Genomic DNA, 57,671 nt, shown 5'->3' with positions numbered 1-57,671 from the left:
TGTGTTCGACGACGAGCTCGAGGATCCGATCCATCGCACCCGCGGTGGCCAGCGCACGGACGAGCGCGCCCCGGTAGCGGAACTCGTCGGCGGTGCCCGCCGGAACGTCGCGCCCGGACAGTGCCGACAGGTCGACGCACACGTGATCGCGGGGCTCCGCCGCCAGATTCACGGCCTCGACGATCTCGACGTCGCCGCGTGCGAGCTCGGCGACCTGCCATCCCTGCGGCGACTCCCACAGAACAACGATCGAGTCCGCGAACCGGGCCCACGGCACGTGGCGCGCGCGGCCGTCGGCGTCGAGCACCGCGGCGGTACGCACGGCCGGCGCCGCCTCGAGGCCTGCCTGTTCGAGGAGCCAACCCGCGAGCAGATCGTTCTCGGCCACCGGCACGGCAGCAGCAGCACTGCCGGCAGCTTCGAGCAGCAGGGCGGCTTCGAGCCATCCCGCGCCGCTTCCACCACTGTCCTCCGAACCGGTGAGCCGATCGAGGCCGAGCTCGGTGAGGGTGCTCCACAGGGCACGATCGAGTTCGACGACGTCACCGATGCGGTGGTCGTCGCCCGAGGTGAACACCTCGGACAGCATCTGTGCGAAGTCGCGCAGTTCCGTCGACTGCAGTGCGTCCTGCCCGCTCATCTCATCCCCAATCCTCGTGCGATGACCCCGCGGAGGATCTCGCTCGTGCCGCCGCGCAGTGTGAAGCCCGGTCGTTGCATGACTCCTGCCCGGACGAGCTCGGCCAGATGTGCGTCGGCCGCGGTGTATCCCGCGATCTCGTCGGCGAGATCCGCCAGGTCCCCTTCGGTCTTCGTGCCGAGCACCTTCACGACCGACGCCGCGAGTTCGGCATTCTCGCCACGCTCGAGGGACTCGGAGACCGCGGTGGACATGCGGTGCAGACCCGCGATGCGCCCGATGGTCGCTCCGATGCGGGTGTCCGCTTCGACGCTGCCGTCGGCCACACCGTGTACGAGGGATTCGAGCACCCCGAAGGTCGACAGGAAACGTTCGGGACCGCTGCGCTCGTAGCCGAGTTCGCTCGTCACCTGTTCCCAGCCGGCGCCGATCTGTCCGAGCACCAGGTCGTCCGGGACGAAGACGTCGTCGAGCAGCACCTCGTTGAAGTGGTGGTCGCCGGACATCGACAGGATCGGCCGGATGGTCACGCCCGGGGAGTCGAGCAGCACGATGAACTGGCTCAGCCCGTCGTGGCGGTGCGCCGGATCGAGCGGTGCGGAACGCGCGAGGCCGAAGAAGGCGTCGGCGTGGTGCGCCCCGGACGTCCACAGCTTGGTGCCGGAGATCCGCCACCCGCCGTCCACCTTCGTGGCCTTCGTCTTGACGCTCGCGAGGTCGGATCCGGAGTCGGGCTCGGACATGCCGATGGCCCAGCAGATCTCACCGGCCGCGATGCCCGGCAGAAACCGCTTCCTCTGCTCCTCGGTGCCGTACTTCAGCAGCGACGGTGCGGCCTGACGGTCGGCGACCCACTGGGCGGCGACCGGCGCGCCCACCGCGAGCAGCTCCTCGGTGACGACGAAGCGCTCCATGAAGGTACGTCCGTGTCCGCCGTACTCGACGGGGATCGTCATGCCGACCCAACCGCGAACGGCAAGTGCGCGCGTGAACTCGGGGTTCCATCGCGTCAGCCAGGTGTCGATGCCCGGGGTGAACACGCCCGCATCGATCTGTTCCTTCAGGAACGCCCGTACCTCGGCACGGAGTTCCGTCAGTGCCGGGTCGGGGGTACCCGCCCTCGGCACGAGTCGTGCACTCATCGTGAATCTCCTTCTCCACCGGTGATGATGGGACACAACAGCGCCAGCGACAGGTCCGCGTAGCGTTCCGCGATCTCGGCCGGGCCGTCCGGACCCGCGGGGTCGTACCAGTTGGCGATAGCCGAGACCATCGCCAAAATCGATCGGCGGCAGTCGTCGGGATACTTCGTGGTGAAGACGCCTTGTGCGACACCGCGATCGATGATGTCGCGGATCCGCCTTCGGCCGGCACGCCGGCGTTCCTCGTACAGTCGCGCACCCTCGGGTTCGAGGTTGCGCACCTCCGTCGCGATCATGCGACCCTGTTCGGGGAACTGCGTGCGGAATATGACGTTCCCCTTGACGAACGCGCGGATCTGCTCGACCGGATCGTCGCCGGCGCGGGCGAGTTCGGCGTCACAGACCGCGTCGTAGGTGTCGACGCCGTCGAGCAGGATCGCCAGCAGCAGATCCTGTTTGTTCTTGTAGTGGTAGTACAGGGCGGACAGGCTCACGCCTGCCTCCTGCGCGATGGTCCGGATCGACGACGAGCCGTATCCGTTGCGCACGAACTCCTTCCGGCCCGCCTCGATGAAGACGCGCTGCTTCGGCGACAGCACTCTCACGACAACGCTCCCGTATCGGCGTACCGCGCGATCAGCTCGCCGAGCCTGCCCTTGACCATCTTGCCCGTCGGCGTGCGCGGCAGTTCGTCGACGAACCGCACGTGCCGGGGGCACTTGAAACGCGAGAGGCGCTCCCGGCAGAACCCCATGATGTCGTCCTCGAGCTCGTCGGATCCCTCCACATCGGGGACGAGCTGCACGAACGCTTCGACGCGTTCACCGCGGTCCGCGTCCGGCACACCGACCACAGCGACATCCGCGATCGACGGGTGCAGCGCGAGGACGTTCTCGATCTCCTGCGGGTAGATGTTCACCCCACCCGAGATGATCGTGAACTTGTCGCGCCCGGTGAGGAACAGATAGTCGTCCTCGTCGAGATATCCGATGTCGCCGGTCGTGTACCAGTTGCCCTCGAAGGGGTGCCTGGTGGACGCCGTCTTCTCCGGATCCTTGTGGTACTCGAACGAGAAGTCGTCCCGCTCGAAGTAGACGGTGCCGATCTCCGCCGTGGGCAGCCGGTTGCCGTGCTCGTCGCAGATGCGCGCCAGGCCGAGTGTGCCCGGGCCGCCGGTCTTCCCGACCGTTCCGGGCTTGTCGAGCCACTCCTGCGGGGTGACGAGGGTGTTGCCGATCGCCTCGGTCGCGGAGTAGTACTCGTAGACGATCTCGCCCCACCACCGCATGAGTTCCTGTTTGACCTCGACCGGGCACGGCGCCGCCGAGTGCAGCGCGCACCGCATCGACGACAGGTCGTAGCGCTCTCGGACCTCGCGGGCCAGTTTCAGCAGGCGCACGAAATGCGTGGGCACCCACTGGCTGTGGGTCACGCGATACTTCTCGATGCACGCGAGGCTGAACTCGGGATCGAACCGCTCCATGAGCACGACCGTGCCACCGAGCGCCTGCGTCGACACGCCGTACCGCAAGGGCGCGGCGTGGTAGATCGGTGCCGGCGACAGGTAGACGGTGTTCTCGTCGAAACCGAAGCGGCGCACCTGCTTCAGCAGCGGAAGACCGGGCTCGTCACCGATCTGGGCACCGGAGAGAGCGGGCTTAATGCCTTTGGGGCGCCCGGTGGTGCCGGAGGAGTACAGCATGTCGCTGCCGCGGGGTTGGTCCGGCATCGGGGTGACGGGAAGACCCGCCACCTCCTCCTCGTACACGAGATGTCCGGGCACCTGCCCTCCGAAGGCGACACGGTGCGTCACCTTCGGGGTGAGCGGCACGATCGCCTCGGCGAGGTCGGCGAGCGGCGCCGAGACGACGAGCACCTTCGCGTCGCAGTCGTCGACGATGTACGCGGCCTCGACGGGAGCGAGATGCGTGTTGACGAAGGTGACGTAGACGCCCGAACGAACTGCCCCCCAGTACAGTTCGAACGCAGTGGCGTCGTTGACGGTGACGACCGCGATGTGGTCGCCCTTCCCGACGTCGTGTGCGCGCAGCCAGTGCGCGAACCGGACGGACGCGTCCTCGAGCTCCCGATAGGTGAGCGTCCGGCCGGTCGCGGCCTCGTGCACGGCGGGCCGATCCGGGGCGACGGCGGCGTAACGGCCCGGGTACATGCCTACAGCCCCAGATCCTTGGAGATGATCGTCTTCATGACCTCGCTGGTGCCACCGTAGATCCGGGTCACGCGGGTGTCGGCGTACAGCCGGGCGATGGGGTACTCGGTGATGTAGCCGTAGCCGCCGTGCAGCTGCAGGCACTTGTCGATGACGCGACCGGAGACCTCGGTGCAGAACAGCTTCGCGCGGGCCGCATCGGCGACCGTCAGTTCCTTGCGGTCGAGCAGTTCGAGGCAGTGGTCGACGTAGACACGCGCGGCCTGGGTCTCGGCCGAGCACTCGGCGAGCACGAACTTGGTGTTCTGGAACGAGGCGACGGGCTTGCCGAAGACCTTGCGTTCCTTGGTGTATGCGATCGCGTGGGCGATGGCGGCCTCGGCGAAGCCGACCTGGTTCAGAGCGATACTCAGACGCTCCTGCGGCAGGTTGTGGGTGAGGTAGCCGAAGCCCGCGCCTTCCTCACCGAGGAGGTTCTCGACCGGCACCTTCACGTCGGTGTACGAGAGCTCGGCGGTGTCCTGCTGGTGCAGGCCGATCTTGTCGAGCTTGCGGCCCACCGCGAAGCCCTCGCTGTCGGTGGGCACCGCGATGATCGACAGGCCGCCGCGGCGGTTCTCAGGATCGAACGGACTCGTACGGCAGACCGTGAGGATGAGGTCGGCGGTGACGCCGCCGGTGATGAAGGTCTTCGCGCCGTTGATGATGTAGTGCTTGCCGTCCTCGGACAGCTTCGCCGAGGTCGCGATGTTGGCGAGGTCGGAGCCGGTGCCGGGCTCGGTCATCGCGATCGCGGTCATGATCGAGCCGTCGGCGAAGCCGGGCAGCCAGCGCTGCTTCTGCTCCTCGGTCGCGTACTCGAGCAGGTAGGGCAGGATCAGGCAGGCGTGCACGGTGTAGGAGCCGAACGAGACTCCGGCGCGCGCAACCTCTTCGAAGACGATCGTGTTGAACTTGAAGCTGGACTCGCCGCCTCCGCCGAACTCCTCGGGGACCTGGATCCCCAGGATGCCGAGTTCGCCCAGCCGGCGGAAGAATTCGCGGGGCGGGCGACCCATCTCGTCCCATTCCTCGCGATGCGGCGCGACCTCACGTTCGATGAAGTCGCGCACCATCTTCCGGAACTGCTCGTGTTCTTCGGTGAAGATCGTCCGCTGCATGGCTTGTCCTCCGGGGTGTGGGGGGAAGGAGAGGGAAGGTCAGTTGCCGGTGAAGTCACCGGTGCGTCGTTCGAGGAACGCCGAGAGGGCTTCGCGGTGATCCTCGGTGTGGTGCGAGAGCGCCTGGAAGGAGGCCGACAGTTCGAGGAGCGTGTCGAGATCGACGCGCTGACCTTCGCGCAGCAGCTTCTTCGTCATGCGCAGTGCGTTCGGGGGGTTGACGGCGACGCGGGCGGCGAGCGCATTCGCGGCGTCGAGGAGCTGCTCGGGTTCGACGACCTGCGAGACCATGCCCCAGTCGAGTGCCGTCGCGGCGTCGACGCGGTCGCCGGTGAAGGCCATCTCGGCGGCGCGCGCCGCCCCGACCGCGCGCGGAAGCAGCCAGGCGCCGCCGTCGCCGGGGATGATGCCGAGCTTGACGAAGCTCTCCGCGAAGAACGCCTTCGACGAGGCGATCCGCATGTCGCACATCATCGCGAGGTCGCAGCCGGCGCCCACGGCCGGTCCGTTGACCGCGGCGATGATCGGGACCTCGCAGTGGTAGATGGCGCGGGGCAGGCGCTGGATGCCGTAACGGTAGCCCTCGCGCAGGGCGTGGGGGCTGCCGCCGAACATGCCGCGACGTTCGTCCATGTCCTTGACGTTGCCGCCGGCGGAGAAGGCCGATCCGGCGCCGGTGAGGATGACGACGCGGGTGTCGATGTCGCGGTTGGCCTCCTCGGCGAGCTCGACGAGACGGTCGACGACGTCGTCACCCGAGATCGGGTTGCGCGCCTCCGGAAGGTTGATCGTCCAGGTCACGACGTTTCCGTCGCGCGTGCTCAGTACGACGTCCTGCGAAGTTGCCATTGGGGTCGCGGTCCTTCCGGTAGCCAGTGTGTGGCTCGCACCATAATTTGGTCGAACGATCGTTCAAATTACGGGGCCGGTCGGATCCTGTAAAGACCGAACGGGCTCGTGGCTCAGTCGGGCAGGCTCACGTTCGATTCGGCGATTCTTATGGCTACCTCGTCCGGGAAGATGTTCCGGAAGACGAAGGGATCGCGGCCGAGCACCCAGCCCGGCGCCAGCGCGGTCGCGTAGCGCTCGAAATATCCGAGCTGCTTCCCGAACAACACGAGCTCCTCGGGCGTCGACGTGTTCCACTTGCGTCCGAGCGAGACGAGCGCGCCGATCAGTTCGCTGAGCCGCAACTCCCCTACGTCCTGACCGAGCAGCGGACCGAAGATCTCGGCAACCTGCCGGCCGACCGCCGCGTCGTCGACGTCGAGGTCGGCGGCGACACCGAGCGCCCGCACACTCTGCGCGACCGCCGTGAAGTCCCCGTCGAGCAGCGCGGCGCGGAACAACGCCCGCAGCAGCGCGCGCCACTTCTCGGGCAGTTCGCCGACGATGCCGAAGTCGAGCAGTGCGACACGTCCGTCGTCGAGCAGCCAGAGATTGCCCGCGTGCACGTCGCCGTGGAACGGGCCGTGACAGAGCACCGCCTCCATCCACACCTTCACTCCGCGGCGCACGAGCAGGGAGGTGTCGAGATCGTCCTGGCCCGGCACCACCCGGTCGACGGGCTTGCCCTGCAGGCGCTCCATGCAGATCACCCGCGGACCGCACCACTGCCAGTACACCTCGGGCACCGTGACGTAGGCGTTGTCGCCGAACGCGGAGATGTTACGGCGGAAACGATCCTGACGATCCGCTTCGACCGCCGCGTTGAGCTCGGTCATCGTCGCGTTGTAGAGATCGCGGATGATCCCCGGAGTGTTCGCGATACGGAAGAACTCGAAGAGCTGTAGCAGCTTCGCGCCCATGTAGGCGGCGCGCAGATCGACGAGCATGCGGTGCGCGATCCCCGGTCGCTGCACCTTCACCACGGCCCGTCGGCCGTCGCGCAGCACGCACCCGTGCACCTGGGCCACAGACGCCGCGGCGAGCGGCACATCGTCGAACGACTCGAACATCTCGTCGATGCGGTGTCCGAGATCCTCCTCGATCACCGCGCGGGCCTGCTCGGAAGGGAAGGTCGGCACGTCGTCGAGCATGCGCAGGCACGCGTCGGCAAGGGCCGCGGGGAACAGTCCGGGTGACGACGCGATGAGCTGGCCCAGCTTCACGAAGGTCGGTCCGAGATGTTCGAAGGCGTCGACGGTGCCGTGCGCGGCCGCTTCGACGACGCTGTGCTGCCGGGGCCGGACGGTCCACCGCAGCACCGCCCACACCACGAAGGTGATCAGGACGGCGGCGACGACCACTGCCCGTCCGAGCTCGGCCGGGCCGAACCGGTCGAGCGGAGGCCGCTCGACGTCCAGGGCACCGGGTGGAAGTCCGTCGGCGAAGGGGCCGACGGGCCCGTTGCGCTCGGACCTGCTGTGGCCCTGCGCTCCGGATACGCCTTCGCGCAGCGTGTACTCGTGCACGACCTGTCCCCACTCCGTCCACCACGCGCTCACCTCGGCGCGACTTCGTGCACGGTACCTGCATCCGGCGCCCCGATCGAGACCCGGCGATCATCTGTCTTCTGTCGGTGCCCCCGACTACTCTCTGACGGGTAGCGGATTCGGGTCCGATCAGCCGGGGGTATCGCGCTCATGACCGAACAACTGCTCGAAGAAACTGCCGGTTCGACATCGACGTCGACCGATTTCATGGAACTCGCCGAGCCGTTCCGTCGCGAACTGCTCGCCCACTGCTATCGCATGAGCGGGTCGCTGCACGATGCGGAAGACCTGGTCCAGGAGACTTATCTGCGCGCCTGGCGCGGTTACGAGAACTTCGGCGGCCGCTCCTCACTGCGCACGTGGCTGCACCGGATCGCCACCAACGTGTGCCTGACGGCGCTCGAAGGCCGCAGTCGCCGGCCGTTGCCCACCGGGCTCGGCGCGCCCAGCTCCGATCCCACCGACGATCTGGTCACCCGCCCCGAGGTGCCGTGGCTCGAGCCGTTCCCCGTGGGGTACGCCACCGACGATCCGTCGGATCCCGCCACCATCGCTGCCTCCCGCGATTCCGTCCGCCTCGCCTTCGTCGCTGCTCTGCAACACCTGTCCGCCCGCCAGCGCGCGGTCCTGCTGCTCCGCGAGGTCCTGCAGTGGCGCGCCACCGAGGTCGCAGCCGCGCTCGACACGTCGACGGCGGCGGTCAACAGCCTTCTGCAGCGGGCACGTGCGCAGCTGAAGGACGCCCAGGTCCGCGACGACGACCTCGCCGAACCCGACAGCGCCGAGACCAAGGCGTTGCTGCAGCGCTGGGTCGACGGCTTCGAGAAGTACGACATCGATTCGCTCGTCGAGATGCTCACCCAGGACGCCGTCTGGGAGATGCCGCCCTTCGAGGGCTGGTACCAGGGCCCCGACGCGATCGTCACCCTCATCAAGCACAAGTGCCCCGCGAAGGGCCCCGGCGACCAGGTGCTGCTTCCCGCCGTGGCCAACGGCCAGCCGGCATTCGGGCTGTACATGCGAGGGGAGGACGACCGCCACCACCCTTTCCAACTGCAGGTGCTCGACATCGTCGACGGTAGGGTCGCGCACGCCACCGTCTTCTTCTCCGACGACACCGCCGGGTTGTTCGCCAGGTTCGGGCTGCCGGAGGACCCGGCAGCCCGCTGACGTCGAAGGTCACGCCTCGGCAGGCGCAGCTTCCGTGGCATCGGCCTGCTGAGCGGCGGCCATGTCCATCCACATGACCTCCCAGACGTGGTTGTCGAGGTCGCGGAACGCCCGCTGGTACGCGTAGTCCCCCATCTCCTCCTGCGCCTTCTGCGCGCCGGTCGTCACCCATTCGCTGCCGCCGGCCGCGATCGCGCCGTCGACGAGCGCGTCGACGCCGTCGCGACTGTCGGCCGAGACGCACATCAGCGCCTCACGCGCCTTCGTGGTGTCGCAGATGTCGTCGTTGATGAAGTCGCGGAATCGCGGCTTCTCGAGCAACATCACGTAGGTCTGCTCGTTGATCTCCAGGCACGCGGTGTTCTCGTCGCAGAACATGTCGTTGAAGGTGAATCCGAGCGTGTCGAAGAATGCACGGGAGGCGGCGACGTTCTCTACGGCGAGGTTGACGAACAGCATGCGCGACATGGTTTCTCCTGCGTTCGGCCCGTCCTGCGCGGGCGCGGTGTGGGTGTCACGGATACAGACCGGCCGCCCCGCGAGAACTCATCGCGCACCCCGAGATTTCTCGGCGCGGTGTGGTCGTCACTGTTTACCGAGCACCCAGACCGGGCCCGTGATCAGCCAGATCACCGTGATCGTGGCGAGGGTGGGGAAGATTCCGTACAGCGCCGAGGCCTGTTCGCCGTTCGCGACGGTCGACCCGAGCCCGAGCACGGCGGCTGCGCTGATCCCGGCCGCGAGCAGCCATCGCCCGAAGTCCGCACATTCCTTGCGGAAGGCCTCCGGGCCTTCCTTCGGAGCGCGTTCCGGTTTCGCACCACCCGCGAAGTGGTAGGCGAACCGCCGGTCGGCCCACCGGACGACGCTCGGCCCGAAGGCGACACTCACACCGAGATAGATGCCGGCCACACGGTGGACCCAGCCGACCTCCGCGCCGTTGTGCAGATCCACGGCGACGGCCGCGAGCAGGACGACGTCGATCAGCGGGATCAGGGCGAGCAGCACCGCACCCGGCCTGCCGAGCCCGAGCAGGTACCGGAACACGAGTCCGGCCGCGAGCACGACCCAGAATGCGATCTCACATCCGACGATGAAGGCGGCGATGTGGCTGAACATGACCTCAGAATCGCGCGCACATCCCCCTGCGCGCGTCGCCCGATGGGCGGCAGATGCCTCATCACTTCGGGTGACGCCGACCCTGATCCTCCCCCGGTTGTGGTCGAATCGTTCCCGTGGACAACCGTGAATCCGAGATTCGAGTGGGATTCGTGAACCCGCGCTACAACTCCCTGCTCGTCGCCCTCGCGTACTTCGCGGGTGGCGCGCTGTTGTACGCGCTGGATCTCGGTGTGCTCGTCGAGGATCGGCCGCCGCAGCCGCTGTGGGTGTGGCTGGTTCTGCTCGCGTGCGTGTGTGCACCGATGACGATGCGTCGCACACGACCGCTTCTCGCACTCCTGCTGGGCACGGTTCCGGTACTGGTCGACCTCGTCGTCGGCCCTTCGCTGCCGGTCTGGATCGCATACGGCGACCTGCTGTATGCCGCAGCGCTCTTCGGCTCGGCGCGGACCAGTCGCTTCCTCGAACGCGCCCCGTTGGTCCCGATCGTCGTCGGCGCCGTCGCGCTCGGTGTGTACTTCGGAGAACTGCGCATCGCCGTATGGGCCGTGTCGATCGCCGCGCTCGTGATCGTCGTCCCGATCTGGTGGGCCCGATCCGTCCGCACACATCGGGACGCCGCCGAGATCGAACGGGCACGCGCCGAGGCTCTCTCGCGGGTCGCGGAACTGGACCGTCGCGCCGCCATCACCACCGAGCGACAGCGTCTGGCCCGCGACCTGCACGACGTCGTGGCGGGGCACCTGTCGTCGATCGCGATCCAGAGCGAGGCCGCGCTCCGCCTCCGCGATTCCGATCCCGACAGAGCGCTGACCGTGCTCGAGTCCGTGCGCTCCGGCAGCGTGGCCGCCCTGCAGGAGATGCAGTCGATGGTGCGTCTGCTGCGCAGCGACGACACCGACGACGAGATCACCACCGCGGGTCGCCTCGCCGACCTCGAACCGCTCACCGCATCCGCACGCGCCGCCGGCACCTCCGTCCGGATCGACGGTCGTCCACCCGCAGACCTCGACGCGGAGGTCGATCTCACGGCCTACCGCATCGTCCAGGAGACCCTGACGAACGCGGTCAAGCATGCACCCGGACGGCCGGTGGCCCTTCGTTTCGACGACACCGACGGCCGCCTCGGGATCGAGGTGGTGAACCCGATCGGCGACCCGGACACCCCAGACCCGTCACCGGCCCGCGGCGCCGGGCACGGCCTGCGCAACATCGCCGAACGCGCCGCCGCGGTGGGCGGGCACGCCCGCTCCGGTCGCGACGGGAACGAATGGAGGACATACGTGCAACTGCCGATCGCGAAGAGGAGCACGACGTGACGATCAGGGTGTTGCTCGCCGACGACCACAGCGCCATCCGCGCGGGCCTGCGGCTCCTGCTCCACACGAGCGAGGACATCGAGGTGGTGGGCGAAGCCGCCGACGGTGCCGTCGCGGTGTCGCAGACGCGCGCCCTCGCCCCGGATGTCGTCCTCATGGACATCCGCATGCCGCACGTCGACGGGATCGCCGCGACCCGCACCATCACCGAGGAGACGAGTGCCCGGGTGCTGGTGCTGACGAGTTTCGAGATCGACGAGTACGTCTTCGAGAGTCTTCGGGCCGGAGCGGCCGGATACCTCCTCAAGACCGCCTCCGCGGATGCCATGCTCGACGCGATCCGGGCGGTGCACTCCGGGGAGTCCGTGCTCTCACCGCAGGTCACGCGAACCGTCATCGACGCGTTCGTCTCGAAATCGACTCGGCGGGAGGATGTTCCGGACGGTCCGGATATCGACGCCCTCACCGCACGCGAACAGGAGGTCTTCGCGTGTCTGGGCGAGGGATTGTCCAACCGCCAGATCGCCACCCGTCTCGGGATCGGCGAGAACACGGCGAAGACGCACGTCGCCCGGGTGCTCCACAAACTCGGGCTGCAATCGCGGATCCAGGCGGCCATCCTCGCCCGGGACATGCCCGATCATCGGACCTAGGATCGGGGATGCACCAGGATTCGACAACCGACTCCGAAAGCGCGGGAAAAGCAATGACCGGCACTTCCGATCACGACGACCTGCTGCTCAGCGACGCCGAACGCATGCACGCGCTGAACGCACTCGGCGAACACCACGCCGCGGGCCGGCTCGACAGCGCCGAGTTCTACGAACGATCCGGGGAGATATCTTCGGCGCGAACGTTTTCGGCGTTGCTCCCGTCGTTCCGAGGGCTACCCGGCGGTGTTCCCCTCGAACAGGTCGACGGTCACATCCGGATGACCCACGACTCCTCCGCGCCGGCGGTCCGCCACGACAGCTCCTCTGCGGCGGCACCCCAGTCCCCGGAGGACGAACTGGCCTCGCTCCGCGAACGGGGCAGCATGGTCGAGACGCTGGACTGGATCATCATCGGCGTCACGCTCGTGACCTTCCTCGTCCTGCAGATCGCTCTCGACTGGAGCTACGCGTGGATCGTGTGGCCGTCGCTGATCGTCACGCTCAGCGTTCCGCGGTTGATCCTGAAGTACAGCGACGACGACGAGAAGGTCTACGAGGAGCTCGAGAAGTCGGAGGCCGCCGAGCGGAAGAAGCGACTCGAGGAGGCGTCGAAGCGGATCCGGGAACTCGAGGGTCGTCGGAGTCCGGAGACGCCGCGGAGCTGAAGCGACCGACGGTCACGGAGCTGAAGCGACCGACAGTCACGGAGCTGAGCCGACGGGCGACCGCGAACCGGGGCGAACCACTCCCCAACTGCTCCCCGCTGCGCTCTTCCTGGTAGAAGCAAGGAATGGCAATCGAGACCGCACAGTTCACCGTCGACCGTCCGGGTCGTTTCATGGGCGTCGGCATCGAGGTCGCCGACGACGCATCGGTCTCGGTCACCCAACCTGTCGGACCGCATCTGTTCGACCACCGTGGGCAGACCACGCTCGCGTCCATCGGCGTCTTCACAGACTTCGCCGCGGGGGCGCCCGCCGGTATCGCCCGGTTCGCGGAGATCGGTGAGCGCCCGCAGACCGTGTTGTCGCACGTGACGGCGACGCTCGCGCACCCCTTCCCCACCTCGGGGACCCTCGTCGGTCACGGCAGCAGCCTGTTCTTCGACGAGTCCACCGCCGTGTCGGGCACCGACGTGCGCAACGAGCAGGGTGCTCTCGTCGCGCACCTGGTCGGCCGCTCCATCGTCGTCGGGCGCACACCGATGGAACTCGGCGCCGAGACGTCGGAGGCCGTGCCGGAGCGGGACGAGCCGGAACCGTGGTCGGATGCGGCGATCCTGGCCGAACTGCCCGGCCTCGACATCGTCACAGGCATCTCCGCCGGGACTCTTCCGCGCGGACCGCTCGCCGGTCTGCTCGGACTCGAGGTGACGGCTGCCGAGCGCGGCGTCGTGCAGGCCCGTCTGTCACCGCGCGAGTGGATGGCCAACGTGATCGGTTCGGTGCAGGGCGGTGTGCTCGTGTCGATGGCGGAGGCCGTCACCGGCCTGGCCGCGCAGACACTGACCGGCATCGATCAGGACTATCGCGTGCTGGAGATCGGGCTCGACTACCTCCGCTCGCCCGCCGTCCCCGGGCCGGTCATCGAACTGCGATCCGAAGCGGTGCGGGCCGGACGGCGACTCGCGTCCTTCGAGACGACGCTGTGTGCCGCCGACGGCACCGTCTACGTGCGCGCGCACGCCAACGTCCAGCTGTTCCCCCGCGCGTAACGGATTCGCAGGAATCTCCCAGCTTTCTCGCACCGTGCCTCGAGCGTCCGGACGCACGATGGTCGGAACGAGGACGCACGGAGGAGAGATCATGAACGAGGACGTCGAGGCGAGCCGCAGACGTGTCAGCCGCCGACGGGCGTTGGCGCTCGGCGGAACGATCGGCCTGGGTGGCCTGATCGCGGCGGCGTGCGGCACGGACGAATCGACCACCACCGCGACGACCGGCACCGCATCGACGACCACGACACCCGCCGCGACCGGCATCGACGCGCAGCTCGTCGCGATGCTGGGCGATGCACCGAGCTGTGTGATGAGCGCCGAGGTGACGCAGGGACCGTACTGGTTCGACGTCGACTCCATCCGCCGCGACATCGTCGAGGACCGGCCCGGCCTTCCCCTCACGCTGGCGGTGCGGGTGCAGGATCTCGCGAACTGCGATCCCGGTGGGTCCGCGGCTCCGGTCTCGAACGCCGTCGTCGAGATCTGGCACTGCGACGCCGGGGGCGAGTACTCGGGCTTCGAATCGGGCACGGCCTTCCCGGGTGGCCCGGTTCCGGCGGCCGGTGGGCGTCCACCCGAGGGGATGACACCACCGGAAGGCATGCAGCCGCCCGCCGGGATGGGCCCACCTCCCGGGGCGCCGGGAGCACCGGGCGGTGGCGAGACGTCCGACGGCTCGTACAGCTCGGGGGACGTGGAGGCCACGACCACCGACGACGGCACCTACCTGCGCGGTGCGCAGGTGACGAACGCCGACGGCATCGTCTTCTTCGACACCATCTATCCCGGCTGGTACCGCGGCCGCACCGTGCACATCCACCTGAAAGTACACATCGACCGGTCGACGGTGCTCACCACGCAGCTGTACTTCGACGACGCGCTCACCGACGAGATCTTCTCGACGGTCGAGCCGTACACCGAGCACAGCGGCCGCGACACTCGCAACGACACCGACTCGATCCACGACCCGACGGGGACGACGGTCACCGCACGTCAGGGCGACCGGGTCCTCGCCGCGGTCAACGTGGGTGTCGACGTCTGATCACCCTGCTCGACGCGCGGCCGTCACCGCCGCGGCGCCGAGCCTCGGGAACCGGCCGTCGGAGATCGTGGTGAAGGTGTTGCCCATGCGGTTGGTGACGAACGCGACCGACAGTCCGGTCTCCGGGTCGGCGAACGCTCCCGAGCCGCCGAAGCCGTAGTGGCCGACCGACCGCAGCGGCTGCTGCCTCAGGGCGACCCATCCGGGGTGGTAACCCAGCCGCCAGTTGGGCCGGATGCCGAGGACGTAGTCGCGTCGCCGGGTCTGCACTTCGAGCAACTGGTCGACGGTGTCCTCCTTCAACAGGCGGGCACCGTCGATCGCTCCGCCGTTCGCGATCGCCGCGTACATGCGGGCCAGGGCCCGAGCGGTGAACACACCGTTCCATCCCGGCATGACGGCGTCGTGCGCGGACGGACTGCGCATCAACTCGTCGAAGCCCTCCGCCATGCCCGCCTCGGCGAGCCCCCGCACGCCCGGCGCGCGCGACAGCACCGCCGACGCCGTCGTCCACGGTGCCGGCAGGAAGTTGACCTTGGGGAACACCCGGGCGATGCGGTGCCGCTGGTCCTCGGGCACGTGGTACCAGAACTCGTCCGTGCCGAGCGGCTCGGCGATCTCGGTGCGCACGAGTTCCTGGAAGGGCGCCCCGGACACACGTGACGCGACCTCGGCGACCAGGTTGCCGTAGGTGACGGCGTGATAACCGGGCCCGTGGAAGCGGCGTGGATCGGGCGGTGAGGCGGCGAGCGCGGCGGCCACCGCCTCGGAGTCGAGCAGTCCCTCCCGGCCGGGCACGAGACCGCGCGACTTGTGCAGTCCGGCGCGGTGCGACATGAGCTGTCGCAGCGTGATCGTCTCCTTGCCGGCCGCGGCGAACTCCGGCCAGTACTCGGCCACGGCCGCGTCGTAGTCGAGCAGGCCACGCTCGGCGAGGCGGTGCACCACCGTGCTGGCCACCCCCTTGCCGGTGGAGAACGACAGCACGACGGTGTCGCGGGTCCACCGCTTGTCGCGCGCGGCCCAGCCCGCCCAGATGTCGAGGACGGGTTCGCCGTGCAGGTAGCAGGCGAGAGCACCGCCGCCCTGGCTCGGCTTGTAGAACATCCGGAAGAACAGATCCGCGACAGGCATGAAGCGGGGATCGACCAGCATCTGTGTCGACGGGGTCGCCGCGGGCGGCTCCATCGTGGAACCTTCGGTCATGAGGGCGATGTTAGGAGTATGTAAACGCTCCCGAGGGCGTTCTCCCACTTCCACGGCGGTCCGGTCCGCAGGTGTCTGCACGACCTGCCCATCCGGTGTAAGGATGGGGAGCATGACCCTCGCGCAGAACTCGGAGATTCGCTCCGGCATCGATCTCGGACACGTCGACGAACGGGTCCGCCCCCAGGACGACCTCTTCGAACACGTGAACGGCCGATGGCTCGCCGAACACGAGATTCCCGCCGACCGCGCGCTCGACGGAGCCTTCCGCACGCTCGCCGACAAGGCCGAGGTCGACGTGCGGACCATCATCGAAGAAGCCGCGGCCTCCGGCGCCGAGGCGGGCACCGACGCCCAGAAGATCGGCGACCTCTACACCTCGTTCATGGACACCGCGACGATCGAGGCCGCCGGTCTCGATCCGATCCGCGAGGAACTCGGGGCGGTCTCGGGAGCTGCCGACCGCGCCGCGCTCGCGGCGGTGCTGGGCCGGTTGCAGCGCGCCGGCGTGACGGGCGCGCTCGCCCACTACGTCGACACCGATTCGAAGAACTCCGAGCGGTATCTCGTGCATGTCTCGCAGGGTGGGCTCGGGCTGCCCGACGAGTCGTACTACCGCGAGGACCGCTACGCCGAGATCCGCGGCCAGTACACCGCCCACATCGGCCGGATGTTCGCCCTCGCCGACCTGCCCTACGACGCGGCGAAGGTGGTCGCGCTCGAGACGAAGGTGGCCGCCGGGCACTGGGACGTCGTCAAGCGTCGCGACGCCGACCTGAGCTACAACCTGCTCACCCTCGACTCGCTGCTCACCGATCTTCCGCAATTCGACTGGACCGGATGGATCGCCGCGACCGGCGCGACCACCGAACAGTGGGCGGAGATCGTGGTCCGTCAGCCGAGCTTCCTCGAGACGTTCGCGACGCTGTGGGCCGACGAGGACCTCGACGACTGGAAGGCCTGGGCGGTGTGGCGGGTGCTGCGCGCGCGGGCTCCGTATCTGTCCGAGGCGTTCGTGGACGAGAACTTCGCGTTCTACGGCCGCACGCTCACCGGCACGCAGGAGATCCGCGACCGCTGGAAGCGCGGCGTGTCGCTCGTGCAGGACCTGCTCGGCGAGGCCGTCGGCAAGCTCTACGTCGAACGGCACTTCCCCGCCGAGGCGAAGACCCGCATGCAGGTGCTCGTCGACAACCTCACCGAGGCGTACCGGCAGTCCATCACCGACCTCGAATGGATGAGCCCGGCCACGCGCGAAGCCGCGCTGCGCAAGCTCGAGAAGTTCACGCCCAAGGTCGGCTATCCCGACACCTGGCGCGACTACTCCGCCGTGACGATCACCGCGGACGACGTGGTGGGCAACTACCGCAGCGGCTACGCCGCGGAGTACGACCGCGATCTCGGCAAGCTCGGTGGTCCGGTCGATCGCGGCGAGTGGTTCATGACGCCGCAGACGGTCAACGCCTACTACAACCCGGGGATGAACGAGATCGTCTTCCCCGCCGCGATTCTCCAGCCTCCGTTCTTCGACCTGCATGCCGACGACGCCGCGAACTACGGCGGTATCGGCGCGGTCATCGGGCACGAGATCGGCCACGGCTTCGACGACCAGGGCGCGAAGTACGACGGCGACGGCAATCTGGAGAACTGGTGGACCGATTCGGACCGCGAAGAGTTCGGCAAGCGCACCGCGGCCCTCATCGCGCAGTACGACGAGTTCGAGCCGAAAGCCCTTCCCGGACAGCGCGTCAACGGCAGCTTCACGATCGGCGAGAACATCGGTGACCTCGGTGGCCTGTCGATCGCGTTGAAGGCCTACGAGATCGCGCTCGACGGCAAGCCCGCGCCCGTCATCGACGGCCTGACCGGACTGCAGCGCGTGTTCTTCGGGTGGGCGCAGGTGTGGCGTACGAAGGTTCGTGACGAAGAGGCGTCACGACGCCTCGCCGTCGACCCGCACTCGCCGCCGGAGTTCCGCTGCAACGGCGTGATCCGCAACATCGACGCGTTCTACGACGCGTTCGGCGTCGACGAGGGCGACAGGCTGTATCTCGATCCTTCGGAGCGCGTGCGCATCTGGTAACTCCACGCACGACACTGCCCCGACGCGGACAGCGTCGGGGCAGTGGTCGTTTCGGGGGCGTTCGTTTCGAGGGCCGTTCTCGGGCTGTCGCCTACCGGATCAGCCGAGGTGCGAGCTCGGCACCGGAACGCCGCGCGCGTGGAACCACGGGATGGGGTCGACCTTGGCGCCGCCCGGCTGCCACACCTCGTAGTGCAGGTGCGGGCCGGTGGACTGGCCGCGGTTGCCCATCGTGGCGATCTGCTCACCGGCGCGGACGTGCTGGCCGACCGAGACGAGGGACTGATCGATGTGGCCGTAGACGCCGGTCGTGCCGTCGTCCTGCGCGATGCGCACCCACAGGCCGAAGCCCGAGGCCGGACCGGATTCGATCACGACGCCGTCGGTGACGGAGACGATGGGCGTGCCGATCGAATTGGCGACGTCGATACCGTTGTGGTTGGTCCCCCAACGCGGGCCGAAGCCGGACGTCAGCGTTCCTGCAGCGGGGAAGGCGAGCGCGGGGCGACGCGCGGCCTCCTCACGAGCGGCCTGCTCGGCGGCCTCGCGGGCGATCCGCTCGGCCTCGGCACGCTGTGCTGCCTCCTGGGCAGCGATCGCCTCGGCGACACGCTGTGCTTCCCGCTCGGCGGCGCGGTTCAGCTTCTCGGTGTAGTGCGATGCGTCGACACCGGCGACCTTCAGCACCTGCGGTGCGGTCGAGAGGTTCTCCCCGGCGCCCGTCCATGCGGTGGCGGACTCGACGCGGACCCGGTCGCCTGCAGCGTTCGCGACCGTAGTTCCGCCGACGGTGACGGCGCTCGCGAGGACCGCGACTGCCATCCACCTGCCGGCGCGGGTTGCGCGCCGGCGCAGATCGGTGGCTTCTCGGGTGTGGGTGGATTCAGGATTTCGGATCACAGCAGTTTCCTCTGGGACAGGCCCTCGGTAACGAAAGGGTCACGATTCCATCACAGAGTACTTCTACCTTTGACGACCTCAGCGTGTCGGCTCGACTCCAAACCGACCGGTATCGGACAAAAGGCGCCCGATTTGCCCTACACGAATCACATCGACACCATCGACCTCACGCGTTGGACGCAAAACCGGGGTAAACAGTGAGTGACGTCACGCCATCGGATAACGGGGAAACGGTCTCCGATGGGGTATGGAGGCGGTATCGCGGGCCCAGCCGAGAGGGTCCTACCGCACCGCGAAACGCAGACCGAAATTGTCGAACGTCGCGGGCAGCGGACGCGCCGGATCCGGCTTCATATCCGACACCACGGTGAACTCGGCGGACCGGAGCAGAGTCGCAAGGAAGGTGCTCGCCGCGAACAGCACGATGCTGCGCCCGGGGCACACCGTCGGTCCGGCGCTGAACGGCACGAGCGCGGGATAGCGCTCGGCGCGGCCGTCGAGCCAGATCTCGGGTTCGAAGGTGTCGGCGAACGGCAGGTCGTCGGAGCGGTGGAAGGCCGAGGACAGGATCACGAAGCCCGTACCGGCGGGAATCGCGGAGGTACCACCCGCACCGTCGCTCCACGTGGTCTCTTCCACGGAGTCCCGGAGGATCACCGGAGTGGTCGGCCACAGCCGGGTCGTGTCCAGCACGCAGGCCCGCAGGTACTCGTAGACCTGCGGTGTCCCGGCTTCGGTTCCCGACAATTCCGACTCGACGCGCAGACGCTGCTCGGAATGGGTCGACAACACCGCCAGGGTTCGGGCGCTGACCATGCCTGCGGCGTCGAACGCGAACAACCAGTGCGGCATCTGCCCGATCGGGTCGACGGACGCCGGCGCTGCGAGGTCCCGGACCACCCCGGCCAGACTCTCGGACGGAGCCGCCGTGACATGACGGTGCAGGTTCTGGGTGAACCGATCGCGCAGGCGGTGCCGGAGCGGATGCGCGAACGACCAGTTCCCGTTCGAGCGCAGCGTCCACAACTGGTCGGTGATGCTCTCGTCGTCGCGGGCGGCGTCGCCGAACGCGAGTCGCCGAACGAGGCGCCACCAGGTCTTCACGAAATCAGGAGCGTCGAGTTCACCGCGCGACCTCGCGTGCTCGAGCAGATTCTGCGCCTCCTGCTCGATCACGGGAACCCACTCGGCCGCGAGACGGTGCAGGGCGTGTTCCGGTTCGAGGACCGACTCGTTGAACGCGCGTCGCTGGGCGCGGATGTCCCCTCGGGAGATGAGCACACCGTTGGGCTGGAACGGGCTGAGTGCGGCCACCTTCTCCTTGTTGGCCGCAGTGAACGACGCCGTGTCGGTGCGCAGGATCCGGTCCACATCCTCGGGTGTCAGGACGATCGCGAGGGTGCGGCCGGGGATCGGCACGACCACCGGTCCGTCACCGTGCCGCTTCCGTAGATCGGCGACCAGGCGGACCACGCCGGCATCGGACTGGTTCTTCTCGAGCAACTTCATCGCCCAACGCCGACGAGCGATCGGTCCCACCGCCACGAACGGCACGGCCACCTGTCCGAGGAGCCGAGCGGCGTCGGTGGGCGAAACGGTCGCGGTCGTTGCAGGCACAGGCGCTCCCGACGTCGAGGGGACAGGACCTATGGAGAATCCCCCTCACGACCGTTTTCAAACGCCGGGAGTACCTGGTTCAGTACAAGTAGTCCTCACCGCTCGCGCGCACGGTGACGTCGGACAGACTGATGCCCCAGGGTTGGTCGATGACGTGCACCACGGCGTTTGCGAGGTCATCGGGCTGGATGAGCCAGTACTCGACGGAGTCGACGTCGGACAGTTCGGGCGCGAGCGTTCCTTCCATCAGGTCCGTGACATGGCCGGCGTACTGCTCGGCGCGATGCCCGACGAGACCGAAGATCGCGGAATCGTTGACGATCCAGCTAGCCAGGTTCGTACCGGTGATCCCGGTCGGCTTGACCGTCGTCACCTTGATCTTGCCCTTGGATTCGATCCGCAGGGAATCCGACAGGACGGTGACGGCGGCCTTGGTGGCACTGTACACACCCGACCCTGCAATTCCTGCGTTGCCGTAGATCGACGATATGTTCACGACCTGTCCGCGTCCTTGCGAGATCATCTGGTCGTAGACGGCCGAGATGCCGTGGACGACACCTTTGATGTTGATGTCGATCGCCTTGTCCCACTTGGGCAATGCTTGTTCGTGATCGGAAAAGTACGCCAGCGGCATGACGCCGGCGTTGTTCACGAGTACATCGATCGCTCCATAGCTGTCCACGGCATGACGGGCCGCTGCTGCGACCTGCTCGTAGTCGGTCACGTCCGCAACCTGGTAGCTGCCCTGATGCCCGGCGGCGAGGATACCGTCGAACACCTCTGCAAGCGCTGGGGCGTTGACATCGACGCCGACAACCTTCGCGCCGCCCGCCGCGCACTTTTCGGAGATGAGCTTGCCGAAGCCACTACCGGCTCCGGTGACGATGATGACTTTGTCCTGGAGGTATGGGGACACGGAAACTCCTCGATGGATGGGTATTCGGTTGGGGAGAGTCGGAGCGGCAGATCACACGATGTCGACGACGTCGAGGACCGCGCCGAGATGTTCACGGTCGCCGGAGATGTCGACGGCCGACCGCCAGGCAGAGCGGACGGTGCCCCAGCGTAGGAAGTCGAGGGCGTCCGAAGTGGCCACGTCGTCGGGAAGGTCGTCGGTTTCGGTGACGACAACCGACTCGCTGTCCATATCGACATCGATGACGAAGCGACGCTCGATCGGTCCTACCAGCGCGAGACCGACGGGCCGTCTCAGCACCGAGCGGACATTCCTTCCGCACATCTGCGGGAGACCTGCGATCATCCAGTCGATGGCGGGGCCGAGGACAGTGGTGGCGTCGAACGAGCCGCCGACGAGCCGTTCGCCGGGCAGCGGGCCGTTCGGTGCCAGGATGTCCGAGGTGAGGTGCACGAGGTGATCGAAAGCTACTGCGTCGCTGAGCTGTGCAAGACGATAGGTGCCGAGGTCGAGCATGTTTACCGGTACATCCCTTGTTCCCGGGGTCTGCAGTACCTCGAGTGCAGCCAGTCCGGCAGCCGACTGTTCGCGGTAGTAGTCGATCACTCTCGATGTGGGCCAGTCGGCACGCTCGCGGACGGCGGCATCGTTGAGCCGTTCACTCGTTCCGCTCGGGTTGTCGGGCAGGACGAGATCGGGATCGGCGATGAAGTTGAAGAAGAAGCCCATGTGGCCGATGACGTCGTGGATACGCCATCCGTGACAGGCACTGTCGGCGGCCCAATCGTCCGCCGTGAGCTCGGGGAGCATTTCGAGAGTGACATCGGAGAGTGCGCGTGCGGCGACTACGCCGGGTTCGGACATGCGCAACATACCTTTCGGTTGATCGACAGGGCTGAAAGGTCCGGTGTGCGGGGATGTTCACCGGGCGACCGGATCAGGAGGCCAGGAAGATCGACTTGGTCCGCTGATACGAGGCGAGGCCCTCGGGTCCGAGCTCACGTCCGATGCCGCTGGCTTTGACGCCGCCGAACGGGGAGCCCCAGTCGAGGTTGAAGGTGTTGACGCCGAAGGAGCCGGTATCGACCCGTCGTGCGACGTCGAGTCCACGGTCGTCGTCGGTGGTCCATACGGTGCCGCCGAGTCCGTAGTCGGAGTCGTTCGCCAAAGCAATTGCGTCGTCGACGGAGTCGTAGGACAGGACCGCGAGGACGGGGCCGAAGATCTCTTCTCTGGCGATTGTGGCGGCGTTGTCGACGCCGCCGAACACGGTGGGCGAGACGAAGAAGCCTCGACCGATGTCATCGGGTCGGCCGCCGCCGGTGGTGATGGTGCCACCTTCGGCACGGCCCTGCTCGATGAAGGAGAGCACTCGCTGACGTTGACGGTCGCTGACGAGCGGTCCGACATAGGTTTTCGGATCGAGTGGGTCGCCCACCACAAGGCCGGACGCCATGGCCGTGACGGCATCGAGGTACGTCGAATACATGTTCCGGGGGACCAGGACCCTCGTCGACATGTAACAGGTCTGTCCGGAATTGAGCAGCGACGCAGTAGCAAGACCCGTCACGGTCCGCTCCACGTCGGCATCGTCGAGGACTATGGCGGCGGACTTGCCTCCGAGTTCGAGCGTGACCGGACGAATCATCTCGCCACACGTCCGGCCGATGTGCCGACCCGCGGCGGTCGAACCGGTGAAGGCAACCTTGTCGATTCCGGGATGGGACACCAGATATCGACCGAGGTCGGCACCGCCGTTGACGATGTTGAGAACACCGGGTGGTAGGCCTGCCTCGAGGGCGGCTTCCGCGAGAATGTAGGAGTCCAGGCTGGTTTCGGGCGACGGTTTGAGCACGACCGTGCAGCCGGCAGCAAGAGCCGGAGCGATCTTGAACATCGAGAGGACGGCGGGAAAGTTCCATGGAGCGATCGCGGCTACCACGCCGATCGGATCGCGACGCACCACCGTCGTACCGGGTATCGGCCGACTGGCTCGGCGCTCCTCGGGAGCCGCCGTCTCGATGAGGTCGGCGTAGTAGCGGAGCAATTGAACGGGAGCCGCGCCCTCGGCGAACCGGGCGAGTTCGATAGGCATCCCGTTCTCGCGCGTGACGGTCGTGGCACGCACCTCGGCGCGAGCCTCGAGTGCATCCGCGAACCTGTGGAGGTACACGGCGCGCTCGGCGTGACTCGAGGTGCGCCATTCGGTGCCGCGGAACGCGTCGACCGCTGCGTTCACGGCAGCATCCACGTCGGCTTCGGAAGCTTCGGGAACGCTCCCGATCAGCTGTTCCGTCAGCGGGGAGATCACCGGGATCGAGGCCGATCCGGACGGACTCCGCCAGCCCCCGCCGATGAAGAACGACGTGCGAACCGCATCGAATGTAGTGGTGGACATCAATTCTCCTCGAGGAAGATGTTCAGTGCGGTCCACTCGGGTTTCCGCGTGTGCCTATCGTCACATCGAGCATTCGGGTGAAGATTGACATCTCACGACATTTTTTTTACATTTCGACACATGGCTGACCTGATCAGCGCATCCTCACTCACCCAGGCCCCCGAACTCATCGGCGAACTGGGTGGCGATCCTGCCGATATCTTCGAACGGGTCGGAATCGACCCGACAGCGGTGGGTATGCACGATCAATTCGTCCCGTTCAGTTCGTTGGGAACACTGCTCGGGCTGTGCGCGCGTGAGTTCGCGGCACCCGATTTCGCCCTCCGCCTCGCCGCGCGCCAGAGCCCCGATATCCTCGGTCCGCTGGCCATCGTCGCGAGGAATGCGGAAACCCTCGGCGACGCACTCCGCGAGGTCACCGACTTCACCCATGTCTACAGCCCGGCCATGACGACACACCTCCGGGTGAACGGCACCGACGTCGCCTACGAATTCCGGACCCTGCCGCGGCGCCTCCCCTATCGCGATCACCTCGCCGAACTGGCACTCGGCGTCACCCTGTCCACATTCCGGATGCTCGGAGGAGACGACTTCCCGGTCACGCGGGTCGCGTTCACCCACCCTGCGATCGCCCGACCCGAGGTCTACCGCGAGTATTTCGACTGTCCCGTGGAGTTCGACGCACCTGCCAACCTGCTGCTCTTCCCGCGCGGACTCCTGCAGCGGCGACCTCCCGGCATCGACCCGCTGGCACACGACATCGCCATCCGCTTCATGGCCGGCCGCGACCGGGCCACCTCCTTTCCCGACGTGGTGTCTTCTGTCGTCGTGCGAGCGTTACCGGCCGGGGCAGCGACCCTCGGGGAGGTTGCCGAACTGATGATGATGCATCCGCGCGCCCTTCAACGCCGCCTGGCAGAATCGGGTACCACCTTCGAACACCTCGTCGACGAGACCCGCCGGGAGATCGCGCTCGGATTGCTCGCGAACCGCTCCGTCCCGCTGGCGACGATCGCCCAGCAACTCGGATACTCCGAGCAGAGCACACTGACCCGGAGTTGCCGGCGATGGTTCGGGGCCACCCCGCTGGGTAAACGGCGCGAGCTGACCATCACGCCGTAGCGGCTCCGGGCCCTTGCCGCCCAGCGGCAGGATACTCATCTGCAGGCAAACGAATGTTCGCCTGACGTCCCTGTTCGATTCGGCCCTTTTCGTCGATCCCGGAACGATATCGACACAGCGCAGCCTATTTCCCAGTAGCAAAAGAAGAATCGTCGACGGAGCAACGCGCCGGAGCGATCGGGCAAGAGGTTGACGCGGTGCCGTGGGTCACATAATGTCTCGGAAGCCGACCGAACGATCGCTTGGCAATAATCTCCGACAGGAAGGGCCTCCATGGCTACCCATTCGGGTCCCCGAGCGAAGGACGCGCCTCTCGACGAGTCCGTGCACGCTGCGCGTCTCCAGTCACGCCGACCCGCCCGCAAGGCTGCTTTCGCTGCCGCGGTGTCGACCTCCCTCGAGTGGTACGACTTCTTCATCTACGCCACTGCCGCGGCGCTGGTGTTCAACACCACGTTCTTCGCCACCGACAGTGAAGTGGCCGCAGCACTCAACTCGTTCGCGACGGTCGCCGTCGGATTCATCGCTCGTCCGATCGGTGGAATCGTCTCGGGCCACTTCGGTGACAAATACGGTCGCAAGCCCGTTCTGGTAGCCGCCATTCTGATCATGGGTGTCGCGACGACACTGATCGGATTCGTGCCGAACACCTCGATCGCATGGCTCGCACCGGCGATGCTCGTACTCCTGCGTATCTGCCAGGGCTTGGCGGTCGGAGCCCAGTGGGGTGGCGCAGTTCTACTGGCCACCGAGTACGCTCCCGCAAACCGCCGCGGCTTCTACGGCAGCTTCGCCCAGCTCGGCATCCCGATCGGTGTGGTCGTGGGAAATGCCATCTTCCTCGTGATGGCCTGGGCGGTCTCTCCCGAAGCATTCACCTCGTGGGGATGGCGGGTGCCGTTCTGGATCAGCCTCTTCATGCTCGTCGTGGCATTCGTGATCCATCGCTACCTCGAGGAAACCCCCGAGTTCCAGCAAGTGGAAGCCAAACTCGCGCAAGCGCCGGCGCAGCGCCGCTCCCCCATCCTCGAGGTCCTACGGCACAACAGTGGCACGGTCCTCATGGCCGGAGGCACCTACCTCGTCGGTATCGTCATGTTCTACATCACCATCACCGGCTCGGTGCAGGTGGCGACCACCGACCTCGGCATCGCGCGCTCCGACGTCCTGACGATCATCCTGATCGCCGCCGGCGTGCTCGTGCCGATGGTTCCCCTGACCGCGTACCTGTCGGATCTGTACGGGCGCAAGCTCATCTACGGAATCGGCATCGTCGGTATGGGACTGTGGGCGGTGCCGATGTGGCTTCTCATCGGGTCCTCCACGCCGGAGAACATCTGGCCGTTGGCCGTCGCCTTGATCGTCTCGTGCGTGGTCATGTCGTTCCAGACCGGTCCGCAGGCCGCGTTGTTCTCCGAACTCTTCCCGCCCGAGATCCGCTATTCCGGAGCGTCATTGGGCTATCAGGCCGCAGCAATCCTCGGTGGCATGGCACCCATGGCGATGGTTGCGTTGATCAACGGCGACGTGTCGAACTTCTGGCGGGTCGGCATGATGAACGTAGCGCTCGCATTGTTCGCTCTCGTCTGCCTGGTTGCCCTCGCCCGCCGACGCCGCTGACCCTTCCCGAACCTTGGAGTAGTGATGTATCCCGGTGCGTATCTGACCACCACACCGAACAAGCCGGCCGCGATCATGGCCGACACCGGCGACACGGTCTCCTTCGCCGAACTCGATTCCGGTTCGATCCGCATCGCCCGTCACCTGAAGACACTGGGACTGCGGCGTGGAGACCATCTGGCGGTGTTGTCCACCAACAACCTTCGCGTGTTCGACATCTATTGGGCTGCCATGCGGTCCGGCTTGTACATCACCATGGTGAATTGGCATCTCACCCCTGCCGAAGCGGCATACATCGTCACCGACTGCGGAGCGAGGGCCGTCGTCGTCGACGCGGCATTGACGGAGATCGCCGACGCCTTGGTGCCGTTGATCCCGACCACGACGCACCGGCTCTCGTTCGGAGGCGCAGTTGCCGGATTCTCCGACCTGGACGTCGCGGCGGCCGGCGAATCCGATGCACCTCTCGACGACCAACCGCGCGGGGCCGACATGCTGTACTCGTCCGGCACCACCGGTCGACCGAAGGGCATCAAACCGGCACTGCCCGAACGCCAGGTCCACGAACCCGGTGACACGATGACGGCGATGAACGCCGAGGTGTGGAACGTGAACTCCGACACCGTCTATCTGTCGCCCGCTCCGCTGTACCACGCCGCACCGCTGCGTACGTGCGCCGCGGTTCAGGCCCTCGGCGGCACGGTTGTCGTGATGGATCGCTTCGACGCCGAGAGGGCACTCGAGTACATCGAGCGATATCGGGTCACCTACAGCCAGTGGGTGCCCACCATGTTCGTGCGCATGCTCAAGCTTCCCGAGCAGGTGCGAGAGCGCTACGACATGTCGAGTCTGCAGGTTGCGGTGCACGCTGCAGCGCCCTGCCCGGTCGAGGTCAAACGGCAGATGATCGAATGGTGGGGCCCGATCCTGTCGGAGTACTACTCCTCCACCGAACTCAACGGGTTGACGCTCGTCGACACCGAACAATGGCTGCGCAAGCCCGGAACGGTGGGGCGCCCTGTTCTCGGTGCCGTTCACATCTGCGGGGAGAACGGGTCGGAACTGCCGGCCGGAGAGATCGGCACCATCTATTTCGAGCGCGAGACGTTGCCGTTCGAGTACCACAACGCCCCGGAGAAGACGCGCGACGCCCAGCACCGGGATCACCCCACCTGGACGACGACGGGGGATGTCGGTTACCTCGACGAGGACGGTTACCTGTTCCTGACCGATCGAGGCTCGTTTCTCATCATCTCGGGTGGAGTCAACATCTATCCGCAGGAAATCGAGAATGTTCTCGTCGAACACCCGAAGGTGCTCGACGCGGGAGTGATCGGAGTGCCGGACCCCGAGATGGGCGAGGTCGTCACCGCGGTGGTGCAGCCCGGCTCCGGCGTCGTCGGCGACGAGGCCCTCGCCGATGAACTTGCCGCCTACCTGCAACAACGCATCGCCAAGTACAAACTCCCACGCCGGATCGTCTTCACCGACGACCTGCCTCGCACTCCTACCGGCAAGCTGGTGAAACGAACCTTGCAGGAGCACTTCACCCGAGCACCGGCATAGGGAGTTGCACGCGGACCGGGTCCGGACGGACGACGCCGAAGGCGGAGTCCGTCCGGTGGTGCCGGCGGGGACGACTACGCTGACACCGATTTCGGCAGGAAGGACGGATCCAAGCATGTGTGCAGCAAAGTCGGATTCGGCGGGTGCGGGTAACGGTCGGCAGGCGATCCTCGACTCGGCGCTGCGCCACATGAACGAGCGGGGGTACCACGGAACGTCCATGCGCGACATCGCGCGAGGGGCGGATATCACCGTGGCCTCGATCTACCACCATTTCGCGTCCAAGCAGGAGATCCTGCAGGACATCATGGTCCGGGCGTTGCACGACGCGATTTCGATGACCCGAGGTGCGTTGCTGCGGGCGGGCGGGGCCCCCGAAGCCCAATTGCAGACCCTGGTACGCGCCTGGGTCATGTTCCACACCACCCGCCAGCTCGACGCCCTGGTAGGGGCAACCGAGATGCGGAGTCTCGACGAGGCGGGACGCCGGCTCATCGTCGCCTTACGGGACGAACAAGAAGGGCTGTTCCGTGACGTGATCGACCGAGGCGTCGAAGAGGGCGCTTTTGCCGTGCGGTACCCGAGAGACGCGGTTCGCGCGATCGTGAACATGGGTCAGTCGGTGTGCACGTGGTGGCGGGCCGACGGACCGCTGACACCCGACGAGTTGGCGCATCGATACGCAGATCTCGCGTTGGCGATGGTGCAGAGGGAGCCCGTGCACTCCCTCTCCTAGTTCGTTCGTCGAATGTCTACTTTTGCGGACTACCCCGCGTGTGGCATGAGTCATAGCTTTGCCTCGTATCACTCACGTCACCGACAAAGGGAGTGCCGCATGAGCCGGTTGAAGTTCGGAACCTTCCTCGCCCCGATCCACGAGCCAGGACAGAATCCCACGTTGCTCCTGCAGCGAGATCTGGAACTGGTGCAGTATCTCGAGCAGTTGGGATACGACGAGGCGTGGTTCGGCGAGCACCACTCGGCCGGCGCCGAGATCTACGCGTCGCCCGAGATCATGATTGCGGCCGCCGGGGAACGCACGAGCCGGATCAAGCTCGGCACGGGCGTCACGTCGGTCTCGTATCACAACCCGTTGTGGGCGGCCGAGCGCATGGTCATGCTCGATCACCTCACCCGAGGCCGGGTGTTGTTCGGACTGGGCCCCGGTTCTCTGCCCACAGATGCGGCAATGCTCGGTCTGTCGCAGATCGACACCCGCGAACTGCTTGCGGAGAACACCGACATCATCATGCGGCTGCTCCGAGGCGAGACCGTTTCCGCCAAGACGCGTACGCACGAGCTGTTCGATGCCAAGATCCAGATGGCACCGTATTCGGACCCGCTCTTCGACGTCGTAGTGGCTGCGATCGCTTCTCCGACCGGTGCGCGCCTGGCCGGCAAGTACGGAATCGGCCTGCTCTCCATCGCGGCAACGTTGACCGCCGACGGTTTCAGTGCTCTGCAACATCATTGGGGCCTGCTGGAAGAATTCGCAGCCCAGGCCGGTCGCAGCGGCGAAGTGGACCGGTCCACGTGGCGTCTGGTCGGCCCGTTCCACATCGCCGAGACCAAGGAGCAGGCGTACAAGGACGTCGAACACGGAATCGAGTACTGGTTCAACTACCTCCAGCACGTAGCCGCCTTCCCGCAGATGGACGTCCGGGGCACGAACAAGCACGAGATGATCGACTTCATCAACACCTCGGGTATCGGCGTCATCGGCACCGCGGAGGAAGCGCGCGGACAGGTGCAGCGTCTGATCGACCAGTCCGGTGGATTCGGCACCCTGCTCATCCAGGGACATGACTGGGCCGACCCTCAGGCCACACGTCGCTCCTACGAATTGTTCGCCCAGGATGTCATGCCGTACTTCCAGGGTCAGGCACAACCGATGATCGAAGCTGCCGAGCGCGCACAGGCAGTTCGCGAGGGACAGGCCGCCGAACACGTCAAGGCCGTCGAGCACATGACGAAGAAGTACGAAGCAGAACTCGGCCGCGGGTGACGAGCGTGGACGTCGAAGCACAACCCACTCGGCAGGAAACCGGGGGTTTCGGCACCTTGTTCGAGCGTGTGACAGTGATGCACTCGACCGATCGGTGGGCTGCAACCGCGGGCGACCTGTCCGCGGTCCTCGGCGAACCCGAGTTCTCCGATGGAACCGGTTGGGCTGCATGGCATGTCCTCAGCATCTCCGACGAGTCCGAGGGGCCGGCGTGGTCTCTGCTCGCCCGCACGGCCGACCTCGGTGCTGTCACCGAGCGGGCCCGATCACTCGGGTGGGACGTCGGCGCCTTTTTCCGGGGCAGTCACGAGGTCCGAGTGCCGCTGAGGTCCCCGAACGGACTGAGCGTCATCGCCTACAGGCCCGCATCGGCTTCATGATCGCGGTGCTGCGCACGTGACCGTCGGTCGCGGCGCAGCACCGCAATTGCCAGCTCCGACCGATTGCGGTGGCCCGTCACTTCGAAGATGCGGCTGATGTACTTCTTGATCGACAACTCCGACAGGGACAACCTCTCCGCAATCTCGGCATTGCTCAACCCGTGACCGACCAACTCCGCGACGTCGAGTTGACGCCGAGTCAGGTTGCCCAACGGGTCCACCGATTCCTCGGCAATTGCGACCGTCACCGTCCGCGAGCGCAAGTGGCGTGCAAGCACCCTCATCGCGATCAGATCGGACCGCTCCCATGAACGCACCTTGTCGAACATTCCGATCAGTGCTTCACCATCGGCGAGAGGCAGGTGGATGGCCGAAGCAGTGCCGATATCGTTCGGGCGCAGATAGTCGACGACATAGGAGCGCTGCGGCGACGGCAGTCTCGGCAGCTCGTCCAGAGTCGCGAATCCGCAGGAGGACAGCATGCGACGGGACCGAGGCAGCGCGAAGACATCCTTGTCCTGCCATCGATCCCGGTACGCAGTGAGCAGTGGTGCTGCCGCGCCCGTCAGTACCGGTGCCGGATCGTCGAAGATCTCCGCGTACGTCCTGCCGTGGAAGAACGTGACATCTCGCACGCCGAAGTGAGTGGATATCGCGCACACCAGCGCTTCCTTGAAAACCTTTCCACCCCGGGCTTCTTCGCACTGCTCCAGCACCGACAGTATTCCCAGCACCTGCTTTCTGGAGAGCTCGTCGTGCCATGCTCGCGGTTCCATCATCGTCCCCTCCTGCTCGATGCATTCACGACCTTCGGCCCGGTGACGCCGATTCGGCGGTCACCGGGCCGGACATCGATATCCGCGAGTGAGCCCGAGTTCGCCACCTACCCGGTGACGCCGGCCTTGTCCTCGGTGTCGGTGGTGTGGTTCGCGCGGATCGTCATCACCGCGAGCAGGCCGACCAGGGCCAGGGTGATGACGAAGAACGACGGAGCCAGGATGTTCCCGGTCTGCTCGACGAGCCAGACGGCGAAGAACGGCGCGGTGCCCCCGGCGATGATGACTCCGAGATTCCATCCCATGGCGACACCGGTGTATCGGGAGTGCTTGTCGAAGAGCTGAGGGAGCAACGTGTAAGCACCCACCTGTGTGGCAACAGAATTCATCATGATCACGATGAATGCGACAGCTGCGACGAACAAACTGTGCTGCATGATGCCCATCATCGGATAGGTGAGCACCACGAAACCGACGAACCCCAGTGTCATCAGCCGGTTCAGTCCGATGCGATCGCCGAGCAGACCCCCGAGCGGCATGCTCAGTGCCGCGATGCCGATGGCCAGCGTGGTCACCCAGTAGACGGGTGCTGTGTCGTAGCCGAGTTGCTTGGAGAGGTGGATTGCCATGTAGGTCAAGCCTATGTAGGCAGTTCCGTTGACCGCGGCACTGATCGCGGTGGCCTGGAGAAGTGCTCGTGGCTGCCTCCGGAAGACCGATCCGACCGGACTGTGGGCCGCCTCGGTGCTCTCCGAGACGTCGTGGGTCTCCGCGACGCGGGTCCGAACCCACAGGCAGAACAACGTGAGAGGCAGGGCGAGGAGGAACGGGATGCGCCATCCCCACGATTCCATCTGCACGTCGGTGGTGAGAGCCGAAACGATGCCTGCCACGGCCGCGGCGAGTGCGAAGCCACCTGTGGAACCGAGTGGCGTGAACGATCCGTAGGTTGCTTTGAGGTGGCGCGGTGCCGATTCCGAGATGAAAGTAGCGGATCCTCCGACTTCGCCGCCGGCCGAGAACCCTTGGATCACCCGCACCAGCACGAGAAGAACGGTTGCCCAGATCCCGATCTGCGCGGGCGTCGGAAGCAGACCCATCGCCGTGCTGCCGACACCCATGCAGATCAGCGTGGCCATCAACGCCTTCTTGCGGCCGAAACGATCACCGATGTGTCCGAACACGATTCCGCCGAGGGGTCGGATCAGATATGCCGTTCCGAAGACCGCCAGTGCGGACAACAGCGACGTCACGGGATCGTCGCTCGGGAAGAACATGGGAGCGATGACGACTGCCATGTAACCGTAGAGACTGAAATCGTAGTACTCGATCAGCGTGCCGACACCGCCCGCGAGGGCGGCTCTGCGCGACTTCCGCCGGTCCTGATCAGTCGCGGTCCGCGAGGACCGCGCTCCCACGTCTTGTGCGGTCATAGGTCGGACCTCCAGATATGAAGTGTGATCCAGGTCATTGCCCGAGATAGTTCTCTGCCTAACGATCGATTGTCAACCGTTCTCGGAGGAACTTGATGTTTTACCTGTTGAAGATGATGAAATTCCCCTAATTGCAGGGATTGACAAACGATCGTTCGGTTGCGAACATGCGGTGAGCGGAAAATGGACCTCCGCTTCGCTACGCCGGAGATCACGCAGCGGGTGACGCACTCGGACACAGTCGAGGTGAAGAATGGTGAATCGGATGGATGCAGCCGTAGCCCCATGGACGAAGCACTACCCGGCATCTGTGCCTGCCGACCTGACCGGATCGCTCCCGACGATGCTCGATGCGTGGAACGAACACATGGCCGCCCGCCCCCACCACCCCGCGGTGCACTACTTCGATGCCACCTTGTCCTTCGCGGACATCGACCGCGCAGCCGACGCACTGGCTGCCGCTCTGCACCACGACGGGGTGACATCGGGCGAGCGCGTCGCGATCTACCTGCAGAACGATCCGCAGTGGCTGGTGGCACTCCTGGCGGCGTGGAAGCTGCGCGCCGTCCCTGTCGCGGTCAATCCGATGCTGCGGGCCGGGGAGCTTCTCCACATCCTCACGGACTCCGGAGCGACAGCCCTGATCTGCCTCGGCGAGCTCTACGAATCGGTGGTTGCCGACGTACGGCCCCGGACCTCACTGCGCACCGTGGTGACCACCCATCCCCTCGACATGACGCCGAACGCCGTCATGCCCGCGGCGATCGAACCACATGTGCCGCCTCACAGGATCTTCGACGACACATCGGACTGGCAGTCCCTGTCGGCCGAGTATTACGATCACCGCCCGCCGCCCGCGACGCTCGACCCGAGCGATATCGCTTCGCTCACTTACACTTCCGGTACGACAGGGCGTTCCAAGGGCGCGATGAACCTGCACAGCGCGATGGTGCACAGCTCCACGGTGTACACACGTTGGTGGGATCTGCACCCCGAACGCGATGTCGTCATCGGCCTGGCACCGGTATTCCACATCACCGGCCTCGTCGCCGGCTTCGGTGTACACATTCTCAGCGGCGCCCCGCTCGTTCTGATGCATCGTTTCGACGCCGAAACCACGTTGCGGACCATCGAGAATCGGCGGGGAACCTTCATGATCGGCGCGAGCACCGCATTCATCGCACTGACCGACCATCCCCGCCTTCGCGAGGTCGACGTCTCCTCCCTCACCAAGACACCTTCCGGTGGAGCGCCCGTCAGCCAGGCCCTCGTCGATCGGATCCATGCGAAGTCGGGGTGGACCCTGCGCGGGGCATACGGCATGACCGAGACGACCTCTCCGACCCACCTCGGTCCACCGGATATCGACCCGCCGACCGACCCGGAAAGTGGTGCACTGTCCGTCGGAGTTCCCGTTCCCGGCGTGCACGTCCGCATCATCGACCCGGTCGACGGCCGGGACGTGTCCCCGGGCGAGGCAGGTGAGATCGTCGTCGCCGGACCTATGGTCGTCCCGGGCTACTGGCAACTCCCGGAGGAATCCGCCCATGCGATCCGCGACGGATGGCTGCACACCGGCGACCTCGGCAAGGTGACCGAGGACGGATGGTTGTTCGTCGTGGACCGGATCAAAGACCTGATCAACGCGGGTGGATACAAGGTCGTGCCACGCGATGTCGAAGACGTCCTCTACCAGCACCCCGCAGTGCGCGAAGCCTGCGTCGTGGGCGCACCGGACGAGTATCGCGGCGAGACCGTGAAAGCGTTCGTCTCCCTCGTCACCGGTGCGGCAGCAAGCGAGGAGGAACTGATCGCGTTCTGCCGGGACAGGATGGCCGCCTACAAGTATCCGCGGTCCGTTGTCGTTCTCGACGAACTCCCCAAGAACGCCAGTGGCAAACTGCTGCGCCGGGAACTGCGCAATGGGTGAATCGAAGCCCGTACTCCCCGAACGCCGTAACGGACCTACGCGCCCGCAGACAGATGGCGGAACCGGCCGTGCGAACATTCTGGACGCAGCAGTCGAGAACTTCCAGCGCCTCGGCTACCACGGAACCTCCGTGCGGGACATCGCTCGGGATGCGGGCATCACCCCGGCCTCGATCTACCACCATTTCTCGTCCAAGCAGATCATCCTCCAGGAGATCATGGAGAAGGTGCTCGGTGATGTCATCTCTCTGACCAGAGCAGCCGTACTCCGAACCGACGGCACCCCTGGGTCGCAGCTCGAAGCGCTCGTGCGGACCTGGGTACTGTTCCACACGAGCCGACGCGCGGAAGCACTGATCGGCGCGTCGGAGATCCGGAGTCTCGACGAGGTGGGACGTCGCCTGGTGATCACCCTGCGCGACCATCAGGAACAACTGTTCCGCGACGTCGTCGACCGCGGGATCACCGAGGGATCGTTCACCACTCCGTATCCGCGCGAGGCCGCAAGAGCCATCATCAATATGGGCTATTCCATCGCAAGCTGGTACCGCCCCGGTGGTGAGCTCTCCCCCGACGAACTGGCCGATCGTTACGCCGCACTTGCGCTCGGAACGGTCGGCGCAGTCCCCACCGACACACCGCCGACGGACCGCACGCCCGGACGGCCGACTCCGGATCCGACACCGACTGCCGAAAGGCCGAACACATGAGTGTGCCCACGAAGCCGAACGCGACGCAGAACACTCCTCCGCCGTCCGTCTCGACATCCACTCTCGACGGCGGGCGAGTACTTCCGTGGCTTGCCGAGAACGAAACCGCCTCCGTCGGAGATCGACTCACGCCACGGCTGATCGCCGGCGGGCGCTCCAACCCGACCTATGAACTCACCGACGGCACCCGCCGATGGATTCTCCGCCGCCCGCCACTGGGGCATGTCCTGGCCACGGCGCACGACATGGGCCGCGAATACCGGGCTCTCACCGCCCTACACGGCAGTGCCGTTCCGGTCCCCCGCACCGTCGGACTGTGTGAGGACACCACGCTCATCGGCGCTCCCTTCTATGTCATGGAGAAGCTCGAGGGCATCACGCTCCGCACGGCGGAGGACACCGCACGGCTCACTCCCGGACAACGGTCCACATTGGCCGGCGCAATGATCGATACTCTCGTGGCCCTTCACGAGATCGACCCTTCCGAGGTCGGGCTCGGCGACTGGGGACGCCCTGACGGTTATCTCGAACGACAGCTTCGCCGGTGGCAGCGGCAGTGGACCTCGTCCATGACTGCTCCCCGCAGGGAGGTCGACGAGCTGCACTCCCGACTCCGGGCATCGATGCCCGAAAGCCATCATCCCGGAATTGTGCACGGCGACTTCAAGATCGACAATCTGATGGTCGATGCGGTCGACCCCACCCACATCCTGGGTGTCCTGGACTGGGAGATGTCGACGCTCGGAGACACCCTCACCGATCTCGGCATCCTGTGCTCGTTCTGGGATCATGAAGGCGAATTCCACAACCCCATCACGGCGGGTGCCACCGCACTTCCGGGCTTCCCCACCCGTGACGACCTTGTCCACGCCTACGCAAAGGCCCGAGGAATCGACGTATCGGGCATCGATTGGTACCTGGTGTTCGCGGACTTCAAGATCGCGGTCATCCTCGAAGGCATCCATGCCCGGCATCTGCAGGGACACACCGAGGGCGACGGCTTCGACGGCATCGGCGACATGGTCGGCCCGCTGCTCGAGCGCGCTCTGGAACGCGCATCCCGCTCGTCGATTCCGGGCCTGTCCGGCTGATCCGCTCGGCCACACGATCCACCGCGCCCATCGGGCACTCCATCACGAAGGAATCCCATGACTTCTCACCTCAGCGTCCTCGGACCCACGCCGGTCGACCCGGCTGCCCTCGATCTTCGCCCCTCCGACACCGCTCTGGAGCTTCGCGGCAGGCTCGTCGACTTCATGCACAGCCACGTGTTCCCCGCCGAACACGCGTACGAGGAGTACCGGCGGCAGGCCGGACCCGACGACCACACCGTGCCGCCCGTCGTCGAGGAACTCAAGAAGGAGGCCCGCGCGCGTGGGCTGTGGAATCTTTTTCTTCCCGCCGAATCCGGCATCGGGCAACTCGACTACGCCTCACTCGCCGAGGTGACGGGATGGAGTCTGCATCTGGCGCCCGAAGCGACCAACGGTCAGGCACCCGACACCGGGAACATGGAATTGCTCCACCTCTTCGGCACCGATGAACAGAAGAAGCAGTGGCTCGATCCCCTCCTCGACGGGGAGATCCGGTCGGCGTTCTCGATGACCGAGGTGAACGTCGCGAGTTCGGATGCCACCAACATCGAGACCCGTATCGAGCGCGACGGCGACCACTACGTCATCAACGGACGCAAGTGGTGGACCAGCGGTGCCGCCGACCCGCGGTGCACGATTCTGATCGTCATGGGCAAGACCGATCCCAGCGCCCCGCCGCACCGTCAGCAGTCCATGATCCTCGTCCCCGTCGACACCCCCGGCGTCACCGTCGTCCGCGACGTCCCGGTCTTCGGCCGTTACGACCAGCACGGTCACTGCGAGGTCGTCTACGACGACGTCCGTGTCCCCGCCGAGAACCTGCTCGGAGAAGAGGGCGCCGGCTTCGCGGTCGCGCAGGCCCGCCTGGGTCCGGGACGCATCCATCACTGCATGCGCGCCCTCGGTGCCTCGGAACGCGCGCTGGCCTTGATGACGACCCGCGCCCGAGCGCGCGTCGCCTTCGGCAAGCCGCTCGCCGACCAAGGGGTGATCCAACAGCAGATCGCCGAATCCCGCATCGCGCTCGACCAGGCGCGGCTGCTGTGCCAGCTCGCCGCCAAGACGATCGATGAGCACGGCAACAAGGCGGCAGCGCCGTATGTGTCCGCAGCGAAGGTGGCGGTCCCCCGCGTCGCTCTCGAAGTCATCGATCGCGCCATCCAGGTGCACGGTGGCGCAGGGGTCAGCGACGATGTGCCCCTCGCCGCGATGTACGGCTGGCACCGGGCGATGCGGATCTTCGACGGCCCCGACGAAGTGCATGTCCGCACGATCGCCAAGACCGAACTCCGCAGGTACTCGAAGTAACTCGCGCGTCACAGACCTGTCCGACGAAGGAATACACCGTGCCGACCTTGACGACCACCGTCGAAGAACTCGCCGCATCGAGCCGGTACGACTTCGGTTGTACCGATTGGATGACGGTCGAGCAGCAGCGTATCGACACCTTCGCCGACGCCACGGACGACCACCAGTGGATTCACGTCGATCCACACCGAGCGGCCTCCGGTCCGTTCGGGTCCACCATCGCCCACGGATATCTCACCCTGTCACTGATCCCCCGCCTGCTCGACCGGCTACTGACGATCTCCGACCAGGTACGCGGCACGAACTACGGCATCGACCGCGTACGGTTCACGAATCCGGTGCCCGTCGGATCGGAGATCCGTCTGGCAGCGCAATTGACGGATGTATGCGTCCGTGGCGACGGAGGAGTCCGGTACACGATCGCCGTCCGAGTCGACATTCGTGGTGAGGAAAGACCCGCCATGGTGGGAGAGTCGATCTATCTCGCATACGCGGCGTGAGATTCGCGCAGGAACCGGCCATTCCCCACCCGACAACCTGGAGTGAAGCCATGCGAGCTTTCGAACTCGGCGACTACACCGGCCCCGGCGGCCTGACCCTGACACAAGCGGAGACCCCACGTCCCGCCGACAACGAGGTCCTGTTGAAGGTCGAGGCCGTAGGGGTGAACTTCCCCGATCTGCTGATGACGAAGGGGCAGTATCAGCACAAGCCCGCGCTTCCTGTAGTTCCCGGTTGCGAGGTTGCCGGCACGATCGTCGAGGCGCCCGATGGTTCGGGATGGCGGGCCGGCGACCGCGCCGCAGCATTCGTCTGGCAGGGTGGGTTCGCCGAACAAGCAGTGGTGCCGGTGAACTCGCTCGTGCCGATCCCCGATTCGGTGGGTTTCGACACGGCCGCGGCCATGGTCGTGAACTACCACACCGTGCACTTCGCACTGTCACGACGAGGCGGTCTCGCTCCCGGTGAGACAGTGCTCGTCATGGGTGCAGCGGGGGGAATCGGCACGGCCGCAATCCAGGTCGCCAAAGGCTTCGGGGCGAGAGTCGTCGCCGGGGTGTCGGGCGCCCATCGCGCGCACATCGCCGAAGCCGCCGGTGCCGACGAAACCGTTGTCTTGGAAGGGGGATTCGCATCGGTTATCCGCGACAAGACCGGCGGGCGCGGCGTCGACGTAGTGCTCGATCCCGTGGGTGACTGGTTGTTCGACGAAGCCGTCAGGAGCCTCGCTCCCGAAGGTCGTCTGCTCGTCGTGGGCTTCGCCGCAGGTAAGATCCCTGCGCTCAAGGTCAATCGGCTCCTGCTCCGGAACATCAGCGTCGTCGGTGCTGCCTTCGGAGCCTTCCTCGAGGTCGATCCCACTCTGATGAAAGAACAGGCAGAGTCCTTGGATCGAATGATCGCCGCCGGTGTCGTCGCCCCCTACGTGGGTGCCCGATTCGAATTCGAGGATCTGCCCGGCGCCCTCGACCGCCTCGACCGAGGCGAGATCGAAGGCAAGGCCGTCGTGCTCACCGGACAGCAGGTCAGCCCAGGGTCGCCTTGATCTCGTTCTTCAGTACCTTCCCCACCTTCGAGCGGGGCAGGTCGGACCGGACCACGACCTGCTTCGGAGTCTTCACCGAGCCGATGCGGTCCTTGACGAAGGCGGTGATTTCAGCGGGGTCGACCTCGGCTCCGGGGTGCGGTTGGACGACGGCCACCACTCGTTCGCCCCACTTCTCGTCGCGCAGACCGATCACCGCGCAGTCCTGGACGGCCGGATGGGCCAGGATCGCCTGCTCCACTTCGATCGAGTACACGTTGAATCCACCGGTGATGATCATGTCCTTGGCGCGATCGACGATGAACAGCAAACCCGAGTCGTCCAGATATCCGATGTCGCCGGTGTGGTGCCAGCCGAACCGGCTCACCTCCTCGGTGGCGTCGGGGTTCTTGTAGTAACCGGCCATCACGAGGGACGAGCGCACGACGATCTCGCCGCGCTCCCCCGGTGGCAACAGTTCACCGCCCTGACCCATGACCGCAACGGTCACGAGCGGCGTCGGCCGGCCGGCCGACATCAGGATCTCCTCGGCGATCGAACCGTCGGGGCGGCGGTGCTCGTCGGGTGGAAGCACGGAGATCATCATCGGTGCCTCGGTCTGCCCGAAGAGCTGGGCCATCGGCCCGATCCGTTCGAGCGCCTCCGCGAGCCGCGTGGGACTCATCGGCGCGGCCCCGTACCAGAAGCATTGCAGGCTCGACAGATCCGTCGAGTCCAGGTCGGGGTGCGCGAGGACCATGTAGATCAGGGTCGGGGGCAGAAAGGTGTGGGTGACGCGATGCGCCGGCACCAGTTCGAGGAAGCGCCCCACATCGGGGCTGCGCATGATGACGATCTCGCCACCCGTGGCCAGCACGGGAAAGCACAGCACTCCCGCAGCATGCGTCAGCGGCGCGAGCGCGAGATAGACCGGACGCTCGCCTCGACCCGGGAACGGATAGCTCATCAGCGTGAGTGCCGTCATCGTCTCGAGATTCGTACCGGTGAGCATCACGCCTTTCGGTCTGCCCGTGGTACCGCCCGTGCCGACGATCATCGCGAGATCCCCGGGTGCGGACCGGTCGATCGTTTCCCTCGATCCTGCAGCCGCAGAGACGAACTCGCTCCACTTGAACGAACCCTCCGCAGGATCTCCGTCGAGTTGCACCCACGTGTGGATCGCAGGCAGGTCGGGACGGATCCGTTCGACGAGTTCCCGGTACCCAGAAGCATAGAGCAGCACCTCGCAGTCGAACCGGTCGAGCAGTTCCCGGTTCTCGGCCGCCTCGTTACGGGGGTTGATCGGGCACCACACTGCACCGGCCCGACTGATCCCGAACACGCACGCGAAGGCGCGAGGATCGTTGCCGGACAGCACCGCAACCTTGCCGCCCGGACGCACACCGCGCGCGTCCAGCGCCCGCGCGACATCGTCGGCCACCGATTGCACTGTGGCGTACGACCAACTGTCCCCGTCCGTCGTGAAACACGGCCGGTCCGGTCCGAGTGATGCTCCCTTGTCGAGATAGTCGACGATCCGCATCGAACCCTCCTGCGATCAGGTTCGGATCTCAGTAGTCCTGCACCGTGAGAATCGGTTTCGACACCAGACCGAAATTGCGCAGGACACCGAGCAGTTCGTGGTGACCGAAGGCCTGGCAGGCACTCGCGAAACCGACCCGCTTCGGGGGTTGCTGCAACAGCCAGTTCGCGGAGAACGCCTGGAGCAGCCCTGTCTGTTTGTAGTTGCTGTTGCCGTGGACGACGCAGTGCGCCCGGGCGAGCGGGCCGGAGGCGTGCACCGAGTCGAGGGACTTGTTGACCCTCGGATTCTCCCGCGGCGGCATCACATTCATGACCTGACGGGCGGTCGCGGTGAGCGCTTCGTCACGATCCTCCGGCGACATGTCCTTGGTCGCCTCGAGTGCCTGCGCGACGATCTGCGGAACCCCGTGCATCAGGGCGGCATTGAAGACACCACCCTGCGCCTTGACGTTCGCGACACGCGGGTCGCGGCGGAACCACACCGGATGGGAGGTACCGCCCCAGGGCAACGACTGCGCCAGTTCGTGCTGGCCGGGCACGACGAGCGGGACGAGTCCCTGAGCGGGGTCGAACGGGACGTACTCGTTCTGTTCGAGGTAATGCGCGGCCGACGTGGCAGCGTTGACGAGAATCGTCCGCGTGGACGCGATGGTCGGACTGCCACCCCAGAAGACCGCGATGTCGAGCGTGTCGAGTCCCGGTGTCTCCAGGCACAATTGGGCAGCGATCTCACCGACGGTGTACATCTGCGCGGTTCCGGGTGCGAGCAGCAGTCCCGCGGCGGCGAAGTCGGCTCCGTACTTCTCGTCGCACGTGATGAGCCAGTCCTGCTCGCCGGTGGTGTCGGTGTAGTGCGCGCCGGCAGCGAGACAAGCCCGGACGACTTCGTTCCCGAGTGTGGAGAACGGTCCGACGGTGTTCAGGACGACGGCCGCTCCACTGAACAGATCGGTCAGCGACTCGACGGTGTGCTCGACCTGCACCACCTCGAAGTCGGCCGTCTCGATGCCGGGTACGTGCGTACGGAGCGACTCGTCGAGCTTGTCCTTGTCGCGACCCGCGGCGACGAAGGGAATACGGAACTCGCGCAGGTATTCGCAGACGAGTCGCCCGGTGTAACCCGATGCGCCGTAGACGACGACGCGACGTGTGGTCGGTGTGCTCACGGATCTTCCCTCACATTCCCATGCCGCCGTCGACCGGGAGACCGGCACCGGTGACGAATCGTGCCGCGTCGGAAGCGAGGAACACCACGGCGTCCGCGATGTCCTCGACCGTCCCGAGCCGGCCGGACGGGGTCTGCTCGACGACGGCGGCGACCGCGTCGTCGGGTGAACCGAACAGACCGATGGTCGCCATGTCGTTCGCCAGTCCCGCACCCATCGCCGTCGGGACGAGTCCCGGATAGACGCAGTTGACCCGCACTCCGTAACCTAGCTTCCCGCTCTCCATCGCGGCGACCCGCGTGAGACGGTCGACGGCCGACTTGGTGGCCGAGTAGACGGAGATGCCCGGGAACGCGATCGTCGCGGCGACCGAGGCGATGTTGACGATCACACCACCGTTCCCCGCCGCACCGTCCGGACGCATCGCCCGCAGACCGTGTTTGATTCCGAGCGCGGTACCGAGGATGTTCACCTCGAGCATGCGGCGGATGTCGTCGGGCGAGACCTCGGTGATCAGGCCGGTGATCTCGATACCGGCGTTGTTCACCAGGATGTCCAGACCACCGACGGCGGTGATCGTCTCGGTGATCGCCCGTTCCCAGTCGCTCTCGGAGGTGACGTCCAGACGGGTGAAGGCGTGCTTGCGATCTCCATCGGAGGGAAGGTCCGCGGCGATCAGTTCACCGCTGTCCTGGATGTCGGCGACCACGACGCTCGCCCCGGCACCGGCGAGGGCGCGCGCCATTCCTTCGCCGAGGCCCTGTGCCCCTCCTGTGACGAGTGCGCGACGCCCGGTCAGATCGAAAACCGTCATCGGATGGCCTCCTGAAGTGGGTGGTCCGGAGGAGCAGGGAGCGCGTGGGCCGACGGAACGTCCCGTACCGCCTCGGAAGGCGGCCCGAATGAATGTGGTCCCGGTCACAGGATCTGCCAGATCTTGACACCTGTCAAGAGGATGCCGGACGGCCGTCCTGTGCAGGTCGGCCGGTATCGCGAAGCCTGTGGCGCACCTACACTGGCGAACGATGAACCATGCGGCAGCTCCCGCCGACCGATCGCTCCGAAGCCGGCAGAACAGGTACGACGAACGTCGCACCCAGCTCGCCGAGTCCGCCCTGACGACACTCGGCGAACTCGGTTATGCGCGAACGTCCCTGCGGGAGATCGCCCAGAACTCGCCGTTCTCCCACGGTGTCGTGCACTACTACTTCAAGGACAAGACCGACCTGATCCTGCACTGCGTACGCCACTACAAGACGCGGTGCATGACGCGATACGACGAGGTGGTCGACACGGCGACGACCGCCGACGAACTCCGCCGCGGTTTCGCGTGCAAGGTGGCCGAGACCCTACGGGACGAGGCTCCGATGCACCGTCTCTGGTACGACCTGCGCAACCAGTCGATGTTCGATCCTTCGCTGCGCGAGGATGTCTCGGCGATCGACCGGGGATTGCGCGACATGATCGACCGTGTGCTCACGCGCTACGCGGAACTGTCGGGCACGACACCGAGATACGACCCAGACACCGCCTACGCGCTGCTCGACGGCATGTTCGTCGCGGCCCTCGTCACGTATCTCGCCGAACGCGACCGGGCGGCGACCGGAGCCCCGGACTCCGATCCTCCGACGACAGTGCCGGATCGGGTGCGCGACAACCTGTTCGACATTCTGCCCGACTTCGTGAACACGCGGTAGCAGCGGCTCTCGGTCCCTACTTACCGCGCGACAGCACCTTGTCGGCCGCTTCCCAATGGGCGTCGGCGATCCACAACCGCGCGAACGCGTCGACCGCCTCTTCCGGACTCGCGCCGTTCACGACACGCTTGATCGACGCGGAGGACGGATTGGCGAGGGCGCGACCGAGAGTGCGCCACCCTTCGTCGAAGGCCTCCCGCGGGATCACCTTGTCGACGAGGCCGATGCGTTCGGCCTCCTCGGCCCGCAGGATGTCACCGGTGCCGGCGAGCATGAGGGCACGCCCACGCCCGACCAGCGACGCCAGCCGTTCGGCACCGCCCCAAGCGGGCATGAGCGCCAGCGACACCTGGTTGAAGCCGATCTTGATGTCGCCCGCGGCGATACGGATGTCGGCGGCGACGGCCACCTCGGCACCCCCGCCGAGTGCGTGACCGTTGAGCGCGGCCACCACAGGCGCCGGGAAGCCCGCGATCCGGTCGCACACGGCGCGCATCCGCCGGGCCATGTCGGCGGCCTGCCCGTGGGTGCGGAGCTTGGCGAGTTCCTTCAGGTCGCCGCCGGAGACGAAGGCGCGGTCGCCCCCACCACGGATCACCAGGGCACGCGCCTGCGCCTGCTCGGCCTCGTCGAGCACCTTTTCGAGCTGGTCCATCGTCTCGGGGGCGATGGCGTTGCGCGCGTGCGGGCGATCGATGGTGACGACGGCGAGTCCGTCGTCGAGCTCCAGCTCCACCATGGTCTGCTCTCCGAACTGATATTGGAATTCTACTTTTCGGAGAATAACATCTCCACAACCGGCCAAGGCCGGTCTGCACCGGTCGCGCCGCGACGAACGGCGGCGTGACGCCACCCCGGACACTGGAGCTTTCAGATGCGGCAGATCCCCTCCGAACTGGTCGAACGCTACGAGAGCGAAGGGTGGTGGACTCGCGAGACGATCGGCGACATGCTGGCGCGCGGCCTGAAGGCGGCACCCGACACCGAGTTCCGCATCCACTCGACCATCCGACCGTGGTCGGGCACCGTGAGCGAGGTCGAACAGGTCGCGCGGCGCCTCGCAGCCGGCCTGCACCGCCGCGGGGTCGGCCCCGGCGACGTGGTGGCCTTCCAGCTCCCCAACTGGATGGAGGCCGCGGCCGTCTTCTGGGCCTCGTCCTTCCTGGGCGCGACCGTCGTGCCGATCGTCCACTTCTACGGTCCCAAGGAACTCGGGTACATCCTGCGCGAGTCCGCTCCCAAGGTGTTCGTGTGTGCCGAGAAGTTCGGCTACACCGAGTACCGGCCCGAACTGTGCGCCGACGTCCCCGTCGTCGGTGTCGTGGGACGCGACTTCGACGACCTGCTCGACGACGAACCCTTCGAGGGCGTGCTCCCCGTCGACCCCTCGCAGCCGGCACTGCTGGCGTTCACCTCCGGCACCACGAGCGATCCGAAGGGCGTGATCCACACGCACCGGACTCTCGGCTTCGAGACGAGGCAGCTCTCCGAGCGCTATCCCGATGACCGCGGCTCACAGCTCACGGGGGCGCCGGTGGGTCACTTCATCGGCATGGTCAACGCCTTCCTCATCCCGATCCTCGACCACACCCCCATCAACCTGCTCGATGTCTGGGATCCAGCTCGCGCGATCGAACTGATGGAGAGCGACGGCCTCGTGATCGGCGGTGGCGCAACCTATTTCATCACCAGCCTGCTCGACCACCCGAACTTCGATCCGGACCGGCACCTGCAGTACATGAAGTACGCCGGCCTGGGCGGGTCGACCGTGCCCGCCGCGGTCACCCGCCGACTCGACGATCTCGGCATCACGGTGTTCCGCGCGTACGGCAGCACCGAGCACCCGTCGATCACGAGTTCACTCGTCACCGATCCGGTGGACAAGCGCCTGTTCACCGACGGCAATGCATGCCCGGGCGTCGAGATCCGCATCGCTGACGACGGTGAGATCCTCAGCCGCGGACCGGACCTGTGCATGGGATACACGAACCCGGAACTCACGGCCCGCGCGTTCGACGAGGACGGCTGGTACCACACCGGGGACGTCGCGATCGTCGACGCGGACGGCTTCCTCACCATCACCGACCGCAAGGCCGATTTCATCATCCGGGGCGGGGAGAACATCAGCGCCCTCGAGGTCGAGGAGGTCCTGCTGACGCTGCCCGCGGTAGCTGAGGCAGCCGTGGTGTCGGCGCCGGACGAACGTCTCGGTGAACACGCCGCCGCGGTCCTGCGCCTGCGTCCCGGGCACCCGATGCCGACGCTCGAGGAAGTGCGCGCGCACTTCCTGCAGGCGGGCATCGCCAAGCAGAAGTGGCCCGAGGAACTGCACCGCGTCGACGACTTCCCGCGTACAGCCAGCGGCAAGATCCAGAAGTTCCGCGTGCGCCAGGATATTGCGACCGCCCAACTATGAGAATAGTATTCTCACAACAGGAGAAGGAGGATTCGATGCCCGCGAAAGAATTGCCGTACCCGTTGTTCGATGCGGACAACCACCTGTACGAGACCGAGGAAGCTCTCACCAAGTTCCTCCCGGACAAGTACAAGGGTGCTATCAAGTACGTGCAGGTCGACGGCCGCACGAAGATCGCGATCCGTGGCCAGATCAGTGAGTACATCCCAAACCCGACCTTCGAGGTCGTCGCCCGCCCGGGCGCGATGGAGGACTACTTCAAGAACGGCAATCCCGAGGGCAAGAGCAAGCGGGAGATCTTCGGAAAGCCGATGAAGTCGATCCCGGCCTTCCGTGATCCCGCCGCGCGCCTCGAGCTCATGGACGAGCTCCAGATCGACCGCACGCTGATGTTCCCGACGCTGGCCAGCCTCGTCGAGGAGCGCATGCGCGACAACCCCGAGCTGATCCACGCCGTCGTCCACTCGCTCAACCAGTGGCTGTACGAAACCTGGGGATTCAACTACAAGGACCGCATCTTCACCGTTCCCGTCATCAGCCTTCCCATCGTCGAGAAGGCGATCGAGGAGCTGGAGTGGTGCGTCGAGCGCGGTGCGAAGGCCATCCTCGTGCGCCCGGCACCGGTCCCCGGCTACAAAGGGCCGCGCTCGTTCGCGCTCCCCGAGTTCGACCCGTTCTGGAAGCGTGTCGTCGAGCTGGACGTGCTGGTCACCCAGCACTCCTCGGACAGCGGCTACGCGCGGTACAACCAGGACTGGGAAGGCTCCTCCGACGAGATGCTCCCGTTCGTCACCAACGCCTTCCGCATGGTCAGCGAGTGGCGCCCCATCCAGGACGCGGTGGCGTCATGGGTATGCCACGGAGCTCTCTTCCGTTTCCCGGAACTGCGGATCGCCGTGATCGAGAACGGCGCGTCCTGGCTCCCGCACGTCCTCCAGACCCTCACCGACGTCTACAAGAAGGCGCCCGAGGGCTTCGGCATGCAGGACCCGGTCGCCGCCATCAAGAAGAGCATCCACGTCAGTCCCTTCTGGGAAGAGGATTTCAGCAAGCTCACCGCCCTCATCGGCGCCGAGCGCGTGCTGTTCGGTTCCGACTACCCGCACCCCGAGGGCCTGGCCGAGCCGACCACCTACATCCAGCACATCCAGCACCTGCCCTTCGAGGACCAGAAGCTGGTCATGGGCGGCAACCTCGCGAGGCTCCTGAAGGTATGAGCCGGCGGACCATCCCCGAGATGGTCCTCAGCGCCGGCGANGCTTCGGTGATGCCGAAGCGGTCGTCGACGGGGACCTCCGGATCTCCTTCACCGATCTCACCGATCGAATCCGCCGCGCCGCCGGGGCATTCGCCGACGCAGGTGTCGGCAAGGGTGATCGGGTGGCGATCTGGGCCCCCAACTCCGCCGCGTGGATCGTCGCGGCATTCGGTCTGCTCACCGCGGGTGGTGTGCTCGTCCCGGTGAACACCCGCTACCGCAAGGACGAAGCGGGCGACATCATCCGGCGCAGCGGAGCGAAGCTGACCCTCGTGCAGGACGGCTTCCTCGACCAGGAGTACGCGGTGCCGGCCGGTGTCCACCGGATCGACATCGCATCCGGTTTCCTCGACAGTGGAAGGCCTTTCGTCCGCGAGGTGGCCGGCGAGGACATCGCCGACATCATGTACACCTCGGGCACCACCGGACGCCCCAAGGGCGTGATGATGAACCATCTGCAGACCCTCCGGATGTTCTCCGAGTGGTGCGATCTGGCCGATCTGCGACGCGGCGACCGCTATCTGCTCGTCAACCCGTTCTTCCACATGTTCGGCTACAAGGCCGGTCTCGTCGCGTCGTTCATCCGCGGCGCCACGATGATTCCCGTCCCGGTCTTCGAGACGGACACCGTCCTCGACCTGATCGAGCGGGAACATGTGACCATGCTGCCCGGACCACCCACGCTCTATCACTCGCTCCTCGCAGCGCAGCAGGACCGGACCCACGACCTGTCGTCGCTGCGCGCGGCCGTGACCGGATCGGCCGACATCCCGGTCGATCTGATCCGCCGGATCCGAAACGAACTGCCCTTCGAGACGATCATGACGGGATACGGCCTGAGCGAGGCCGGCACCGCCACGGCCTCCCGCCGCGGCGACACCTTCGAACAGATCGCCGCGACCGTCGGAAAACCCTGCGACGGCGTGGAAGTGAGCATCGCCACCGACAGCGAGGTACTCATCCGCGGATACAACGTGATGCAGGGCTATCTCGACGATCCGGAGGCCACCGCCGCAACCGTCGACTCCGAAGGATGGCTCCACACGGGCGATCTCGGCGAGATCGACGCAGACGGTCACCTCCGAATCATCGGCCGCAAGAAGGACATGTTCGTCGTCGGCGGCTTCAACGCCTATCCCGCCGAGATCGAAGGATTCCTGCTCGAACACCCGGCCGTCGACCAGGTGGCCGTGATCGGGACCCCCGACGAACGGCTCGGACAGGTGGGCAAGGCGTTCGTCGTCTCGTCCGATCCCGTCCCCGCCGAGGACCTGATCGCCTGGAGCCGCGCACGCATGGCGGGATTCAAGGTCCCGCGTGTCGTCGAGTACATCGACGCGCTCCCCCTCAACGCGACCGGCAAGGTCGTCAAAGAACTACTCCGTTGACACATCCCCCTCAGACAGGAGTTCCGGCATGTCGGACGAAGCTGCGATGATCGCTTTCGCCGTGAAGTGGCGGCACTGGAACGGTGGACCCGACGAGGACATCTGGGTCACCTTCGGGATCACCCCCGAGAACTACTTCCACCGCCTCCGCGGCCTGCTGACCAAGCATCGGTGGAACCAGTTGGAACCACACATCCTCGAGCAACTCGTGCGCATCTGCGACGAGCGGCTCGACACCGTCGACATCGCCGCCGCGGCAGGCCGGCGTGATCGGGCACGGTACGCCTCGTCGGCGCATCCCCTCAGCAAACTGTCCGCCTGACCACGGCTTCGAGGAACTTCACGGGAATCGGTTTCGTCCTCCCTCGACTCGGGTATCCGCCGAGGCACCGAGCTCGATCGGAGGGGGCAATCGTGGAGAACGGTTCCGTCGACCCGACACCGGACGCTCACGAAGAGCAGCCGGAGACGGTACGGCGCGCCATCGGCGCGTCGGCCATGGGTAATTTCACCGAGTGGTTCGACTACGGCGTCTATGCCTACACGGCCACCTACATCGCCGATTCGTTCTTCCCCGGCGATCTCGAATCCGCGACACTGCTCACGCTGGGTGTCTTCGCGGTCTCCTTCATCATGCGGCCGCTGGGCGGTTTCGTGTGGGGTCCGCTCGGCGACCGGCTGGGTCGTCGTCAGATCCTGGCACTCACCATCCTGCTGATGGGTGGTTCGACGGTTCTGCTCGGCGCTGTCCCCTCGTACGAATCGATCGGGTTCTGGGCGCCCCTGCTGCTCGTGCTGTTGCGCATGATCCAGGGCTTCTCCACCGGCGGTGAGTACGGTGGCGCGGCGACCTTCATGGCCGAGTACTCCCCCGACCGCAAGCGTGGTTTCTACGGCAGCTTCCTCGAGTTCGGCACGCTGGGCGGTTTCTCCGCCGGTGCGTTCCTCGTCCTGATGATCGATCTGCTGTCCACCGACGCCTTCATGGCGACCTGGGGCTGGCGACTGCCGTTCTTCGTCGCCGGCCCGCTCGCCCTGGTGGGCCTCTACCTCCGTTCGAAACTCGACGAGACACCGGTCTTCAAGGAACTCGAGGAGGCGCACCAGGAGGAGGCCAGCGTCGGCGCCGAGTTCAAGGACCTGATCACCCGGTACTGGCGGCCGATCGTCAAGATGATGGGTCTGGTCATCGCGCTGAACGTCTGCAACTACACGTTGCTGAGCTACATGCCGACCTATCTCGAGGATCGGATCGGTCTGACGACCACCTCGGCACTGATCCTGGTGTTGATCGGTCAGCTCGCGATGATGGCGGTCATCCCGTTCTCCGGGGCGTTGTCGGACCGGATCGGGCGCAAGCCCCTCTGGGCGGCGTCGCTGGCAGGTCTGTTCGTTCTCGCCGTGCCGATGTACATGTTGATGTCGATGGGCTTCGGCTGGGCCATCCTGGGCTTCACCGTGCTCGGCCTGCTGTACGTGATGCAGCTGTCGACGATCTCGGCGACCTTCCCCGCGATGTTCCCCACTCAGGTCAGGTTCGCCGGGTTCGCCATCTCGTACAACGTGTCCACCTCGATCTTCGGCGGTACGGCTCCCGCGATCAACGAATGGCTCGTCGAGCGGACGGGCAACGCCCTCATGCCCGCCTTCTACATGATGGGCGCATGCGCGGTCGGCCTCGTCGCCCTCTACTTCGTGGCGGAGACCGCGGGTGCATCGCTGCGTGGACGCGGCATCCCGGGTATCGACAACGAAGCACACCCCACCGCTCTCTCCCATCACTGACGCTCTCCCGCCTCCCGACCGGGTGCGGGTCACGGCCGGGAGGCGGTTGTCGCAGGTTCCGTATCGGTCCGGTCCTCGGGCCGGACACGTCGGACGGCCAGGGTCACGGCGGCGGCCAGCAGTGCGGACACCGCCCCGATCAACATGCCGGTGAGGAGTCCTCCTTCGGACGGGATCGACGTTCCCCGGAAGGCGACGGTCGTCTGCGCCAGCACGACCCCCGCGACCGCGGCCGACGCCGTGCCTCCGACCGAACGCAGCAGGGTGTTGACGCTGTTGGCCGACGAGATCTGCGTCGGCGGCACCGCCCCCATGATCAATGTGGGGATGGCCCCGTACGCCAGTCCGATCCCCGCCGCGACGCAGCAGGTGAGCGCCATGAGACCCCACGGCGATCGCATGAGGAGTCCCGTGGAGGCATAGGCCGCGGCGATCATCAGGCAGCCCGCGAACAGGGTCGTGCGGGGGCCACGCAGGGTCGTCAGCCGTGCCCCCAGCGGGGAGATCGCCATCATCAGCAGACCGGCCGGTGCGCACCACAGCCCCATGGCCACCATCGACTGTCCCAGTCCGTATCCGGTCTCCGTGGGCAGCATGAGGATCTGGGGAACGAGCAGCGCCTGGAAGTACATCGAGAAACCGATCAGAGTCGCGACGATGTTGGTGACAAGGACCCGGTTCCCCTTCGAGACCCGGAGATCGACGAGCGGTGCCGGCGTCCTCAGTTCCCTCCGGCCCCACACCACGAACGCGACGATCGAGACCGCGAACAGGATCGGGATCGTCGCACCCGTCCAGCCCCAGTCGCCGCCCTTGGATATCGCCAGCAACCCGGCGACCAGCGCGACCGAGAGCCCGAGGGTGCCGACGAGGTCGAATCGACCCGCCTCCGCCGGCACCGGGGTGTCCCGCACCAGCCACGCGATGAGCACCGCGACGAGCACACCGGCGAGACCTGCTCCCCAGAACAGCATCCGCCAGTTCGTGTACTGGACGACGGCTGCTGCGAGCGGCAGGCCGAGTGCTCCCCCGATCCCCAGGGACGAACTCATCAGGGCGATGGCCGAGCCGAGACGCGCCGGTGGCACGAGGGAACGCAACGCACTGATGCCGAGGGGCACGATCCCGAAGCCCGCGCCCTGGAGGGCACGGCCGACGAGCATGGGTGCCAGGGACGACGACAGTGCACACAGGAACGACCCGACGATGAGCGGGATCGTGCATACCAGCAGCATCCGGCGCGCGCCGTACATGTCGCCCAGGCGTCCCGTCACGGGTGTCGCGACGGCACCCGCGAGCAGGGTCACCGTCACCACCCAGGACGCATTGGACGGGCTGGTTCCGAGCAGGGCGGGCAGTTCACCGAGCAGCGGGATGACGAGGGTCGACATCACCGTGGTGACGATGCCCGCGAAGACCAGTACCCGGATCGTGCGGCCCTTCGGTCGGTCAGGCGTCCGCACCGACGGCGGCGGGTTCGGGAAGATCGCGTCCGGTCACGGACGGCAGCGGGAAATGGCAGGCCGCGTACTGGCCCGGACGGACCTCACGCATCTCGGGTTCCTCTTCGGCACACCGGTCCTGGGCCATCGGGCAGCGGGTGCGGAACCGGCAACCCGTGGGAGGCGCGAGCGGCGACGGCACGTCACCGGCCAGGGGCGGTCCGGCGAAACCCTTCTCCGGGTCGGTCAGCGGCACCGAATCGAGCAGCGCGCGCGTGTAGGGATGCGCCGGGTCGTCGTACATCTCGATGGAGTCACCGAATTCGCAGACCTTGCCCAGGTACATGACCATGACCTTGTCGCTCACCGTGCGCACCACACCGAGATCGTGGGCGATGAACACGACGGTGAGGTCGAACTCCGCCTTGAGTTCCTCGATCAGGTTGAGGATCTGCGCCTGCACCGACACGTCGAGCGCCGAGACCGGCTCGTCGCAGATGAGCAGCCGGGGATTCAGGGCGAGCGCTCGCGCGATGGCGACGCGCTGCGCCTGGCCACCCGAGAGCTGGCGGGGCAGCATGTCGGCGAAACGCTCGCCGGGCAGACCGACCTGTTCGAGGACCGACACCGATGTCGACGCCCGTTCCTTCGCAGGTGTTTTCGCGACCGTCAGGCCCTCGACGACGATGTCGGCGACCGACCGGCGCGGATTGAGCGAGGCGACCGGGTCCTGGAAGATCATCTGCATGTCGCGCCGGAGGGAACGCATGCGCTTCTCACTCGCCTCCTCGATCCACTCGTCACCGAACCGGATACGGCCGGAGGTGATTCGATCCAGGCGCAGTACCGCACGACCGGTGGTCGACTTGCCGCACCCGGATTCGCCGACGATGCCGAGAGTTTCGCCGGGCAGGATGTCGAAGCTGATCTTCGAGACCGCCTGCACCGTGCCGTTGTCGGTGGGGTACTCGACGACCAGGTCCTGCACGCTGAGCAGGGCCTCGTCGCCCCGCAGATGAGTGGCACCACTACCGGCCATGGGATTCACCTCCGGAAACGGCCCCGACCGGAACGGTCACCGGGCTCAGACACGCAACGTGATGATCGACGCCCACCGACTCGAGCGGGGGCGGTGTGGTGTGGCATTCGTCCGACGCGTGGTTGCAGCGCGGCGCGAACCGGCAACCGTCCGGTGGCGACGTCGGGTCGGGTAGCGACCCACTGATCACCCGCAGCGGTGCGTGCCGCACGTGGTCGATCGTCGGAGTCGCCCCGAGCAGTGCGTGGGTGTAGCGGTGCATCGGCTGCTCGAACACCTCACGGGTGGAACCGACCTCCGCGAGCCGTCCGGCGTACATCACCGACACCCGGTCGGTGCGACCTGCGACCACCGCGAGGTCGTGACTGATGAGCATCATCGACATGCCCCGGTCGCGCTGGACGCGCCGCAGCAGGTCGAGGATCTGACGCTGGATCGTCACGTCCAGGGCGGTGGTCGGCTCGTCGGCGATGAGCAGATCCGGTTCGCACGCCAACGCGATCGCGATCATCACGCGCTGGCGCATGCCACCGGACATCTCGTGGGGATAATTGCGGAGGCGCCGTTCCGGGTCGGGGACGCCCACCTCCTCGAGGAGCTTCAGCGCCCGCGTGTGTGCCTCGGACCTGCTGACGCCGAGGTGCTTGCGCATCCCCTCGGTGAGCTGCCGCTCGACCCGGACGACCGGGTTGAGCGAACGACCCGGATCCTGGAAGACCATCGCGATCTGCTTGCCCCAGATCTCACGCTTCTCCTTCTGGGTCAGGCCCAGCAGGTCGCGGCCCTGGAAGGTCACCGATCCGGATCGTCCCGAGCGGGGCGGCATGAGCCCCATGATGGCCCGGGCCATCACCGACTTTCCGGAGCCCGACTCGCCGACGATACCCAGCGCCTGTCCGGAGTCCAGATCGAGCGACACGTCGTCCACTGCACGGACGGTGCCTCGCGGCGTGCCGATATAGGCACGGAGATTTCTCACTTCGAGAATCGGCTGAGTGGTCACGGCGAGCCGGCCCCTTCCGTCTTGTCGGCTGTATCGGCTAGTTGTCGCTGAGCCAGAACTCGGCCGGGATCGGCGATCCGAGGGTGTAGAGCTGCACGCCCTGCAGATCCTTCGAGTAGGCGACCGAGGGGGTGGCCCGGACATACCACAGACCCACCACCTGATCGGCGAGGCGCTGCTGGACGACGTCGTACCCTTCCTTGCGTTCCTCGACGGTCGCGCCGAACCGGCCACGTTCGAGAGCTGCGTCGAGCTCGGGATCGTTGACACCGGTGAAGTTGCCGGTGGACGTGGAGTCGAACGCGATCGACAGCGGGAAGTCGGGGTCCTGCGTGATGGACGACGAGATGACCATGTCGAAGTCACGCGCGCCGTTCCGTGCCGTGAGCGTCGGGAAGTCGAGCACCTCGACCTTCATGTCCACATTGTCGAAAGCGGCCAGCTGAGCCTGGATCGCCTCACCGAGCGAACGGCTCTCGGCGGTGGGGTACGACAGGTAGGTGAACGAGACGGGCTTGCCTTCGGCTGCGAGTTCGTCGAACAGCTTCTGAGCTTCCTCGGCATTCGTCTCCGAGAGCTTGATGTCGGAGTAGTACGGCGAGCTCTCCGGGAACAGCGTATGGGGTACCTCGCCCTCACCGTTGTAGACCACGGTGTTCAGCGCATCGAGGTCGACCGCGAGCGACACCGCGCGGCGTGCGCGCTCGTCGTCGAAGGGAGCCCTGCGGAAGTTCATCGCGGCGAACTGTCCACCGCCGGTCGATGTCACCTGGGTGGCAAGGCCCGCAGATTCGGCACGCTCGAGGCTGGTCCAGCTCGACTCCAGCGACAGGTCGGCTGCACCGGTCGTCGCGGCGTTGAGTCGCTGGTTGTAGTCGGCGACCGTCCGGATCGTAAGGCGGTCGAGGTAGGGCTTCGGCGCGTCCCAGTAGGACTCGTTCTTCTCGAGTTCGACCGAATCCTGACGGGTCCAGCTGACGAGGGTGAACGGTCCTGCGCCGATCGGGTTCTCGTCGAACGCCTGCTGCCCCTGCTCGAGCGCGGCCGGCGATGCGATCCAGTTCAGTGCACCGGCCACGATGGCCTGAGCGAACTGCGGGTTGGGCTCGACCATCGTCACGCGCAGGGTGGTCGGGTCGACGACCTCGGTGGACTCGATCTGGACGGCCTGACGGATCGTCGTCGAGGCGAGCGCGGGATCCTTCAGACGGTCCCAGTTGAACTTCACCGCGGCGGCGTCGAGCGGTGTGCCGTCGCTGAACTTCAGGTCCGGTCGCAGCGCGAGCGTGAACGTCTTCCCGTTGTCCTCGGTCGAGAAGTCCGTCGCCATACGGTATTCGACGTCGAAGGTGTCGTTGTCCGTGATCATCAGCTCGCCGTAGAGAGCGTTGCCCAGCACCGGCTGATGGGCCCACGTGTTCGACAGCGCGGCCGGATCGAGGGAGCGCGGTTCACCGGACTGGAGGACGGTCGCGGCACCACCGGCCACGGGATCGCCGACCACCGCGGCGTCCTGGGCCGAGGCGGTGTCGGAACCGCCCGATCCGCAGGCCCCCAGGACCAGTACGGCGGAACAGGCCACGGCGACCGCCGCGAACATTCTTCTACGTCGAATCATGGTCGACCTTTCATCGGGAAGTTCTGAGTACGAGCGCTTTCGGGGCGTTCAGTCGTGCAGGGTGCGGTCGTACTTGGTACGGAGGTGGTCGCCGACCTGATTGAGGGCGAACACCGTGAAGAAGATGACGAGCGCCGGAACGAACACCAGGTGCGGCGACGTGGCGATGGCGTCCTTGCCGTCGTTGATCATTCCGCCCCAGCTGGGCTGCGGCGGCGGGATCCCCAGGCCGAGGAAGCTCAACGATCCCTCCGCGACGATGAGCGCCGCGATCACGATGGGCATGTACGACGCGAGGGGCGCGAGGACGTTGGGCATGATCTCCCGGAACAGGATCCGCCCGCTGCCGGCACCCATGTTCTTCGCGGCCCTGACGAATTCACGCGATGACCAGGCGAGGGTGTTCGCACGCGACAGCCGGATGAACGACGGGATCGCCAGCAGACCCAGCCCGAAGAGGATGGTCCGCACGCTCGGAGTGAGGATCGAGGCGAGGGCCAGGAGCAGGATCAGCGGCGGGAAGGCGAGCATCGCGTCGGCCAGCAGCGAGATCACGGCGTCGACGCGCTTGCCGAAGTAGCCGGCGATCATGCCGAAGAACGATCCGATCAGGAAGCCGACGAGACCGGCGACGGCGCCGATGACGAGGGAGACCTGGGCACCGTAGACGACGCGGGACAGGATCGACCTGCCGAGGGTGTCGGTTCCCAGGAGAGTGTCGAGGGAGTCGAGGTTCGGAGGCGTCCGCGGTGGCCCGACCGGAACGCTGTACGGCGCCAGCGGAAGCACGCTTGCGAAGATCGCGGCACCGATGATGAGCACCAGCCACGCGATCGACAGGTAGACCAGCACCGAGCGGGTCTTCTTGGCCGCGGGTACCTTCGGCAGATCCTGGGCGGCCGACTCGACCCTCTGTGCGTCGTCCTTCTTCTCGAGCGCGACCTGCGTCATGCTCCGACCACCTTCCTGACCCGCGGGTCGATGACTTGGTAGCTGAGGTCGACGAGGGTGTTGATGCCCACGTAGACGACGGCGATGAAGACCACGACGCCCTGCACCATGATCACGTCGCGGGAGGTGATCGAGGAGGCGACGAGCTGACCCAGACCCGGGAGGCCGAACAGGGTCTCGACGATCACCGTGCCACCGATGAGACGGCCGAGGTTGATACCGGCGACGGTGATGAGGGAGAACGACGAGGGCCGCAGTGCGTGCCGGAACATCACGTACCAGGAGGACATTCCCTTGGCCCGGGCCGCAGCGATGAAATCCTCGCGCAGCGTGCCGATGAGGTCGGTACGGAGCAGGCGGTGGAAGGCTGCGATCTCGGTGAGGGCGATGGCGAGCGCCGGGAGCATCGCGCTGCGCAGATTGTCGCCGAGACCTTCGCCGATACGGGACCAGCCCATCACCGGGAAGATCTGGAGCTTGATCGCGAGGAAATAGATCAGGACGGGGCCGGCGATGAAGGCGGGCACCGAGAGGAAGACGGCCGACAGGGCGTTCATGCCGCGGTCGACGGTGCTACCCGGGCGGGATGCGGAGATCACCCCCATGACGAGTGCGACCACCAGTGCGATCAGCAGACCCATCGCGGCGAGCTGCAGCGTGACCGGCAGTCGTTCTGCGATCGCCTCGCTCACGGATTGACCCGTCAACGGCGAGGTTCCGAGATCGCCGCGAACCGCGTCGGACAGCCACCCGAAGTACTGGCTCCAGAAAGGAGCGTCGAGGCCGAGCTTGGCGTTCAGTTCGGCGACCGCCTGGGGAGTTGCGTTCTCCCCCAGGATGACCTGGGCGACGGAGCCGGGCGCGAGACCGAGCAGGCCGACGACCGCGATGGTCACCAGCAGGACCACCAGCAGGCTGCGGCCCACCTTTTTCGAAACTGTGAGAAACATCCGACTCAACTTTCGTCGTACTACCGAGGCCGTGGATCACGGCGACGCAGAACACGAGCAGAGTGCACTACCTGTGATGCCCCACACATTAGAGCCTGTCCGCGGCCGCGGCAATATGGATTACAGAAAAGACGAATGGAATTTCTAATTATACAGAACGGCAATCTTGCAGTGCTGCAAGATATTCGAGATATGGGACGGAAAGGTGCGCCGGGCGGGCTCGTATGCACGGCGAGGACCCGTGCACCGAACAGG

At 66.3% G+C, this 57,671-nt stretch carries 51 protein-coding genes and 1 pseudogene (1 of these 52 running past the window's edge); 25 read left to right on the top strand and 27 right to left on the bottom strand.

Annotation, left to right across the window (positions count from 1 at the left end; genetic code table 11):
- The 7 genes from ACLBYD_RS13635 to ACLBYD_RS13605 form a co-directional block, all read right to left on the bottom strand.
- Positions 1-640: the 5' portion of an acyl-CoA dehydrogenase family protein gene (locus ACLBYD_RS13635; protein ID WP_447816863.1), read on the bottom strand. 401 nt of this gene lie to the left of the window's left edge; the window shows 640 of its 1,041 coding nt (coding positions 1-640); the start codon lies at positions 638-640; the stop codon falls past the left edge of the window.
- Positions 637-1,782 (bottom strand): acyl-CoA dehydrogenase family protein, encoded by a 1,146-nt coding sequence (locus ACLBYD_RS13630; RefSeq protein WP_447816862.1) that lies wholly within the window; start codon positions 1,780-1,782, stop codon positions 637-639. The genes ACLBYD_RS13635 and ACLBYD_RS13630 overlap by 4 nt, the downstream gene beginning before the upstream one ends.
- A complete protein-coding gene (locus ACLBYD_RS13625; protein WP_447816861.1) occupies positions 1,779-2,387 on the bottom strand; it encodes a TetR/AcrR family transcriptional regulator in 609 nt (202 codons plus the stop codon). The genes ACLBYD_RS13630 and ACLBYD_RS13625 overlap by 4 nt, the downstream gene beginning before the upstream one ends.
- Entirely contained in the window at positions 2,384-3,952 is a 1,569-nt protein-coding gene (locus ACLBYD_RS13620; RefSeq protein WP_447816860.1) for an acyl-CoA synthetase, read from the bottom strand. Before ACLBYD_RS13620 ends, ACLBYD_RS13625 begins: the two co-directional genes overlap by 4 nt.
- A 2-nt stretch (positions 3,953-3,954) precedes the next feature.
- Complete coding sequence (locus tag ACLBYD_RS13615) at positions 3,955-5,112, bottom strand: acyl-CoA dehydrogenase family protein (RefSeq protein WP_059384086.1); 1,158 nt, start codon at positions 5,110-5,112, stop codon at positions 3,955-3,957.
- A 39-nt stretch (positions 5,113-5,151) separates the two neighbouring features.
- Positions 5,152-5,961, bottom strand: coding sequence for a crotonase/enoyl-CoA hydratase family protein (locus ACLBYD_RS13610; protein ID WP_447816859.1), 810 nt, complete (start codon positions 5,959-5,961; stop codon positions 5,152-5,154).
- A 113-nt stretch (positions 5,962-6,074) separates the two neighbouring features.
- Entirely contained in the window at positions 6,075-7,511 is a 1,437-nt protein-coding gene (locus ACLBYD_RS13605; RefSeq protein WP_447816925.1) for an ABC1 kinase family protein, read from the bottom strand.
- A 186-nt stretch (positions 7,512-7,697) separates the two neighbouring features.
- Between ACLBYD_RS13605 and ACLBYD_RS13600 the strand changes: the two genes are divergently transcribed.
- The gene (locus tag ACLBYD_RS13600; protein WP_447816858.1) at positions 7,698-8,717 is read left to right on the top strand and encodes a sigma-70 family RNA polymerase sigma factor; all 1,020 of its coding nucleotides are present in this window, start codon (positions 7,698-7,700) and stop codon (positions 8,715-8,717) included.
- Between the two features lie 9 nt (positions 8,718-8,726).
- Here ACLBYD_RS13600 and ACLBYD_RS13595 read toward each other — a convergent pair whose 3' ends face one another.
- Complete coding sequence (locus ACLBYD_RS13595; RefSeq protein WP_447816857.1) at positions 8,727-9,185, bottom strand: VOC family protein; 459 nt, start codon at positions 9,183-9,185, stop codon at positions 8,727-8,729.
- A 117-nt stretch (positions 9,186-9,302) separates the two neighbouring features.
- Positions 9,303-9,836, bottom strand: a complete 534-nt coding sequence (locus ACLBYD_RS13590; protein WP_447816856.1) for a hypothetical protein — start codon at positions 9,834-9,836, stop codon at positions 9,303-9,305.
- Between the two features lie 116 nt (positions 9,837-9,952).
- On the opposite strand from ACLBYD_RS13590, the gene ACLBYD_RS13585 reads away from it, so the two are divergent.
- From ACLBYD_RS13585 to ACLBYD_RS13565, 5 genes are all read left to right on the top strand, one after another.
- Positions 9,953-11,158, top strand: a complete 1,206-nt coding sequence (locus ACLBYD_RS13585; RefSeq protein WP_447816855.1) for a sensor histidine kinase — start codon at positions 9,953-9,955, stop codon at positions 11,156-11,158.
- Positions 11,155-11,811 carry a response regulator gene (locus ACLBYD_RS13580; protein ID WP_447816854.1) on the top strand — a complete coding sequence of 219 codons (657 nt, stop codon included), beginning with the start codon at positions 11,155-11,157 and terminating at the stop codon, positions 11,809-11,811. Before ACLBYD_RS13585 ends, ACLBYD_RS13580 begins: the two co-directional genes overlap by 4 nt.
- Before the next feature lie 53 nt (positions 11,812-11,864).
- The gene (locus ACLBYD_RS13575; protein WP_447816853.1) at positions 11,865-12,476 is read left to right on the top strand and encodes a DUF1707 SHOCT-like domain-containing protein; all 612 of its coding nucleotides are present in this window, start codon (positions 11,865-11,867) and stop codon (positions 12,474-12,476) included.
- Between the two features lie 125 nt (positions 12,477-12,601).
- The gene (locus ACLBYD_RS13570; protein ID WP_447816852.1) at positions 12,602-13,525 is read left to right on the top strand and encodes a PaaI family thioesterase; all 924 of its coding nucleotides are present in this window, start codon (positions 12,602-12,604) and stop codon (positions 13,523-13,525) included.
- Between the two features lie 91 nt (positions 13,526-13,616).
- On the top strand, positions 13,617-14,570 hold the full coding sequence (locus tag ACLBYD_RS13565) for a protocatechuate dioxygenase (protein ID WP_447816851.1): 954 nt from the start codon (positions 13,617-13,619) through the stop codon (positions 14,568-14,570).
- Here the strand turns inward: ACLBYD_RS13565 and ACLBYD_RS13560 are convergent, their stop codons facing one another.
- Entirely contained in the window at positions 14,571-15,776 is a 1,206-nt protein-coding gene (locus ACLBYD_RS13560) for a serine hydrolase domain-containing protein (RefSeq protein WP_447816850.1), read from the bottom strand. It abuts the gene before it with no gap.
- Positions 15,777-15,888: 112 nt separating this feature from the next.
- Between ACLBYD_RS13560 and ACLBYD_RS13555 the strand changes: the two genes are divergently transcribed.
- Positions 15,889-17,859, top strand: a complete 1,971-nt coding sequence (locus tag ACLBYD_RS13555; protein WP_447816849.1) for a M13 family metallopeptidase — start codon at positions 15,889-15,891, stop codon at positions 17,857-17,859.
- Between the two features lie 99 nt (positions 17,860-17,958).
- On the opposite strand, the gene ACLBYD_RS13550 is transcribed toward ACLBYD_RS13555, so the two are convergent.
- The 5 genes from ACLBYD_RS13550 to ACLBYD_RS13530 all read right to left on the bottom strand — a co-directional run bounded on the left by ACLBYD_RS13550 (position 17,959) and on the right by ACLBYD_RS13530 (position 23,690).
- A complete protein-coding gene (locus ACLBYD_RS13550; RefSeq protein WP_060650268.1) occupies positions 17,959-18,681 on the bottom strand; it encodes a M23 family metallopeptidase in 723 nt (240 codons plus the stop codon).
- 360 nt (positions 18,682-19,041) lie between these two features.
- Positions 19,042-20,376: a cytochrome P450 gene (locus tag ACLBYD_RS13545; protein WP_447816848.1), complete on the bottom strand. Its 1,335-nt coding sequence runs from the start codon at positions 20,374-20,376 to the stop codon at positions 19,042-19,044.
- Between the two features lie 79 nt (positions 20,377-20,455).
- Entirely contained in the window at positions 20,456-21,292 is an 837-nt protein-coding gene (locus ACLBYD_RS13540; RefSeq protein WP_447816847.1) for an SDR family oxidoreductase, read from the bottom strand.
- A gap of 51 nt (positions 21,293-21,343) precedes the next feature.
- Positions 21,344-22,156 carry a maleylpyruvate isomerase N-terminal domain-containing protein gene (locus tag ACLBYD_RS13535; protein ID WP_447816846.1) on the bottom strand — a complete coding sequence of 271 codons (813 nt, stop codon included), beginning with the start codon at positions 22,154-22,156 and terminating at the stop codon, positions 21,344-21,346.
- A gap of 73 nt (positions 22,157-22,229) precedes the next feature.
- The gene (locus ACLBYD_RS13530; RefSeq protein ID WP_447816845.1) at positions 22,230-23,690 is read right to left on the bottom strand and encodes an aldehyde dehydrogenase; all 1,461 of its coding nucleotides are present in this window, start codon (positions 23,688-23,690) and stop codon (positions 22,230-22,232) included.
- A 120-nt stretch (positions 23,691-23,810) separates the two neighbouring features.
- Here ACLBYD_RS13530 and ACLBYD_RS13525 point away from each other — a divergent pair, with 120 nt between their 5' ends.
- The 6 genes from ACLBYD_RS13525 to ACLBYD_RS13500 all read left to right on the top strand — a co-directional run bounded on the left by ACLBYD_RS13525 (position 23,811) and on the right by ACLBYD_RS13500 (position 30,383).
- A complete protein-coding gene (locus ACLBYD_RS13525) occupies positions 23,811-24,812 on the top strand; it encodes an AraC family transcriptional regulator (RefSeq protein WP_447816844.1) in 1,002 nt (333 codons plus the stop codon).
- A gap of 273 nt (positions 24,813-25,085) precedes the next feature.
- Positions 25,086-26,432, top strand: a complete 1,347-nt coding sequence (locus ACLBYD_RS13520; RefSeq protein ID WP_447816843.1) for an MFS transporter — start codon at positions 25,086-25,088, stop codon at positions 26,430-26,432.
- Positions 26,433-26,456: 24 nt separating this feature from the next.
- A complete protein-coding gene (locus ACLBYD_RS13515; protein ID WP_447816842.1) occupies positions 26,457-27,998 on the top strand; it encodes an acyl-CoA synthetase in 1,542 nt (513 codons plus the stop codon).
- 115 nt (positions 27,999-28,113) lie between these two features.
- The gene (locus ACLBYD_RS13510) at positions 28,114-28,734 is read left to right on the top strand and encodes a TetR/AcrR family transcriptional regulator (protein ID WP_447816841.1); all 621 of its coding nucleotides are present in this window, start codon (positions 28,114-28,116) and stop codon (positions 28,732-28,734) included.
- Between the two features lie 99 nt (positions 28,735-28,833).
- Positions 28,834-30,003, top strand: a complete 1,170-nt coding sequence (locus ACLBYD_RS13505; protein WP_447816840.1) for an LLM class flavin-dependent oxidoreductase — start codon at positions 28,834-28,836, stop codon at positions 30,001-30,003.
- Positions 30,004-30,080: 77 nt separating this feature from the next.
- Positions 30,081-30,383 (top strand): hypothetical protein, encoded by a 303-nt coding sequence (locus ACLBYD_RS13500; RefSeq protein WP_447816924.1) that lies wholly within the window; start codon positions 30,081-30,083, stop codon positions 30,381-30,383.
- Here ACLBYD_RS13500 and ACLBYD_RS13495 read toward each other — a convergent pair.
- Positions 30,359-31,162 (bottom strand): response regulator transcription factor, encoded by an 804-nt coding sequence (locus tag ACLBYD_RS13495; protein WP_447816839.1) that lies wholly within the window; start codon positions 31,160-31,162, stop codon positions 30,359-30,361. The two genes, ACLBYD_RS13500 and ACLBYD_RS13495, sit on opposite strands and share 25 nt — an antisense overlap.
- A 104-nt stretch (positions 31,163-31,266) precedes the next feature.
- Entirely contained in the window at positions 31,267-32,592 is a 1,326-nt protein-coding gene (locus tag ACLBYD_RS13490) for an MFS transporter (RefSeq protein WP_447816838.1), read from the bottom strand.
- Positions 32,593-32,857: 265 nt separating this feature from the next.
- Here ACLBYD_RS13490 and ACLBYD_RS13485 point away from each other — a divergent pair, with 265 nt between their 5' ends.
- The 6 genes from ACLBYD_RS13485 to ACLBYD_RS13460 are packed head-to-tail and all read left to right on the top strand — an operon-like array spanning position 32,858 to position 39,179.
- Positions 32,858-34,522 carry a class I adenylate-forming enzyme family protein gene (locus ACLBYD_RS13485; protein WP_447816837.1) on the top strand — a complete coding sequence of 555 codons (1,665 nt, stop codon included), beginning with the start codon at positions 32,858-32,860 and terminating at the stop codon, positions 34,520-34,522.
- Positions 34,515-35,231 (top strand): TetR/AcrR family transcriptional regulator, encoded by a 717-nt coding sequence (locus tag ACLBYD_RS13480; protein WP_447816836.1) that lies wholly within the window; start codon positions 34,515-34,517, stop codon positions 35,229-35,231. The genes ACLBYD_RS13485 and ACLBYD_RS13480 overlap by 8 nt, the downstream gene beginning before the upstream one ends.
- Positions 35,228-36,322, top strand: coding sequence for a phosphotransferase family protein (locus ACLBYD_RS13475; protein WP_447816835.1), 1,095 nt, complete (start codon positions 35,228-35,230; stop codon positions 36,320-36,322). Before ACLBYD_RS13480 ends, ACLBYD_RS13475 begins: the two co-directional genes overlap by 4 nt.
- A 57-nt stretch (positions 36,323-36,379) precedes the next feature.
- A complete protein-coding gene (locus ACLBYD_RS13470; protein WP_447816834.1) occupies positions 36,380-37,633 on the top strand; it encodes an acyl-CoA dehydrogenase family protein in 1,254 nt (417 codons plus the stop codon).
- A gap of 38 nt (positions 37,634-37,671) precedes the next feature.
- On the top strand, positions 37,672-38,133 hold the full coding sequence (locus ACLBYD_RS13465; RefSeq protein ID WP_447816833.1) for a MaoC family dehydratase: 462 nt from the start codon (positions 37,672-37,674) through the stop codon (positions 38,131-38,133).
- A 50-nt stretch (positions 38,134-38,183) separates the two neighbouring features.
- Positions 38,184-39,179, top strand: coding sequence for an NADPH:quinone oxidoreductase family protein (locus tag ACLBYD_RS13460; protein WP_447816832.1), 996 nt, complete (start codon positions 38,184-38,186; stop codon positions 39,177-39,179).
- On the opposite strand, the gene ACLBYD_RS13455 is transcribed toward ACLBYD_RS13460, so the two are convergent.
- From ACLBYD_RS13455 to ACLBYD_RS13445, 3 genes are read right to left on the bottom strand one after another with little or no spacing between them, the layout of a single operon-like run.
- Positions 39,160-40,701 carry an AMP-binding protein gene (locus ACLBYD_RS13455; protein WP_447816831.1) on the bottom strand — a complete coding sequence of 514 codons (1,542 nt, stop codon included), beginning with the start codon at positions 40,699-40,701 and terminating at the stop codon, positions 39,160-39,162. The genes ACLBYD_RS13460 and ACLBYD_RS13455 overlap by 20 nt on opposite strands.
- Positions 40,702-40,729: 28 nt before the next feature.
- Entirely contained in the window at positions 40,730-41,869 is a 1,140-nt protein-coding gene (locus ACLBYD_RS13450; RefSeq protein ID WP_447816830.1) for a DUF5938 domain-containing protein, read from the bottom strand.
- A gap of 10 nt (positions 41,870-41,879) precedes the next feature.
- The gene (locus ACLBYD_RS13445; RefSeq protein ID WP_447816829.1) at positions 41,880-42,683 is read right to left on the bottom strand and encodes an SDR family NAD(P)-dependent oxidoreductase; all 804 of its coding nucleotides are present in this window, start codon (positions 42,681-42,683) and stop codon (positions 41,880-41,882) included.
- A 211-nt stretch (positions 42,684-42,894) separates the two neighbouring features.
- Here ACLBYD_RS13445 and ACLBYD_RS13440 point away from each other — a divergent pair, with 211 nt between their 5' ends.
- Positions 42,895-43,566 (top strand): TetR/AcrR family transcriptional regulator, encoded by a 672-nt coding sequence (locus tag ACLBYD_RS13440; RefSeq protein WP_447816828.1) that lies wholly within the window; start codon positions 42,895-42,897, stop codon positions 43,564-43,566.
- A 16-nt stretch (positions 43,567-43,582) separates the two neighbouring features.
- On the opposite strand, the gene ACLBYD_RS13435 is transcribed toward ACLBYD_RS13440, so the two are convergent.
- Positions 43,583-44,305, bottom strand: coding sequence for an enoyl-CoA hydratase/isomerase family protein (locus ACLBYD_RS13435; protein ID WP_447816827.1), 723 nt, complete (start codon positions 44,303-44,305; stop codon positions 43,583-43,585).
- A gap of 135 nt (positions 44,306-44,440) precedes the next feature.
- Here ACLBYD_RS13435 and ACLBYD_RS13430 point away from each other — a divergent pair, with 135 nt between their 5' ends.
- The 5 genes and pseudogenes from ACLBYD_RS13430 to ACLBYD_RS13410 all read left to right on the top strand — a co-directional run bounded on the left by ACLBYD_RS13430 (position 44,441) and on the right by ACLBYD_RS13410 (position 50,413).
- Complete coding sequence (locus tag ACLBYD_RS13430) at positions 44,441-45,982, top strand: AMP-binding protein (RefSeq protein WP_447816826.1); 1,542 nt, start codon at positions 44,441-44,443, stop codon at positions 45,980-45,982.
- Positions 45,983-46,017: 35 nt separating this feature from the next.
- A complete protein-coding gene (locus ACLBYD_RS13425; RefSeq protein WP_447816825.1) occupies positions 46,018-47,199 on the top strand; it encodes an amidohydrolase family protein in 1,182 nt (393 codons plus the stop codon).
- Positions 47,196-48,628: pseudogene (locus ACLBYD_RS13420) on the top strand (FadD3 family acyl-CoA ligase). Before ACLBYD_RS13425 ends, ACLBYD_RS13420 begins: the two are co-directional and overlap by 4 nt.
- A gap of 28 nt (positions 48,629-48,656) precedes the next feature.
- Entirely contained in the window at positions 48,657-48,950 is a 294-nt protein-coding gene (locus ACLBYD_RS13415) for a DUF3263 domain-containing protein (protein WP_258260225.1), read from the top strand.
- A gap of 176 nt (positions 48,951-49,126) precedes the next feature.
- Entirely contained in the window at positions 49,127-50,413 is a 1,287-nt protein-coding gene (locus tag ACLBYD_RS13410) for an MFS transporter (protein ID WP_447816923.1), read from the top strand.
- Positions 50,414-50,442: 29 nt separating this feature from the next.
- Here the strand turns inward: ACLBYD_RS13410 and ACLBYD_RS13405 are convergent, their stop codons facing one another.
- The 6 genes from ACLBYD_RS13405 to ACLBYD_RS13380 all read right to left on the bottom strand — a co-directional run bounded on the left by ACLBYD_RS13405 (position 50,443) and on the right by ACLBYD_RS13380 (position 57,416).
- On the bottom strand, positions 50,443-51,876 hold the full coding sequence (locus tag ACLBYD_RS13405) for an MFS transporter (protein WP_447816824.1): 1,434 nt from the start codon (positions 51,874-51,876) through the stop codon (positions 50,443-50,445).
- Positions 51,863-52,894 (bottom strand): ABC transporter ATP-binding protein, encoded by a 1,032-nt coding sequence (locus tag ACLBYD_RS13400; protein WP_447816823.1) that lies wholly within the window; start codon positions 52,892-52,894, stop codon positions 51,863-51,865. Before ACLBYD_RS13400 ends, ACLBYD_RS13405 begins: the two co-directional genes overlap by 14 nt.
- The gene (locus tag ACLBYD_RS13395) at positions 52,884-53,822 is read right to left on the bottom strand and encodes an ABC transporter ATP-binding protein (RefSeq protein ID WP_447816822.1); all 939 of its coding nucleotides are present in this window, start codon (positions 53,820-53,822) and stop codon (positions 52,884-52,886) included. The genes ACLBYD_RS13400 and ACLBYD_RS13395 overlap by 11 nt, the downstream gene beginning before the upstream one ends.
- A 112-nt stretch (positions 53,823-53,934) precedes the next feature.
- Entirely contained in the window at positions 53,935-55,515 is a 1,581-nt protein-coding gene (locus ACLBYD_RS13390) for an ABC transporter substrate-binding protein (protein ID WP_447816821.1), read from the bottom strand.
- A 48-nt stretch (positions 55,516-55,563) separates the two neighbouring features.
- Positions 55,564-56,466 (bottom strand): ABC transporter permease, encoded by a 903-nt coding sequence (locus ACLBYD_RS13385; RefSeq protein WP_447816820.1) that lies wholly within the window; start codon positions 56,464-56,466, stop codon positions 55,564-55,566.
- The gene (locus tag ACLBYD_RS13380) at positions 56,463-57,416 is read right to left on the bottom strand and encodes an ABC transporter permease (protein ID WP_447816819.1); all 954 of its coding nucleotides are present in this window, start codon (positions 57,414-57,416) and stop codon (positions 56,463-56,465) included. The genes ACLBYD_RS13385 and ACLBYD_RS13380 overlap by 4 nt, the downstream gene beginning before the upstream one ends.
- Between the last annotated feature and the right edge of the window lie 255 nt (positions 57,417-57,671).

The organism is Rhodococcus sp. C26F, from assembly GCF_053345925.1.
The sequence above is the reverse complement of the archived record's forward strand: the minus strand, read 5'-3'. Positions and strand labels throughout refer to the sequence as shown.

Coding starts and splice junctions, on each gene's coding strand:
- ACLBYD_RS13630 (WP_447816862.1), bottom strand. CDS start 1,782: ATGAGTGCACGACTCGTGCCGAGGGCGGGTACCCCCGACCCGGCACTG.
- ACLBYD_RS13620 (WP_447816860.1), bottom strand. CDS start 3,952: ATGTACCCGGGCCGTTACGCCGCCGTCGCCCCGGATCGGCCCGCCGTG.
- ACLBYD_RS13615 (WP_059384086.1), bottom strand. CDS start 5,112: ATGCAGCGGACGATCTTCACCGAAGAACACGAGCAGTTCCGGAAGATG.
- ACLBYD_RS13610 (WP_447816859.1), bottom strand. CDS start 5,961: ATGGCAACTTCGCAGGACGTCGTACTGAGCACGCGCGACGGAAACGTC.
- ACLBYD_RS13600 (WP_447816858.1), top strand. CDS start 7,698: ATGACCGAACAACTGCTCGAAGAAACTGCCGGTTCGACATCGACGTCG.
- ACLBYD_RS13595 (WP_447816857.1), bottom strand. CDS start 9,185: ATGTCGCGCATGCTGTTCGTCAACCTCGCCGTAGAGAACGTCGCCGCC.
- ACLBYD_RS13590 (WP_447816856.1), bottom strand. CDS start 9,836: ATGTTCAGCCACATCGCCGCCTTCATCGTCGGATGTGAGATCGCATTC.
- ACLBYD_RS13575 (WP_447816853.1), top strand. CDS start 11,865: ATGACCGGCACTTCCGATCACGACGACCTGCTGCTCAGCGACGCCGAA.
- ACLBYD_RS13570 (WP_447816852.1), top strand. CDS start 12,602: ATGGCAATCGAGACCGCACAGTTCACCGTCGACCGTCCGGGTCGTTTC.
- ACLBYD_RS13565 (WP_447816851.1), top strand. CDS start 13,617: ATGAACGAGGACGTCGAGGCGAGCCGCAGACGTGTCAGCCGCCGACGG.
- ACLBYD_RS13560 (WP_447816850.1), bottom strand. CDS start 15,776: ATGACCGAAGGTTCCACGATGGAGCCGCCCGCGGCGACCCCGTCGACA.
- ACLBYD_RS13555 (WP_447816849.1), top strand. CDS start 15,889: ATGACCCTCGCGCAGAACTCGGAGATTCGCTCCGGCATCGATCTCGGA.
- ACLBYD_RS13550 (WP_060650268.1), bottom strand. CDS start 18,681: ATGGCAGTCGCGGTCCTCGCGAGCGCCGTCACCGTCGGCGGAACTACG.
- ACLBYD_RS13535 (WP_447816846.1), bottom strand. CDS start 22,156: ATGTCCGAACCCGGCGTAGTCGCCGCACGCGCACTCTCCGATGTCACT.
- ACLBYD_RS13530 (WP_447816845.1), bottom strand. CDS start 23,690: ATGTCCACCACTACATTCGATGCGGTTCGCACGTCGTTCTTCATCGGC.
- ACLBYD_RS13525 (WP_447816844.1), top strand. CDS start 23,811: ATGGCTGACCTGATCAGCGCATCCTCACTCACCCAGGCCCCCGAACTC.
- ACLBYD_RS13520 (WP_447816843.1), top strand. CDS start 25,086: ATGGCTACCCATTCGGGTCCCCGAGCGAAGGACGCGCCTCTCGACGAG.
- ACLBYD_RS13515 (WP_447816842.1), top strand. CDS start 26,457: ATGTATCCCGGTGCGTATCTGACCACCACACCGAACAAGCCGGCCGCG.
- ACLBYD_RS13510 (WP_447816841.1), top strand. CDS start 28,114: ATGTGTGCAGCAAAGTCGGATTCGGCGGGTGCGGGTAACGGTCGGCAG.
- ACLBYD_RS13505 (WP_447816840.1), top strand. CDS start 28,834: ATGAGCCGGTTGAAGTTCGGAACCTTCCTCGCCCCGATCCACGAGCCA.
- ACLBYD_RS13500 (WP_447816924.1), top strand. CDS start 30,081: ATGCACTCGACCGATCGGTGGGCTGCAACCGCGGGCGACCTGTCCGCG.
- ACLBYD_RS13495 (WP_447816839.1), bottom strand. CDS start 31,162: ATGATGGAACCGCGAGCATGGCACGACGAGCTCTCCAGAAAGCAGGTG.
- ACLBYD_RS13490 (WP_447816838.1), bottom strand. CDS start 32,592: ATGACCGCACAAGACGTGGGAGCGCGGTCCTCGCGGACCGCGACTGAT.
- ACLBYD_RS13485 (WP_447816837.1), top strand. CDS start 32,858: ATGGATGCAGCCGTAGCCCCATGGACGAAGCACTACCCGGCATCTGTG.
- ACLBYD_RS13480 (WP_447816836.1), top strand. CDS start 34,515: ATGGGTGAATCGAAGCCCGTACTCCCCGAACGCCGTAACGGACCTACG.
- ACLBYD_RS13475 (WP_447816835.1), top strand. CDS start 35,228: ATGAGTGTGCCCACGAAGCCGAACGCGACGCAGAACACTCCTCCGCCG.
- ACLBYD_RS13470 (WP_447816834.1), top strand. CDS start 36,380: ATGACTTCTCACCTCAGCGTCCTCGGACCCACGCCGGTCGACCCGGCT.
- ACLBYD_RS13460 (WP_447816832.1), top strand. CDS start 38,184: ATGCGAGCTTTCGAACTCGGCGACTACACCGGCCCCGGCGGCCTGACC.
- ACLBYD_RS13455 (WP_447816831.1), bottom strand. CDS start 40,701: ATGCGGATCGTCGACTATCTCGACAAGGGAGCATCACTCGGACCGGAC.
- ACLBYD_RS13445 (WP_447816829.1), bottom strand. CDS start 42,683: ATGACGGTTTTCGATCTGACCGGGCGTCGCGCACTCGTCACAGGAGGG.
- ACLBYD_RS13440 (WP_447816828.1), top strand. CDS start 42,895: ATGAACCATGCGGCAGCTCCCGCCGACCGATCGCTCCGAAGCCGGCAG.
- ACLBYD_RS13435 (WP_447816827.1), bottom strand. CDS start 44,305: ATGGTGGAGCTGGAGCTCGACGACGGACTCGCCGTCGTCACCATCGAT.
- ACLBYD_RS13430 (WP_447816826.1), top strand. CDS start 44,441: ATGCGGCAGATCCCCTCCGAACTGGTCGAACGCTACGAGAGCGAAGGG.
- ACLBYD_RS13425 (WP_447816825.1), top strand. CDS start 46,018: ATGCCCGCGAAAGAATTGCCGTACCCGTTGTTCGATGCGGACAACCAC.
- ACLBYD_RS13415 (WP_258260225.1), top strand. CDS start 48,657: ATGTCGGACGAAGCTGCGATGATCGCTTTCGCCGTGAAGTGGCGGCAC.
- ACLBYD_RS13410 (WP_447816923.1), top strand. CDS start 49,127: ATGGGTAATTTCACCGAGTGGTTCGACTACGGCGTCTATGCCTACACG.
- ACLBYD_RS13400 (WP_447816823.1), bottom strand. CDS start 52,894: ATGGCCGGTAGTGGTGCCACTCATCTGCGGGGCGACGAGGCCCTGCTC.
- ACLBYD_RS13390 (WP_447816821.1), bottom strand. CDS start 55,515: ATGATTCGACGTAGAAGAATGTTCGCGGCGGTCGCCGTGGCCTGTTCC.
- ACLBYD_RS13385 (WP_447816820.1), bottom strand. CDS start 56,466: ATGACGCAGGTCGCGCTCGAGAAGAAGGACGACGCACAGAGGGTCGAG.
- ACLBYD_RS13380 (WP_447816819.1), bottom strand. CDS start 57,416: ATGTTTCTCACAGTTTCGAAAAAGGTGGGCCGCAGCCTGCTGGTGGTC.